Origin of the sequence: Serratia sp. H402Y (assembly GCF_051172415.1) — a bacterium.
GTDB classification, from domain to species: Bacteria; Pseudomonadota; Gammaproteobacteria; order Enterobacterales; family Enterobacteriaceae; genus Serratia; species Serratia ureilytica.
This window is the reverse complement of sequence record NZ_JBPIYZ010000007.1, coordinates 115344-173014: the sequence shown is the minus strand read 5'-3', so window position 1 is coordinate 173014 and position 57671 is coordinate 115344. Positions and strand designations below refer to the sequence as shown.

Annotated in this window: 46 protein-coding genes and 1 pseudogene (2 of these 47 cut by a window edge); 22 read left to right on the top strand and 25 right to left on the bottom strand. The window is 58.6% G+C overall.

The annotated features are described in order from the left end of the window. The 7 genes from aroB to pilM form a co-directional block, all read right to left on the bottom strand. Positions 1-356, bottom strand: the beginning of a protein-coding gene (gene aroB, locus ACSBQS_RS23205; RefSeq protein WP_046687922.1) for a 3-dehydroquinate synthase. It extends 745 nt beyond the left edge of the window; 356 of the gene's 1101 nt are visible here — the first part of the coding sequence; its start codon is at positions 354-356; the stop codon falls past the left edge of the window. Positions 357-462: 106 nt separating this feature from the next. Further along, on the bottom strand, positions 463-984 hold the full coding sequence (gene aroK / locus ACSBQS_RS23200) for a shikimate kinase AroK (protein ID WP_004391482.1): 522 nt from the start codon (positions 982-984) through the stop codon (positions 463-465). Positions 985-1333: 349 nt separating this feature from the next. Then, complete coding sequence (gene hofQ / locus ACSBQS_RS23195; RefSeq protein WP_197666858.1) at positions 1334-2578, bottom strand: DNA uptake porin HofQ; 1245 nt, start codon at positions 2576-2578, stop codon at positions 1334-1336. After that, positions 2575-2934, bottom strand: a complete 360-nt coding sequence (locus tag ACSBQS_RS23190; protein WP_182074220.1) for a HofP DNA utilization family protein — start codon at positions 2932-2934, stop codon at positions 2575-2577. The genes hofQ and ACSBQS_RS23190 overlap by 4 nt, the downstream gene beginning before the upstream one ends. Beyond that, positions 2927-3421, bottom strand: coding sequence for a hypothetical protein (locus tag ACSBQS_RS23185; RefSeq protein WP_047026495.1), 495 nt, complete (start codon positions 3419-3421; stop codon positions 2927-2929). Before ACSBQS_RS23185 ends, ACSBQS_RS23190 begins: the two co-directional genes overlap by 8 nt. Next, a complete protein-coding gene (locus ACSBQS_RS23180; protein WP_072626820.1) occupies positions 3414-3953 on the bottom strand; it encodes a PilN domain-containing protein in 540 nt (179 codons plus the stop codon). The genes ACSBQS_RS23185 and ACSBQS_RS23180 overlap by 8 nt, the downstream gene beginning before the upstream one ends. Beyond that, entirely contained in the window at positions 3953-4786 is an 834-nt protein-coding gene (gene pilM, locus ACSBQS_RS23175; protein ID WP_033651740.1) for a type IV pilus biogenesis protein PilM, read from the bottom strand. Before pilM ends, ACSBQS_RS23180 begins: the two co-directional genes overlap by 1 nt. Positions 4787-4907: 121 nt before the next feature. On the opposite strand from pilM, the gene mrcA reads away from it, so the two are divergent. Continuing rightward, on the top strand, positions 4908-7466 hold the full coding sequence (mrcA, locus tag ACSBQS_RS23170; RefSeq protein WP_033645280.1) for a peptidoglycan glycosyltransferase/peptidoglycan DD-transpeptidase MrcA: 2559 nt from the start codon (positions 4908-4910) through the stop codon (positions 7464-7466). Between the two features lie 51 nt (positions 7467-7517). On the opposite strand, the gene nudE is transcribed toward mrcA, so the two are convergent. Next, positions 7518-8072: an ADP compounds hydrolase NudE gene (gene nudE / locus ACSBQS_RS23165; RefSeq protein WP_033645281.1), complete on the bottom strand. Its 555-nt coding sequence runs from the start codon at positions 8070-8072 to the stop codon at positions 7518-7520. Positions 8073-8517: 445 nt separating this feature from the next. Here nudE and ACSBQS_RS23160 point away from each other — a divergent pair, with 445 nt between their 5' ends. From ACSBQS_RS23160 to ACSBQS_RS23130, 7 genes are all read left to right on the top strand, one after another. Continuing rightward, complete coding sequence (locus ACSBQS_RS23160; RefSeq protein ID WP_042785500.1) at positions 8518-10653, top strand: intracellular growth attenuator family protein; 2136 nt, start codon at positions 8518-8520, stop codon at positions 10651-10653. Between the two features lie 98 nt (positions 10654-10751). Beyond that, positions 10752-11432, top strand: coding sequence for a GMP/IMP nucleotidase (gene yrfG, locus ACSBQS_RS23155; protein ID WP_047026496.1), 681 nt, complete (start codon positions 10752-10754; stop codon positions 11430-11432). After that, positions 11429-11836, top strand: a complete 408-nt coding sequence (gene hslR / locus ACSBQS_RS23150; protein ID WP_033645283.1) for a ribosome-associated heat shock protein Hsp15 — start codon at positions 11429-11431, stop codon at positions 11834-11836. The genes yrfG and hslR overlap by 4 nt, the downstream gene beginning before the upstream one ends. Before the next feature lie 25 nt (positions 11837-11861). Next, positions 11862-12740 carry an Hsp33 family molecular chaperone HslO gene (gene hslO / locus ACSBQS_RS23145; protein ID WP_033645284.1) on the top strand — a complete coding sequence of 293 codons (879 nt, stop codon included), beginning with the start codon at positions 11862-11864 and terminating at the stop codon, positions 12738-12740. Between the two features lie 194 nt (positions 12741-12934). Further along, positions 12935-14554 carry a phosphoenolpyruvate carboxykinase (ATP) gene (gene pckA, locus ACSBQS_RS23140; protein WP_015379308.1) on the top strand — a complete coding sequence of 540 codons (1620 nt, stop codon included), beginning with the start codon at positions 12935-12937 and terminating at the stop codon, positions 14552-14554. A 126-nt stretch (positions 14555-14680) separates the two neighbouring features. Further along, positions 14681-14944 carry a FitA-like ribbon-helix-helix domain-containing protein gene (locus ACSBQS_RS23135; protein WP_004930730.1) on the top strand — a complete coding sequence of 88 codons (264 nt, stop codon included), beginning with the start codon at positions 14681-14683 and terminating at the stop codon, positions 14942-14944. Continuing rightward, positions 14941-15420, top strand: coding sequence for a type II toxin-antitoxin system VapC family toxin (locus ACSBQS_RS23130; protein ID WP_033645285.1), 480 nt, complete (start codon positions 14941-14943; stop codon positions 15418-15420). The genes ACSBQS_RS23135 and ACSBQS_RS23130 overlap by 4 nt, the downstream gene beginning before the upstream one ends. 32 nt (positions 15421-15452) lie before the next feature. Here ACSBQS_RS23130 and envZ read toward each other — a convergent pair whose 3' ends face one another. The 4 genes from envZ to cbpA all read right to left on the bottom strand — a co-directional run bounded on the left by envZ (position 15453) and on the right by cbpA (position 19069). Then, the gene (gene envZ / locus ACSBQS_RS23125; RefSeq protein ID WP_033645286.1) at positions 15453-16823 is read right to left on the bottom strand and encodes a two-component system sensor histidine kinase EnvZ; all 1371 of its coding nucleotides are present in this window, start codon (positions 16821-16823) and stop codon (positions 15453-15455) included. Further along, positions 16820-17539 carry an osmolarity response regulator transcription factor OmpR gene (ompR, locus tag ACSBQS_RS23120; RefSeq protein ID WP_004709363.1) on the bottom strand — a complete coding sequence of 240 codons (720 nt, stop codon included), beginning with the start codon at positions 17537-17539 and terminating at the stop codon, positions 16820-16822. Before ompR ends, envZ begins: the two co-directional genes overlap by 4 nt. 256 nt (positions 17540-17795) lie before the next feature. Then, the gene (locus tag ACSBQS_RS23115; protein ID WP_004930739.1) at positions 17796-18101 is read right to left on the bottom strand and encodes a chaperone modulator CbpM; all 306 of its coding nucleotides are present in this window, start codon (positions 18099-18101) and stop codon (positions 17796-17798) included. A gap of 5 nt (positions 18102-18106) precedes the next feature. After that, positions 18107-19069 carry a curved DNA-binding protein gene (gene cbpA / locus ACSBQS_RS23110; RefSeq protein ID WP_033645288.1) on the bottom strand — a complete coding sequence of 321 codons (963 nt, stop codon included), beginning with the start codon at positions 19067-19069 and terminating at the stop codon, positions 18107-18109. Between the two features lie 230 nt (positions 19070-19299). Here cbpA and greB point away from each other — a divergent pair, with 230 nt between their 5' ends. From greB to ACSBQS_RS23085, 5 genes are all read left to right on the top strand, one after another. Beyond that, positions 19300-19773 carry a transcription elongation factor GreB gene (gene greB / locus ACSBQS_RS23105; RefSeq protein WP_033645289.1) on the top strand — a complete coding sequence of 158 codons (474 nt, stop codon included), beginning with the start codon at positions 19300-19302 and terminating at the stop codon, positions 19771-19773. 157 nt (positions 19774-19930) lie between these two features. After that, positions 19931-22261, top strand: coding sequence for a Tex family protein (locus tag ACSBQS_RS23100; RefSeq protein WP_042785504.1), 2331 nt, complete (start codon positions 19931-19933; stop codon positions 22259-22261). 604 nt (positions 22262-22865) lie between these two features. Next, complete coding sequence (gene feoA / locus ACSBQS_RS23095; RefSeq protein ID WP_042785505.1) at positions 22866-23090, top strand: ferrous iron transporter A; 225 nt, start codon at positions 22866-22868, stop codon at positions 23088-23090. A gap of 72 nt (positions 23091-23162) precedes the next feature. Beyond that, complete coding sequence (feoB, locus tag ACSBQS_RS23090) at positions 23163-25478, top strand: Fe(2+) transporter permease subunit FeoB (protein WP_042785506.1); 2316 nt, start codon at positions 23163-23165, stop codon at positions 25476-25478. Continuing rightward, positions 25478-25717: a FeoC-like transcriptional regulator gene (locus ACSBQS_RS23085; protein ID WP_004930758.1), complete on the top strand. Its 240-nt coding sequence runs from the start codon at positions 25478-25480 to the stop codon at positions 25715-25717. Before feoB ends, ACSBQS_RS23085 begins: the two co-directional genes overlap by 1 nt. A gap of 43 nt (positions 25718-25760) precedes the next feature. Here the strand turns inward: ACSBQS_RS23085 and ACSBQS_RS23080 are convergent, their stop codons facing one another. Together ACSBQS_RS23080 and bioH are read right to left on the bottom strand one after the other, a co-directional pair. Then, complete coding sequence (locus ACSBQS_RS23080) at positions 25761-26045, bottom strand: YdgH/BhsA/McbA-like domain containing protein (protein ID WP_004930765.1); 285 nt, start codon at positions 26043-26045, stop codon at positions 25761-25763. Between the two features lie 270 nt (positions 26046-26315). Next, the gene (gene bioH, locus ACSBQS_RS23075; RefSeq protein ID WP_042785508.1) at positions 26316-27086 is read right to left on the bottom strand and encodes a pimeloyl-ACP methyl ester esterase BioH; all 771 of its coding nucleotides are present in this window, start codon (positions 27084-27086) and stop codon (positions 26316-26318) included. 40 nt (positions 27087-27126) lie between these two features. On the opposite strand from bioH, the gene gntX reads away from it, so the two are divergent. Continuing rightward, positions 27127-27810 (top strand): DNA utilization protein GntX, encoded by a 684-nt coding sequence (gene gntX / locus ACSBQS_RS23070; protein ID WP_047026499.1) that lies wholly within the window; start codon positions 27127-27129, stop codon positions 27808-27810. Positions 27811-27868: 58 nt separating this feature from the next. Beyond that, on the top strand, positions 27869-28444 hold the full coding sequence (nfuA, locus tag ACSBQS_RS23065) for a Fe-S biogenesis protein NfuA (protein ID WP_004930777.1): 576 nt from the start codon (positions 27869-27871) through the stop codon (positions 28442-28444). A gap of 69 nt (positions 28445-28513) precedes the next feature. On the opposite strand, the gene malQ is transcribed toward nfuA, so the two are convergent. Then, a complete protein-coding gene (malQ, locus tag ACSBQS_RS23060; protein WP_047026500.1) occupies positions 28514-30607 on the bottom strand; it encodes a 4-alpha-glucanotransferase in 2094 nt (697 codons plus the stop codon). A 9-nt stretch (positions 30608-30616) separates the two neighbouring features. Further along, positions 30617-33022 carry a maltodextrin phosphorylase gene (gene malP / locus ACSBQS_RS23055; protein ID WP_103101828.1) on the bottom strand — a complete coding sequence of 802 codons (2406 nt, stop codon included), beginning with the start codon at positions 33020-33022 and terminating at the stop codon, positions 30617-30619. Positions 33023-33482: 460 nt separating this feature from the next. Here malP and malT point away from each other — a divergent pair, with 460 nt between their 5' ends. Continuing rightward, entirely contained in the window at positions 33483-36197 is a 2715-nt protein-coding gene (gene malT, locus ACSBQS_RS23050; RefSeq protein WP_117187563.1) for an HTH-type transcriptional regulator MalT, read from the top strand. A gap of 3 nt (positions 36198-36200) precedes the next feature. Here malT and araD read toward each other — a convergent pair. Beyond that, positions 36201-36341 (bottom strand): annotated as a pseudogene (araD, locus tag ACSBQS_RS23045) (L-ribulose-5-phosphate 4-epimerase); the annotation flags it as partial. A gap of 539 nt (positions 36342-36880) precedes the next feature. Between araD and ACSBQS_RS23040 the strand changes: the two are divergent. The 6 genes from ACSBQS_RS23040 to glpD all read left to right on the top strand — a co-directional run bounded on the left by ACSBQS_RS23040 (position 36881) and on the right by glpD (position 45514). After that, positions 36881-39430, top strand: coding sequence for an AAA family ATPase (locus ACSBQS_RS23040; RefSeq protein ID WP_197666854.1), 2550 nt, complete (start codon positions 36881-36883; stop codon positions 39428-39430). 8 nt (positions 39431-39438) lie between these two features. Continuing rightward, positions 39439-41295, top strand: a complete 1857-nt coding sequence (locus tag ACSBQS_RS23035; RefSeq protein ID WP_197666853.1) for a DUF2357 domain-containing protein — start codon at positions 39439-39441, stop codon at positions 41293-41295. A 320-nt stretch (positions 41296-41615) separates the two neighbouring features. After that, positions 41616-41942, top strand: coding sequence for a thiosulfate sulfurtransferase GlpE (glpE, locus tag ACSBQS_RS23030; RefSeq protein ID WP_004930790.1), 327 nt, complete (start codon positions 41616-41618; stop codon positions 41940-41942). 171 nt (positions 41943-42113) lie between these two features. After that, positions 42114-42950, top strand: coding sequence for a rhomboid family intramembrane serine protease GlpG (glpG, locus tag ACSBQS_RS23025; protein WP_033651754.1), 837 nt, complete (start codon positions 42114-42116; stop codon positions 42948-42950). Positions 42951-43000: 50 nt separating this feature from the next. Next, positions 43001-43759 (top strand): DeoR/GlpR family transcriptional regulator, encoded by a 759-nt coding sequence (locus ACSBQS_RS23020; protein WP_004930797.1) that lies wholly within the window; start codon positions 43001-43003, stop codon positions 43757-43759. A gap of 246 nt (positions 43760-44005) precedes the next feature. Continuing rightward, a complete protein-coding gene (gene glpD, locus ACSBQS_RS23015) occupies positions 44006-45514 on the top strand; it encodes a glycerol-3-phosphate dehydrogenase (protein WP_004930801.1) in 1509 nt (502 codons plus the stop codon). A 59-nt stretch (positions 45515-45573) separates the two neighbouring features. Here glpD and glgP read toward each other — a convergent pair whose 3' ends face one another. The 8 genes from glgP to asd form a co-directional block, all read right to left on the bottom strand. Next, complete coding sequence (gene glgP, locus ACSBQS_RS23010) at positions 45574-48021, bottom strand: glycogen phosphorylase (RefSeq protein WP_033645307.1); 2448 nt, start codon at positions 48019-48021, stop codon at positions 45574-45576. Positions 48022-48161: 140 nt separating this feature from the next. Continuing rightward, positions 48162-49592: a glycogen synthase GlgA gene (glgA, locus tag ACSBQS_RS23005; protein WP_033645308.1), complete on the bottom strand. Its 1431-nt coding sequence runs from the start codon at positions 49590-49592 to the stop codon at positions 48162-48164. A 135-nt stretch (positions 49593-49727) separates the two neighbouring features. Further along, entirely contained in the window at positions 49728-51005 is a 1278-nt protein-coding gene (gene glgC / locus ACSBQS_RS23000) for a glucose-1-phosphate adenylyltransferase (protein WP_004930810.1), read from the bottom strand. Positions 51006-51020: 15 nt separating this feature from the next. Further along, entirely contained in the window at positions 51021-53003 is a 1983-nt protein-coding gene (gene glgX / locus ACSBQS_RS22995) for a glycogen debranching protein GlgX (protein ID WP_089192448.1), read from the bottom strand. Then, positions 53000-55186 carry a 1,4-alpha-glucan branching enzyme gene (glgB, locus tag ACSBQS_RS22990; RefSeq protein WP_434991364.1) on the bottom strand — a complete coding sequence of 729 codons (2187 nt, stop codon included), beginning with the start codon at positions 55184-55186 and terminating at the stop codon, positions 53000-53002. Before glgB ends, glgX begins: the two co-directional genes overlap by 4 nt. Before the next feature lie 475 nt (positions 55187-55661). Further along, complete coding sequence (locus tag ACSBQS_RS22985) at positions 55662-55952, bottom strand: contact-dependent growth inhibition system immunity protein (protein WP_033645311.1); 291 nt, start codon at positions 55950-55952, stop codon at positions 55662-55664. Between the two features lie 8 nt (positions 55953-55960). Next, positions 55961-56791, bottom strand: coding sequence for an RNase A-like domain-containing protein (locus ACSBQS_RS22980; protein WP_047026502.1), 831 nt, complete (start codon positions 56789-56791; stop codon positions 55961-55963). Between the two features lie 157 nt (positions 56792-56948). Next, positions 56949-57671: the 3' portion of an aspartate-semialdehyde dehydrogenase gene (gene asd, locus ACSBQS_RS22975; protein WP_016930397.1), read on the bottom strand. It continues 381 nt past the right edge of the window; the window shows 723 of its 1104 coding nt (coding positions 382-1104); its start codon lies beyond the right edge, outside the window — the gene reads right to left on this strand; it ends in the stop codon at positions 56949-56951.

The following is a 57671-nucleotide window of genomic DNA, read 5'->3' as shown; positions in this document are numbered from 1 at the left end:
TGGTAGCACGCGGCGGCGAAGCCGGTCAGATCGCCGACAACGCCGCCACCGAGCGCGATCAGCGTGGTATCGCGCCCATGCGGTTTTTCGAGCAGCGCCGAAAACACCTGCTCCAACACCGCCAGAGATTTGTACTGCTCACCATCGGGAAGAATCACCTGATCCACCACGACGCCGCTCTGCTCCAGCACCTGCCGGACACGCTCCAGATAGAGCGGCGCCAGGGTCTGGTTGGTGACCAACATCGCTTGTTCACCCGCCTTTAACGGCATAAAAGAAGCCGGATCGTCAAACAATCCGGCGGCGATGGTAATCGGGTAGCTGCGCTCCCCAAGCGTTACAGTAATTCTCTCCATGTCGCGCTTAGTTCTCTGTATGGTACGGCGGTGGTTGATCCCCGCAACGGCGGGGAACACAAATCAGTATTCCGCATTAGCCGACGGCGAACGCGAAAATCGGCAATCAGTTGCTTTCCAGCATGTTGATGATCTGGTTGGCAACCACTTTAGCGCTCTGATCGTCGGTGCGAATGGTGACATCGGCAATCTCTTCATACAACGGATTGCGTTCTTTCGCCAAAGCTTCCAGCACTTCACGCGGCGGAGAATCAACCTGCAGCAGCGGGCGTTTTTTATCACGCTGGGTACGAGCCAACTGCTTTTCGATCGTGGTTTCGAGATAAACCACCACGCCGCGCGCGGACAGACGGTTGCGCGTTTCGCGCGACTTCACCGAACCGCCGCCGGTCGCCAACACAATCCCTTGTTTTTCCGTCAGTTCATTAATGACTTTTTCTTCACGATCGCGGAAACCTTCTTCCCCTTCCACGTCGAATACCCAGCCCACGTCAGCTCCGGTACGTCGCTCAATTTCTTGATCGGAGTCGAAGAACTCCATATTGAGTTGCTGAGCTAACTGACGGCCAATAGTGCTTTTGCCGGCACCCATAGGCCCAACCAGAAAGATATTGCGTTTCTCTGCCATGTTTTTCGGTATTACTAAGACAATTCGTTAATGTTAACCCGCCCCGCCAATCAAATCAGCGGCGGGACCTAAACTGAAACCTCATGAGCGATAGTGCGAGATCAGACGAAAAATTATCTCAACACTCTTGGTAGTTTGGCAACCGAATAAATCGCAATCCACGCCGCGGGAGGGAAACCATATGTTTTTAACGGCGTCTTGGCGCTAACAAAAAACCTCGGTGCTCAATTCGGTAACCCTTGTAAGCTAAATCGGCCGCAGCGTCAAACGCAGATCCCCCCAAGGGGATAAAAAAGTGTATCTGCTCATCAACTTTAGGCGATTTGCCGCCCGGCCGACAGGCCGCCGCTTATCCCTTAATCAGGGTTGGCGTAATAAAGATCACCAGCTCGCGTTTTTTCTGTTGTGCGCCGCTCTGCCGGAACAAGCCTCCCAGCAGCGGCGCATCCCCCAATCCCGGCACCTTGTCCGCCGTCTTGCCGCGATGCCGTTGAAAAATGCCGCCGAGCACCAGGGTTTCGCCGTTTTTCACCGTGATCTGCGTCTTAATCTCCTGTTTATCGATGGTCAACGCCTCTCCGGCCCCTCGGCTGATGGCGCGCCCCGGCATATTTTGGCTGATCTGCAGCGTCAGCGTGATGCGCCCGTCCGGCAACACCTTCGGCGTCACCTCCATGCCCAGCACCGCCTCTTTAAACTCGATGGCGGTCGCACCGCTGGCGCCGCTGGACACTTCATAAGGGATCTCCGTCCCTTGCTTGATGCTGGCGGTTTGCAGATGCGCCGTCAGGAGGCGCGGGCTGGCGATGATCTCCACCTGATTTTCCTGCTCCAGCGCCGTCAGCTCCAGGCTCAGCAAACGCCCGCTGATGCGCGCCAGATGGAAACCGGCGCTCACCGCGCTGCGCTCCAACGGCAGGTTAACGCCGATATTGCCCGGCCGCAGCGGCCGCGCCGGCCTGTCGTCGGGCGCCAATCCCCAACGCACGCCGAGCTCACGCAGGCTTTCGCTGTTGATGGTCACGATATGCGCCGCCAGTTGCACCTGTGCCAGCGGCGCATCCATTTCCGTTATCCGCTTTTTCAACTGCGCCACAATCGGCGCGGTGTCGCGGAGCAGCAGCGTATTGGTGCGTTTATCCGCCAACACGCTGCCACGCTCGCTCAGCAACGCGCCACGTTGGGCGTTGAGGCTTTCGGCAATTTCCACCGCATCGCCGTTTTGCACGGTCATCGTCAGGCTGTGCAAGGGTTGCCGCTGCGCCAGCGCCTCTTGCTGCTGTCTTTTTTCCCGCGCATCCGGCTCCGGGGAGATCAGCATCACGTTACCCTCCCGCGTCATCGTCAGTTTGCCCATACGCAGGGTCAGCGCCAGCGCCTGCGGCCAGGGCACATCCTCCAGCCGCAGCGTCAGGTTGCCGCTCACGCCCGGCGCGGCGATCAGGTTCATCTGCCGATAATCCGCCAAGGCCTGCAGGATGACCGTGACCGGCGCATCCTGAAACTCCAATGAGATTATCTGTTTATCTTGAGCCTGCGCGGCGCCGAGCGCCAAACACCCTAGCGCCAAGCCCAGTCCAGCGCATCCTTTCATGATTTGTCATCCTTGTCGTCGATCATTAGCGATATGTCGTCGCGGCTCGCCGGGCACTCCGGTTCGGCCGTCAGCGCCTTCAACGTCAGGCTGCGCGCCTGCACCTGCATCACCTGCCAGCGCTCGGCAAGCACCCGTTGTTGCGGCCGCAGGCGCAACCATTGCCCCGCCGGCGTCACCACCCAGCCATAGCGCTGCATCGGTTGCCCGATGACGCCTTTCAATCGCCAGCCCGCCGGGGATATCTCTGTCTGGGCGCAAGCAGGCATCGGAGGCGGCGCAAACGGGTCGCGCGGTTCGGCGCATAAGGCCCACGGCCATAGCAGCCACCACCAACGGCCGGATCTTCTACTCATCGGCCAGCTCCTCGGCGGCATCCTGTAAAACCAACCGCGCCGTCATGCCCTGCGGCGGCGTCTCCACGCTCAATTGTTCGAGACGCAAATCGGCGGGCAGCGCCTCCAGCAGCGCCAACAAACCGGGGTAGTCAATGCGCAAGCTCAGCGTCTGCCGCGGCGGTTTTTCCTGCCGCTGCCAGCGCAACAAGGCGCCCCCCGCACGTTGCAGCCCGTTCGTCAGATCGCCGGTGGCGGCCGGAGCGAGCGGCGTCGGCGGTATCAGGGCGACCGGCGCCTCGTCCAGTTGGCGCTGCGCCACGGCGATCTGTTGCAGCAGGCGCTGTTGCCGCTCTGTCGCACTTTCCCGCTGACGCCATTCGTCTTGCAGCATCCAGCCCCCGCCCAACAACGCCAACGTGCCGATGCCCAGCCATTGCGCGGCCAGCAATCGCCGGCCCGACAGGCCCAGCAAGAAGCGCAGCCCGGATGGCAAACGGTTATCCATCACGCCCCCATTGCGCCACCAGATGAAAGGCGTACAGGCCGTCGTCGCGTTGCGCCACCTCCGCCAAACGCAGCCGCGGTAACGCGGGCATCCCCGCCAGCCGCCGTTCGAACTGCGAAATGGCGGCAGGAGAACGGCTCAATCCACGCAGCCGCAGGCCGTTCGCCGCATCGCTGTCCAACGCCGTGAGCCACAGCGGTGGGGGGAGGCAGGAGGAGAGTTGCTGCAGCAGTTGCAAATAACGCCGGTTATGTTGGGCATTGCGCGCCTGCCGTTCAGCGAGGGCGCTGTATCGCGCCCGTTGCGCCCGCTCTTGCTGCTGCTGACGGACGAGCAGCGTCACTGCCGCCAGCTCTTCTTCCAACAGCGCCAGCCGCTCCTGACGCTGCGCCTGTTGATGACGCAGTTGGCCGGCGACGAGGAACAGCGCCAGCAACAGCACCGTTATCTGCAACAGCAACACGCCCAGCCAGAAGCAGCCGCGCCGCCGATCGCGACGTTGCCGCCAGGGCAAAAAGTTGACCTGGTACATCAGCGGTCCTCCTCGCGCAGCGCCAGACCGCCGGCCAACGCGAACGCTGAGGGATGCACGGGCAACGGCGGACGCAGCTGCGTGAAGGCGCTGAGCGGCGACCAGGAAAGGCAGCCGACGGGCAAGGCTCCTGCCAGCACGCTGCCAGCATAGACCGGTCGATCATCGTCCGCCGGCATCTGGGCTTGCAGCGCCCGCAGCGCCTGCGCGTCATCGTCGCCCGGCGTCAGCCCGAACGCGAACGCGCCGTCGGCCGGCGCCACCCACAGCCATTCTCGCTCGAGACGATGCATCAGCCCCGCGGTGTGCGGCACGCCCGCCGCCGTCGCCATCATCCGCAGCGCGCAGGGCGTAATATCGACCGCTTGCGGATGCAGGCCCGCCTGGCGCAGACAGTGCAGCCACTGCTGCAGCTCCTGCCGCCGCGCGGCGGTCAACAGCAGCGCCGCCCCCTCCGCCGGCGCAGCGCGATAGTCGAGCGCCAGCGTCTGGCCGTCGAGTGGGAACTGCTTCACGCCGTGGCCAACGATATAGTCGCTGCGTTCCGGCTCGCGCAGCCGCGCGTCCGGCTGCGCCATGCACTGTTGCAACACCCGCTGCGCCGGCAGGGCAATGCGTAAGGAAATATGTCGCGGCAGTTGGACGCGCCATTGCCGCAGCGCCCGGATCAGGGCTTCGGAAGGTGCCAGGCAGCCGTCGCGTAAAACCGCCTGCGGCAGCGTCTGTTGCCACCAGTGACGCAGTTGCCAGCCGTTGCGGCGGCGTTGGACCGCCAGCGCCCGCACGCAGTCGATTTGTATATCCAGCCCCACCTGCCATGCTTGAGGGAACATGTTTCACAAGCCTCCATAACATCCGATGATAAAAGAACATATCCATGTCGCAGGCTTGCCTTTATACTACCGCGCGGTTGTTTATAAACTGCCCAAATGACTTAGAAATGGGAAATCTCAGGTGAAGTTCGTAAAGTATTTACTAATCCTTGCAGTATGTTGCATCGTGCTGGGAGCAGCCTCGATTTTCGGCTTGTACAAATATGTCGAGCCGCAGCTGCCCGACGTCGCAACGCTGAAAGACGTGCGGCTGCAGATACCGATGCAGGTTTACAGCGCCGATGGCGAACTGATCGCCCAGTACGGCGAGAAGCGCCGCATTCCGCTGAAGTTGGATCAAATTCCGCCGGTGATGGTGCACGCATTTATCGCCACCGAAGACAGCCGCTTCTATGATCACCACGGTGTCGATCCGGTCGGCATCTTCCGCGCGGCCTCCATCGCGTTGGTCTCCGGCCACGCTTCCCAGGGGGCCAGCACCATTACCCAACAGCTGGCGCGTAACTTCTTCTTAAGCCCGGAACGCACCCTGATGCGTAAAATCAAGGAAGCCTTCCTGGCGGTACGCATCGAGCAGATGCTGACCAAAGATGAAATCCTTGAGCTGTATCTGAACAAGATCTACCTGGGTTACCGCGCTTACGGCGTGGGCGCCGCCGCGCAGGTCTATTTCGGCAAGGACGTCAGTCAGCTCACCCTGAGCGAGATGGCGACCATCGCCGGCCTGCCGAAAGCGCCGTCCACCTTCAACCCGCTCTATTCGCACGATCGCGCCGTTGCCCGCCGCAACGTAGTGCTGTCGCGCATGCTGGACGAACACTACATCACGCAGGCGCAGTACGATCAGGCGCGTTCTGAAGATTTGGTCGCCAACTACCATGCGCCGGAAATCAGCTTCTCCGCCCCGTATCTCTCCGAGATGGTGCGTCAGGAGATGATCAAGCGCTACGGTGAAAACGCCTATACCGACGGTTATAAGGTTTACACCACCGTGACCAAACGGCTGCAGCTGGCGGCGCAGGAATCGGTGCGCAATAACGTGTTGGCCTATGACATGCGCCACGGCTATCGCGGCCCGTCAAACGTGCTGTGGAAAGTCGGCGAAGCGGCCTGGGATCGCAAACAGATTGTCGACTCGCTGAAAAACCTGCCGAACTACGGCCCGCTGGCGCCGGCGGTCATCACCGCCGCCAACCCGCAGGAAGCGACGGCGATGCTGGCCGACGGCAGCAGCATTGCCCTGCCGATGGCCACCATGCGCTGGGCGCGCCCATACCGTTCAGACACTCAGCAAGGCCCAACGCCGAAACGCGTCACCGACGTGGTGCAGCCAGGCCAGCAGGTCTGGGTGCGTAAAGTGAACGAGGCCTGGTGGCTGTCGCAGGTGCCGGACGTCAACTCGGCGCTGGTTTCCATCAACCCGAACGACGGCGCGGTGAAAGCGCTGGTCGGCGGCTTCGATTTCAACCAGAGCAAGTTCAACCGCGTCACTCAGGCCCTGCGTCAGGTGGGCTCGAACATCAAACCGTTCCTGTATACCGCCGCGATGGATAAAGGCCTGACGCTGGCCACCATCCTGAACGACTTGCCGATCACCCGTTGGGATGCCGGCGCCGGCACCGACTGGCGGCCGAAGAACTCGCCGCCGACCTACGATGGCCCGATTCGTCTGCGTCAAGGGCTGGGGCAGTCGAAGAACGTGGTGATGGTGCGCGCGATGCGTGCGATGGGCGTCGACTACGCGGCGGAATATCTGCAGCGCTTCGGCTTCCCGGCACAGAACATCGTGCATACCGAATCGCTGGCGCTGGGCTCCGCTTCCTTCACCCCAATGCAGCTGGTGCGCGGTTACGCGGTGCTGGCGAACGGCGGTTATCTGGTCGATCCGTACTTCATCACCAAAATTGAAGACGACAACGGCAATACGGTGTTCGAAGCCAAACCTAAAGTGGTTTGCAGCAGCTGCAACCTGCCGGTCATCTACGGTGATACTCACCGTTCGGCCGTGCTGTCCGATGACAACATCGAAAACGTCGCCACCTCGCAGGAAGGCAGCAACAGCACGGTGCCGATGCCGCAGCTGGAGCAGGTGACCCCGGCTCAGGTGCAGCAGGACGGCGACCAACAGTATGCGCCACACGTGATCAGCACGCCGCTGGCCTTCCTGATCCACGACGCGCTGAACAGCAACATCTTCGGTGAACCGGGTTGGATGGGCACCGCCTGGCGCGCCGGGCGCGATCTGAAACGTCATGATATCGGCGGTAAAACCGGTACCACCAACAGTTCCAAAGACGCCTGGTTCTCCGGCTATGGCCCGGATACCGTGACGTCGGTGTGGATCGGCTTCGACGATCACCGCCGCGATCTGGGCCGTTCGACGGTGTCCGGCGCCATCCCGGATCAGATTTCCGGCGGCGAAGGCGGTGCCAAGAGCGCCCAGCCGGCGTGGGACGACTTCATGAAGATCGCGCTGGAAGGCATTCCGGAGCAGAAAGTCACGCCGCCGCCGGGCATCATCAGCGTCACCATCGACAAGAGCAGCGGCAAGCTCTCTGGCGGTGGCGGCGGCAGCCGTTCCGAGTACTTTATCGAAGGAACGCAGCCGACGGATTACCCATCACGCGATACCGGCACCACGCTGACCGATCCGGGTGGCGAAAGCCACGAGCTGTTCTGATCGAAAAGGGCCAGAGAAATCTGGCCCTTTTTTTATGCGGCGTGAAGCGTCTCAGCGCGAAGCGCGCAGAAACGCCTCGGAGAGGAACAGCGCGCTGACGTTGCGCGCCTCACGGAAATCCGGTTCCGCCAGCAGCGCCATCATGTTGGCGATCGGCCAGCGCACCTGCGGCAGGGGTTCCGGTTCGTCCCCCTCCAGGCTCTGCGGGTAGAGATCGTGCGCCAGCACGATATTCATTTTGCTGGAAAAGTAGGATGGTGCCATCGTCAGCTTGCTGAGGAAATCAAAGCGTCTGGCGCCGAATCCCACCTCTTCCATCAGCTCGCGGTTGGCCGCCTCCAGCACCCCCTCGCCGGGATCGATCAACCCTTTCGGGAAGCCGAGCTCATAGGATTCAGTGCCCACCGCATATTCGCGGATCAGCAGCAGGTCATCGCCAATCACCGGCACAATCATCACCGCTTCGCGATCCGAAGGCCGCATGCGCTCATACACCCGCCGCACACCGTTGCTGAATTCCAAATCGACCGACTCGACGTTGAACAAACGCGAACGCGCGACCGTTTCCACTTTCAGAATTTTAGGTTTTTGCAGGTGTTTATCCATGATTGCCTCAAAGAGGTTGCCCAGGCGCGGACAGGGCAACCGAAAAAATGATTGGCGTAACGCACGGCTCGTTGGCGCTCAAACGCTGACCAAATTCGATCTTGATCACATTGTGCGTTAAGGGCAAGCTCGGCCGCAACGCGCATGAACAGTAATTTACTTTCTTTTAACAAGCGTCGCCAGCCGCGGGCGATTTTCTGCACTGATTCAGCAAACAGCGCGCATGAAAATAGGATAATGCCGATATCGACGGCAGGGGCCGGTTGCTAGTATCACGCAGGCAAGAATCAGTGATAAAATGACCTTGCTTCATGAAGGAATGAGATCCAAAGCGAAAATCTGTTTGTTCCCTCATTAGTTCTGGGTGCCTCCTGGCGGTTTACTCCGTATAATATTCAGCTTTTCATCAGGTTGGCGAAATTCACGGGTGTGAGATGGGGATTGCATGAGCACAATAGTGTTGATATTGGCCTTAGTGCTTGTCTGCCTGATTGCCGCCGGCCTGTACCTGTGGTTCAAGGCCCGCCACCCGACGGCGCTGGCGCGCACGCTGCCGTTTATCAAACCCGCCCACCGCAAGCTGACCGACGAAGAACGCGCGGCGGTCGAGTTCTACCTCAATCAACAAAACAAGCTGAGCAACAAACTGTTGCCCGGCGGCGGCGCTACGCTGCCCGCAGCCAAACTGGCGCTCACCCCGCAAAGCGATAACGTTTATCCCGTGACGCACGCCATCACCCGTTACGGGCTGGCCAGCGACGATCCCAATAAATGGCGCTATTACCTCGACGCTGAAGAGGTGCACCTCCCCCCGTTTTGGGAACCCTACATCACCGCCGACAACCATGTGGAAGTGATCCGAACCCAGACGCTGCCGCTGGTGATTTCGCTCAACGGGCACTCGCTGAAAGATCATATCCACGACCGGCCGCAGCCGCCGGTCGTGACCGCCGCGCCGACCAAAAACGCCTCCATCCGCAAGGAAGAGAGCGAGCATGTCGAGCTGGTGAACATTCGCAAGGAAACGCCGGAAGAGCATGCGCTGAACCGGCCGAACGGCATCCGTGAAGCCGTCATCATCTCCGCCGCGCTGCTGCTGCTGTTCTTCAGCCTGATCAGCCCGGTGCTGGTGATCCCCTGGATGATTTTCGTGGCGGTGCTGATGATCGCCTGGGGAGGGTGGAACCTGTTCCGCCGCCCGGCGTCGCGCGAGTTGAAAGAGATCCACTGCCTGCGCGGCACGCCAAAGCGCTGGGGCCTGTTCGGCGAATCCGGCCAGGGGCAGATCAGCAATATTTCGCTCGGCATTATCGATCTGATCTATCCGCCGCACTGGCAACCGTACCTGACGCAGGATCTGGGCAAAACCACCGATGTGGACGTCTATCTCAACCGTCAGGTGGTGCGGCAGGGGCGTTTCCTGTCGCTGCATGACGAAGTGAAGAATTTCCCGTTGCAGCAGTGGGGCCGCAATGCGGTGCTGGTCGCCAGCTCGGCGCTGGTTCTGCTGCTGCTGCTGATCTATATCCCGCTCAACCTGCCGTTGACCCTCAGCATGGCCTGGCTGCAAGGCGCGCAAAAAGTGGAAGTGACCAGCGTACAGGCGCTGGAGGCCACGCCGCTGCGCATCGGCGACACGCTGAAAGTGCGCGGCAGCGGCATGTGCTATGTCCCGCCGCCGGCCAACGGCGGCGGCGCCGTCAATTTTGCGCCGTTCGACTGCTCCGGCATCTATTGGAACACCGCCGCCCCGCTGCCGCAGCCGGAATCGGAAGTCATAGACAAAGCGACAGCCCTGCTGGCGACGGTCAGCGGTCAGCTGCATCCGAGCGGCGCCGATCAGAAGGTCAACCCGCAGCTGGCCAGCGCCATCGAGAAATCCGGCATGATCCTGCTGGACGATTTCTCCGATATCGTGCTGAAAACGCAGGATCTGTGCCAGACGGAAAACGACTGCGTACGGCTGAAAAACGCGCTGGTTAACCTGGGCAACGCGAAAAACTGGAGCAGCCTGGTGAAACGCGCCAAATCCGGCGCGCTGCAAGGCGTCAACGTCCTGCTTCGTCCGGTCAGCGCCGAATCGCTGGAAAGCCTGACCAAAGTGGCCACCTCGTCGTTCATCTTCAATGAGACGCGACTGGCCGCCGCTGCGCTCAACAGCCCGCCGCCAGGCGGTTTCCTGATCCGCAGCGACGAAGGCCGCCAGTGGGTCAGTCACCCCCAGCCGCAGACGCCGCAAAGCGAATACAACGCGCTCGACCAGTGGAATGAGCTGCAGCGCCAGTCCAACCTGCTGCTGCATACCCCATTCCAGGCGCAGGGCGTGATCACCAGCCTCAGCGTTGACGCCAATGGCACTCGCCACGTGGCGTTGCACAGCGAACCGGACATGATCACCCTGTGGCGCTATCTCGGCACCAGCCTGTTGTTGCTGGCCGTAGTGGTCAGCCTGGGTTATAACGCCTGGCGGCTGGTGCAGCGTCGGCGCATCAATCAGCACCGCGTCGCCGATATCCAGCGTTACTACGACAGCTGCTTCAATCCGCAGCTCAATCCGATGTCGATGCGGCCGATGGCCTGAACCTGACGCCGGGGCTTCGGCCCTGTCATCCGCTTATGCTACGCTAACGCTATTATTCTCATCTGCGGACTGCCCGTCGGTCCGCCCGTGGAGTTTTTATGGTTCCCGAGTTTGATTGGCCGCAGATCGATACCGTGCTGCTGGACATGGACGGCACATTGCTGGATCTGGAGTTCGACAGCCACTTTTGGCTCAGCCTGGTGCCGCAGGCGCTGAGCGAAAGGCGCGCCATTCCGTTCGACGAAGCCCGCCACATCATCGAGCGGGAATATCAGGCGGTGCAGCACACCATGAACTGGTATTGCTTCGATTACTGGAGCGAGCGGCTGGATCTGGACATTTACCGCATGACCAGCGAAGTGGGCAGCCGCGCCCGGCTGCGCGAAGACACCGAGCCTTTTTTACGGGCGCTGCGCGACGCCGGCCTGCAAACCATTTTGCTGACCAACGCCCATCCGCACAGCCTGGCGGTGAAAATCGAGCATACCGGCCTCGATCGGCACCTTGATTTATTGTTTTCCACCCACACATTTGGTTATCCGAAAGAAGATCAGCGTCTGTGGCAGGCAGTGCAACAGCACACCGGATTCAACCCGCAGCGCACGCTGTTTGTCGACGACGGCGAGCCGATCCTCGACGCGGCGCGCACTTTCGGCATTCGTTACTGCCTGGGCGTGCAAAACCCGGACTCCAGCACGGCGGAGAAAAGCTTCCAGCGCCATCCGTCGATGCGCGACTACCGCCTGCTGATACCGGCGCTGCCCAAGGGGGAAGCATGAAGGAAAAAGCGACGCGCGACGACGCGGTCCGACTGGATAAGTGGCTGTGGGCCGCACGCTTCTACAAGACCCGCGCGCTGGCGCGCGAAATGATCGACGGCGGCAAGGTGCATTACAACGGCCAGCGCGGCAAGCCGAGCAAGATTGTCGAGCTCAACGCCGAGCTCAAACTGCGGCAGGGCAACGAAGAACGTACGGTGATCGTGCTGGCGCTGACCAGCCAACGCCGCGGCGCCAACGAGGCGCAGCAAATGTATCAGGAAACCGAAGCCAGCATCGCTAACCGCGAAAAAATGGCGCTGGCGCGCAAGATGAACGCGTTGACCATGCCGCATCCGGACCGACGTCCGGACAAAAAGGAGCGGCGCGACCTGATGAAATTTAAATTTGGTGAGCAGGAATAACCCCTCACCGCAATGAGAGAAGATTATGTCCAACCATGACCAATTGCACCGTTACCTGTTTGAAAACTACGCGGTGCGCGGCGAGCTGGTTACCGTCAGCGAAACCTATCAGCAGATCCTGAACAACCACGACTACCCGGCGCCGGTGCAAAAACTGCTGGGCGAGCTGCTGGTCGCCACCAGTCTGCTGACCGCAACCCTGAAGTTCGACGGCGACATCACCGTTCAGCTGCAAGGCGACGGCCCGCTGAAGCTGGCGGTGATCAATGGCAACAACCGCCAGGAGATGCGCGGCGTTGCGCGCACCCAGGCGCCTATCGCCGACGACAGCACCCTGCATCAGATGATCGGCAACGGCGTCATGGTCATCACCATTTCCCCAACGGAAGGCGAACGCTATCAGGGCGTGGTCGGTCTGGAAGGGGAAACGCTGGCCGAATGCCTGGAAGCTTACTTCCGCCAGTCTGAACAGTTGCCGACCCGCCTGTTCATCCGCACCGGCGAAGCGGAAGGCAATGCCGCGGCGGCCGGCATGCTGCTGCAGGTGCTGCCGGCGCAGGACGGCAACCTCGATGATTTCGATCACCTGGTGCAACTGACCAACACGGTCAAAAGCGAAGAGCTGTTCGGCCTGCCGGCCAACGAGGTGCTGTACCGTCTGTATCATCAGGAAGAAGTCACTCTGTATGAACCGCAGGACGTGCAATTCCGTTGTACCTGTTCACGCCAGCGTTGCGCCGACGCGCTGCTGACGCTGCCGACCGACGAAGTGGCGGACATGCTGGAGCAGGACGGCAATATCGACATGCACTGCGACTACTGCGGCAGCCACTATGTCTTTGACCCGGTTGATGTTGCCGCGTTGTATGCGGGCAACGCCGGCGAAAGCGACCGGTTGCACTAAGTCACACCCTCTCGGCGGGCGCGCCCGGCGCCCGCCAAGCCCCGCCGTTTGCACGTTTGCTTTTTTCCGTGTGCTATCTCTCAGATCGTAACGAAATACCGCCTAAAACGTTAAATATTTGATACCCATCGCGGTTACGCACCGTTAGATCCCTACAATTGCCGCCAGAAATTCTGTGACCAAGGAGTAGTAACATGCGCGTTAAAGGTATAACCCCTCAGGATCTGGCCGCTTACGGCATTCACGACGTCAGCGAAATCGTTCACAACCCGAGCTATGAACTGCTGTTTAAGGAAGAAACAGACCCATCTCTGGAAGGTTTTGAGCGTGGGGTAGTCACCAAGCTGGGTGCCGTCTCCGTCGATACCGGCATCTTCACCGGCCGTTCGCCGAAAGACAAATACATCGTCCGCGACGACATCACCCGCGATACCGTGTGGTGGGCCGATCAGGGCAAAGGCAAAAACGACAACAAACCTCTCAGCCCGGAAGTCTGGGCCGATCTGAAACACCTGGTCACCGAGCAACTGTCCGGCAAGCGCCTGTTCGTGGTGGATACCTTCTGCGGCGCCAACGCCGACTCGCGCCTGAAAGTGCGTTTCATCACCGAGGTGGCCTGGCAGGCGCACTTCGTGAAAAACATGTTCATCCGCCCGAGCGACGAAGAGCTGGCAGACTTCGAACCGGACTTCGTGGTGATGAACGGCGCCAAATGCACTAACCCGAACTGGCAGCAGCAAGGCCTGAACTCGGAGAACTTCGTCGCCTTCAACCTGACCGAGCGCATGCAGCTGATCGGCGGCACCTGGTACGGCGGCGAAATGAAGAAAGGCATGTTCTCGATGATGAACTACCTGCTGCCGCTGAAAGGCATCGCCTCGATGCACTGCTCGGCCAACGTGGGCGAGAAAGGCGACGTGGCGGTGTTCTTCGGCCTGTCCGGCACCGGCAAGACCACCCTCTCCACCGATCCTAAGCGTCAGCTGATCGGCGATGACGAGCACGGCTGGGACGACGACGGCGTGTTCAACTTCGAAGGCGGTTGCTACGCCAAGACCATCAAGCTGTCTGAAGAAGCCGAGCCGGACATCTACCACGCCATCAAACGCGATGCGCTGCTGGAAAACGTCACCGTGTTGGCCGACGGCAGCATCGACTTCAACGACGGTTCGAAAACCGAGAATACCCGCGTTTCTTACCCGATCTACCATATCCAGAACATCGTCAAGCCGGTGTCCAAGGCGGGTCACGCCACCAAGGTGATCTTCCTGACCGCCGACGCCTTCGGCGTGCTGCCGCCGGTATCGCGCCTGACCGCCAACCAGACTCAGTACCACTTCCTGTCCGGCTTCACCGCCAAGCTGGCCGGCACCGAGCGCGGCGTGACCGAGCCGACGCCAACCTTCTCCGCCTGCTTCGGCGCCGCATTCCTGTCGCTGCACCCGACGCAGTACGCCGAAGTGCTGGTGAAACGCATGCAGGCCGCCGGCGCCCAGGCTTACCTGGTCAACACCGGCTGGAACGGCACCGGCAAACGCATCTCGATCAAAGATACGCGCGGCATCATCGACGCCATCCTGAGCGGTGAAATCGACAAGGCGGAAACCGTTACCCTGCCTATCTTCGATCTGGCGATGCCGACCGCGCTGCCTGGCGTGAACCCGGAGATCCTCGATCCGCGCAACACCTACGCCAGCCTCGAGCAGTGGCAGGAAAAAGCGCAGGATCTGGCCGAGCGCTTCATCACCAACTTCGACAAATACACCGACACGCCTGCGGGCGCCGCGCTGGTCAGCGCCGGCCCGAAGCTGTAATTCGGTAACGTTACCTCTTCAGCTAAGGCGCGGATCCCGCGCCTTTTTTTATTTCAATTGATTGCTTTTTAACCGGGGAGACGAGAGAATAAGTCAATGCAATCATTGATAGCAAAGGAGGTTTCAATGGCTACTATCACCGTCAGAAATCTGGACGACGAAATCAAAGAGCTGCTGCGTATCTCAGCGGCGAAAAACGGCCATTCCATGGAAGAGGAAGCGCGCATGATCCTGAAACAGGCGCTGGTGAAAAAGCCGCCGCGCTATGGATTGGGTACCTGGATGCATCAGCACTTCGCCGAATTCGGCGGCGTTGAGCTGGAGATCCCACCGCGTGACGCCGTGCCGCCACGCATCGTCACCTTTGATGATGAAGATGACAACGCATGATCATTATCGACACCGACGTCATTTCAGAAACGCTGCGTCCCAGCCCGTACTACAACGTCATTAACTGGTTAAATGAAAAGGACAATGACGAGCTCTATCTCAGCGCCATTGTCCTCGCCGAACTGTTCAGCGGCGTGGCCTGCATGCCTGACGGCAAACGCCAGCGGGATCTCAAGCTGAAATTGGCGGACGCCATTGAATTGAAGTTCGAGGGGCAGATATTGCCGTTTGATGGGCTGTGCGCGATGCAATACGCGGAATTGACGGCAAGGAATCGGCTGTTGGGTAAAGCGATGAGCGTGCCCGATACCCAAATCGCCGCCACCTGCCTGCATTACGGCGCCGCGCTGGCCACCCGCAATACCAAAGACTTCCTCCACTGCGGCATCGAATTAATCGATCCGTGGCAGGCGCCGACCGGCCGCCGGTTGCATGAGGATGCGGCGGAATACTACGTGATGAGCAGAAAGTCCTGACGGGGCCGCAGCGGCGCGGCCCACATCAGAGGTCAGGCGGTTTCCCTGGCCGTTTGATGGCCGTTGGTCGACTCTTTTTTCTCCATCGGCAACGGAATATAAGCGCGGATCAATAGCCCGCCGCGCTCGCTGGTGCCGATATCCAGTTCGCCATCATGCGCGTCGATAATACGCTGCACGATCGCCAGCCCCAGGCCGGTGCCGCTGGTGCTGCGCGCGCTGTCACCGCGTACGAACGGCTGCAGCAGGTGCTTCAACTCGTCCGGCTTGATGCCCGGGCCGTCATCTTCCACCTGGAACCAGCCGCGCTGCAGCTCACGGCCGCTGCTGACCTTGATCCAGCCGTTGCCGTAACGCGCCGCGTTCACCACCATATTCACCGCCGCCCGTTTAATCGACAGCGGATGCACGTTCATCATCAGCTCGCCCGGCGACAGCGCGGTTTCAATCACCCGCTCATAGCCGCTCTCGGCCGCGACCACTTCGCCTAAAATGGCGTTCAGATCGCTGCTTTCAGTCGGCATTTCCTGCCCGGTGCGCAGATAATCGATGAACTGCTCGATGATGGCGTTGCACTCTTCGATGTCTTTATTGATCGACTCGGCCAGATAGCCGTCTTCGGCGCTCATCATCTCCGTCGCCAGGCGGATGCGCGTCAACGGCGTGCGCAGGTCGTGGCTGACTCCGGCCATCAGCAAAGTGCGGTCATCCGCCAGCTGTTTGACGCCCGACGCCATCTGATTGAATGCGCGAGTCACCGACCGCACTTCGGAAGCGCCATACTCGCGCAGCGGCGGCGGAATAATGCCCTTGCCCACCTGCAGCGCCGCATGTTCCAGCTCCACCAGCGGGCGGTTTTGAATACGAATAAACAGCCAGGCGCCGCCGATCGCGAGCAGCATAATCGCCAGCGTATAGCGGAACAGCGGCGAGAAATCGCCCTGGTGGATTTCCGTCAGCGGCACGCGCACCCAGATATCGGGCTGCAGCCAGGTTTTCAGCCACACCACCGGGGAGTTCTTGTTCACCTCCACCCGCACATCGGTCGGCCCGCCGAGCTGCTGCGCCATCTGCTGGCTGAGGAACTGGTAGTGCTGCGCCCAGCGCAGGCCGCTCTCCTCCGCCGCCGAGTTGGTGTAGAGAGAGATGCCCAGCTCGCGGTAGATCTCACGGCGGAACGCCGGCGGCACCTCCAGCAGCGTGCCGTCCTCCAGCTGTAGCCGATCGGTCATCAGCATACGCACTTCGTAGGCCAATACCTTGTTGAACTGCTGCAGGCTGGGCAGGATGGCGAAGTTCAGCACCACCAGATAGGTCGTCACCAGGCTGACGAACAGCAAGGTGACGATCAACAACAGGGTTCGGGCAAACGAGCTACGCGGTGAAAAGCGCAATCGCCTCATGCCTTACTGCCGTCCGGGACGAAGACGTAGCCGAGACCCCACACGGTCTGGATATAACGCGGATGCGCCGGATCTTCTTCAACCATACGGCGCAGACGAGAGATCTGCACGTCGATGGAGCGTTCCATGGCGCTGTATTCGCGGCCACGCGCCAGGTTCATCAGCTTATCGCGCGACAGCGGTTCACGCGGGTGGCTGACCAGCGCCTTCAGTACCGCGAACTCGCCGCTGGTCAACGGCATCGGCTCGTCTTCGCGGAACATCTCGCGGGTGCCGAGGTTCAGTTTGAATTTGCCGAAAGCGATCACCGCTTCTTCCTGCGAAGGCGCGCCCGGCAGTTCGTTCGCCTGACGGCGCAGCACCGCGCGGATACGAGCCAACAGCTCACGCGGGTTGAACGGTTTAGGAATGTAGTCGTCGGCGCCGATTTCCAGGCCCACGATGCGATCGACCTCTTCGCCTTTCGCGGTGACCATAATGATCGGCATCGGGTTGCTCTGACTGCGCAGGCGGCGGCAGATGGACAGGCCGTCTTCGCCCGGCAACATCAGATCGAGCACCATCAAATGGAAGGATTCACGAGTCAGCAAGCGATCCATTTGCTCAGCGTTGGCAACGCTGCGAACCTGGAAGCCCTGCTCGGTTAAATAACGTTCTAAAAGCGCGCGCAGGCGCATGTCATCATCGACAACCAGGATCTTATGATTCTCTTGCATGGTATTACTCCCAAAGGCTTTATTGCCTGACTCGAATATTGTTAGAAAACCTTGCCATTTGAGACAGCGTTTAATGGTATGTATTCTAGACGAAATTGTTACAAAGCTTATTCTTTTCCCCATTTATCAACAATTTTCAGTGAATGTCGACGGGGGTTCGTCAAAATTTCGCCCTTTATCGGCGCAATGTGGGGCGACGGCCCAATTTTGTGCAATTTCGCCACCGGGAAGCGCCCGGTGGCGTTCAGCTCTCGGGTCAGGAAGTTTGCAGGAAACGCGCCAGCTGCCTGCGCAGCTGTCGGTTCTCTTGCTGTAGCGCATCAACCCGGTCGAGCAGCGTCAGCGCCATGGCGATCCCCGGCCAGTCCAGATCCAGCTCCGCCCGCAGCCTGCGTGCGCGCTGCAGATGGCTCAGCGCCGGATAATCAAACTCCCAGCGTGGCTGCGCCGGCTCCAGCGGCACGATAACGCCCAGGCCGACGATCTCGACCAGCTCGTCCTCTGAAATCTCCACCCTCTGACACAATTCCACCACGGTGAAAGTGATCTCTTTTTTCATCATCTGCTTTACTCCCATTCCGCGCGCGGGTTGAACGCCGCCTGTTCAGCCAGTTCCCGCCACAGGGCGCTGGCCTTCTCGTTCGGCTTCGGCGGCATCACCACCTTGAGAATAACGTACAGGTCACCGGGCTCTTTCTTGCCCGCCAGCCCTTTGCCTTTGACCCGCAGCCGTTTGCCGCTCTGGCTGCCGGCCGGCACGGTCAGCGCGATTTTGCCGGTCAGCGTCGGCACCTCAATGCTGGCGCCGAGCGCCGCTTCCCACGGAGCGAGCGGCGCCACGATGCTCAGGTTGTGGCCGTCTATCTCAAACAGCGGGTGCGGCGCGAGGCGGATAACCAGATACAGGTCGCCGTTCTGGCCGCCGCCCACGCCGGCAACGCCCTGCCCCTTGAGGCGAATGCGCTCGCCGTCGCCCACGCCGGCCGGAATTTTCACGTTCAGCGTCTTGCTGGCTTCGCTTACCTGCCGCCCCAGTTCGTCATACACCGGCAGCTTGTAGGAAATCTCGCGGCTTTGACCATGCAGCGTTTCCTCGAGGAACAGCGGCACCTCCATCTCCAGATCCTGGCCGCGGAAGCCATGCCCGCCATGCGAGTGCGAAGCGGAACGGTGCCCGCCCGCCGCCCGCCCGCCGAACATGCTCTCGAAGAAGTCGGAGAAGTCTTGCGCGTCGGCGCCGCCGCCGTGCCATGAGGCGCTCTGCTGATAGCCGCCGTGATCGCCGCGCGCCTGGCGGCCAAAGTTCGGATCGTTGCGATGCAGCCGGATCTGATCGTACTCGGCGCGGCGCTCGTCGTCCTTCAGTACCTCATAGGCTTCGGCCAGTTCCTTGAACTTGCTCTCGGCGTCGTCTTCGGTGCTCACGTCAGGGTGATATTTACGCGCCAGCCGGCGGTAGGCCGTTTTGATGGTTTTCAGATCGGCGTTGGGCTCAACGCCCATCGTGGCGTAGTAATCTTTAAATTCCATGCGGTAATACCTTCAATGTGTTGGGTTGTGCGCCAAAATTCCTTGTCTCTCTCGCCAGATATCCTCCTTTCGTCACATTCTTTTTCCGCTATCGCTAAGCATACTCCCGATTGTTAAAAGCTGCGCAAACTGAATAAAAACCGTGCGACAAGGCGCAGGCCCGCGCGCCATTTTTAAAGCCCTCCGCATTCACGTACACTGTGGCGGTGGCCCCATAAAGATAAATCACGATGAGAACTCAACTGATAACCCGTGAAGGGTATGACAAGCTCAAACAAGAGCTGGATTACCTCTGGCGCGAAGAACGCCCCGAGGTGACCAAGAAAGTGACCTGGGCCGCCAGCCTGGGCGACAGAAGCGAAAACGCCGATTACCAATACAACAAGAAGCGGCTGCGCGAGATCGATCGCCGCGTCCGCTATCTGACCAAATGCCTGGAGCAGTTGAAGATCGTCGATTACTCCCCGCAGCAGGAAGGCAAAGTGTTCTTCGGGGCCTGGGTGGAGGTGGAGAATGACGACGGCGAGATCAAACGTTTTCGCATCGTCGGCTACGACGAGATTTTCGGCCGCAAGGATTACATCTCCATCGATGCGCCGATGGCGCGCGCCCTGCTGAAAAAAGAGGTCGGGGACGTCGCCACTGTCAATACCCCGCTGGGCGAGGCGCAGTGGTACGTTAACGAGATAAACTACCCGAAGTAAGCTTTCAGCTTTTTCCGAACCGCCGCCAACGCCGCCGCCCGAGCTGTTCTCCACGCCGCGGCCGCGCGGCGGCGGCCCGCTCCGCTGGCATTTTCCGCGATCAATCCGTATAACTGTCCCCTGTTTATTCACCGTTCTCAATACAGATACCAGACCTATGAATGACCCACTGAGCCGCATTATTGCAACAGAACTGCAGGCCCGGCCGGAGCAAGTCGACTCCGCCATCCGTCTGCTGGATGAAGGTAATACCGTGCCCTTTATTGCACGCTATCGTAAGGAAGTCACCGGGGGCCTGGACGACACCCAACTGCGCCAGCTGGAAACCCGCCTGGGTTATCTGCGTGAACTGGAAGATCGTCGTCAGACCATCCTGAAGTCGATCGATGAACAGGGCAAACTGACCGAACAACTGGCGGGGGCGATCAACGCCACGCTGAGCAAGACCGAACTCGAAGATCTCTACCTGCCGTACAAACCCAAGCGCCGCACCCGTGGCCAGATCGCCATCGAAGCCGGTCTGGAACCGCTGGCGGACACGCTGTGGCAGGATCCGCAACAGCAGCCGGAACAGCTGGCTGAACGCTACGTCGACGCCGAGAAGGGCGTGGCGGACGTGAAAGCCGCCCTCGACGGCGCGCGCTATATCCTGATGGAGCGCTTCGCCGAAGACGCCGCGCTGCTGGCCAAGGTGCGCGACTACCTGTGGAAAAACGCCCATCTGGTCTCCAAAGTGGTCGAGGGCAAGGAAGACGAAGGCGCCAAGTTCCGCGACTACTTCGATCACCACGAACCGATTTCCCAGGTGCCTTCGCACCGCGCGCTGGCGATGTTCCGCGGCCGCAACGAAGGCGTGCTGCAGCTGGCGCTGAACGCCGATCCGCAGTTTGAGGAAGCGCCGCGCGAAAGCCAGGCGGAGCTGATCATCATCAATCACCTCAATCTGCGCCTGAACAACGCTCCGGCCGACGCCTGGCGCAAGGCGGTGGTCAACTGGACCTGGCGCATCAAGGTGTTGCTGCACCTGGAAACCGAGCTGATGGGCACGGTGCGCGAACGCGCGGAGGATGAAGCGATCAACGTCTTCGCCCGCAACATGCATGATCTGTTGATGGCCGCGCCGGCCGGCATGCGCGCCACCATGGGCCTCGATCCGGGCCTGCGCACCGGGGTGAAAGTCGCCGTGGTCGACGCGACCGGCAAACTGGTGGCCACCGACACCGTCTATCCGCACACCGGGCAAGCGGCCAAAGCCGCCGCCATCGTCGCGGCGCTGTGCATCAAACACAACGTGGAGCTGGTGGCGATCGGCAACGGTACCGCTTCGCGTGAAACCGAGCGTTTCTATCTCGACCTGCAAAAGCAGTTCAGCGACGTCCGGGCGCAAAAAGTGATCGTCAGCGAAGCGGGCGCGTCGGTGTACTCCGCGTCCGAACTGGCGGCGCAGGAGTTCCCGGATCTCGACGTGTCGCTGCGCGGCGCGGTGTCCATCGCCCGTCGTCTGCAGGATCCGCTGGCGGAGCTGGTGAAGATCGACCCGAAATCCATCGGCGTCGGCCAGTATCAGCACGACGTCAGCCAGAGCCAGCTGGCGAAAAAGCTGGACTCGGTGGTGGAAGACTGCGTGAACGCCGTCGGCGTCGATCTGAACACCGCTTCGGTGCCGTTGCTGACCCGCGTGGCCGGCCTGACGCGCATGATGGCGCAGAATATCGTCAACTGGCGCGACGAGAACGGCCGCTTCAGCAACCGTGAACAGCTGCTGAAAGTCAGCCGTTTGGGGCCGAAAGCGTTCGAACAGTGCGCCGGCTTCCTGCGCATCAACCACGGCGACAACCCGCTGGATGCCTCTACCGTCCACCCGGAAGCCTACCCGGTGGTGCAGCGCATTCTGGCCGCCACCGAGCAGGCGCTGCAGGATCTGATGGGCAACGCCTCGGCGGTACGCAGCCTGAAAGCGGTCGATTTCACCGACGACAAGTTCGGCGTGCCGACGGTCACCGACATCCTGAAAGAGCTGGAGAAGCCGGGCCGCGACCCGCGTCCTGAGTTCAAAACCGCCACCTTTGCCGAAGGCGTAGAAACCCTCAACGATCTGCAGCCGGGCATGATCCTGGAAGGGTCGGTGACCAACGTCACCAATTTCGGCGCCTTCGTGGATATCGGCGTGCATCAGGATGGCCTGGTGCACATCTCCTCGCTGGCGGACAAGTTCGTCGAAGATCCGCACACCGTGGTGAAGGCCGGCGACATCGTCAAAGTGAAGGTGATGGAAGTCGATCTGCAACGCAAACGCATCGCGCTGAGCATGCGTCTGGATGAGCAACCGGGCGAAGGCTCGCCGCGCCGCGGCGGCAACGCGCCGGCACAGCGCGACAACGCCAACCGTTCGGCGCCCGCCAACAAGGCTAAACCGCGCAATGCGGCGCCGGCCGGCAACAGCGCCATGGGCGACGCGCTGGCGGCGGCTTTCGGCAAGAAACGCTAAGTCAGACCAACAGGGCGGAGCCTGCTCCGCCCTTTCCAATGAAGAAAACTTGCGGCATTTTTGACCCGCCTCAATAAACCATCATCTTTTTATTTCCCGTTCTTGTGTGACCGTCCTCCCATTATTCAGCCAGCAAAAATCCCTTCTGCAGCCGTTTATTAACAACTCCGTTAACACGTATTTTTCATTTTGCGAATTGTGAGCGAAACACAAATGGTTACCGCTCGCATTACGGCGGAATAATGTTATTGAATTGCCTTTCACCAGAAATAAAAAAGGAAAAAACGCCATCGCCATTTGCAAACGAGATAACCTGGCTACAAATACGTAACTGATTTAACTCGCCATTCTCATTTGTTCCCAAGTGCAAGCAGTGATAAAACATCGTTAATCAAGACAACGCCATTAAAAACTGCCGTCACCATAATAATTGGTTACAATACCCTTACTTTTTGTATTGAACGCGATAATGATAATTACTATTATTTTCGCTCACTTTATTGCATGACCTTATGGATGAATACCGCCGACGGCGTGGCATTTTCGCCGGCAACGTCCAATTATCATCAGCCCGATGCTCATCGGCACCCGGAAGGTTAATGACATGCAGCTTCAACCTAAACACACATATAAGATTGTCGGCTTTTCCAGCGAGATTGCGCCGGCCTACCGCCAAAAATTGTTATCGCTCGGCATGCTGCCCGGCTCTTCGTTCGACGTGGTGCGCGTCGCGCCGCTGGGCGATCCGATAGAAATTAAAACCCGCCGCGTCAGCCTGGTGCTGCGCAGGAAGGATTTGGCGCTGCTGCAGCTCGACGGCCAGCCCTGAGCCGGCGCGCCCTCCGTTTGCCGGTGCGCCTTTGCGCCGGCGCTGTTCTCCTTGAAGACGACACGCAGAACTATGAAAAAACTCACCATCGGCTTAATCGGCAACCCAAACTCCGGCAAAACCACGCTGTTCAACCAACTGACCGGCGCGCGCCAGCGGGTCGGCAACTGGGCGGGCGTGACGGTCGAACGCAAGGAAGGCCATTTCACCACCCCGCAGTCCGACGTGCGGCTGGTCGATTTGCCCGGCACCTACTCCCTGACCACCATTTCGGAGCAGACGTCGCTCGATGAGCAGATCGCCTGCCACTACATTTTGAGCGGCGACGCCGATCTGCTGATCAACGTGGTGGATGCCTCCAACCTGGAACGCAACCTCTACCTGACGCTGCAGCTGCTGGAGCTGGGCATTCCCTGCATCGTGGCGCTCAACATGCTCGACATCGCCAAAAGCCAGCATATCGATATCGACGTCGCCGCGCTGTCGGCGCGCCTCGGTTGCCCGGTAGTGCCGATGGTCTCCACCCGCGCCGACGGCATCGGCGTGCTGAAACAAATGATCGACAATCATCGCATCAACGAACAGCAGGCGCTGGTGAACTACCCGCCGCTGCTGCTGAAAGAGGTCGCCACGCTGAGCGACGCCATGCCGCAAACGCTGCCGGCGGCGCAGCGCCGCTGGCTGGCGCTGCAGATGCTGGAGGGCGACATCTACAGCCATCGCCTGGCCGGCCCCGCCGTGGCGCGGCTGCCAGCGGCCATTCAGGCGCTGCAACAGCAGCAGCAGGAGGACCCGGCGCTGGTGATCGCCGACGCGCGCTACCAGTCCATCGCCGCCCTGTGCGACGCGGTCAGCAACTCGCAGCAGGCGATGCCCAACCGCCTGACCGACATACTGGATAAAGTGATCCTCAACCGCTGGCTGGGCGTACCGATCTTCCTGCTGGTGATGTACCTGATGTTCCTGCTGGCGATCAATATCGGCGGCGCGCTGCAGCCGATCTTCGATATCGGCTCGGCGGCGATCTTCATTCAGGGCATTCAGTGGCTGGGTTACACCCTGCACTTCCCCGACTGGCTGACCGTCTTCCTGGCGCAGGGCGTCGGCGGCGGCATCAACACCGTGCTGCCGCTGGTGCCGCAGATCGGCATGATGTACCTGTTCCTGTCGTTCCTGGAAGACTCCGGCTACATGGCGCGCGCGGCGTTCGTGATGGACCGCCTGATGCAGGCGCTCGGGCTGCCGGGCAAATCCTTCGTGCCGCTGATCGTCGGCTTCGGCTGCAACGTGCCGTCCATCATGGGCGCCCGTACGCTGGACGCCCAACGCGAACGCCTGATCACCATCATGATGGCGCCGTTCATGTCCTGCGGCGCCCGTCTGGCAATCTTCGCGGTATTCGCCGCCGCGTTCTTCGGCCAGGACGGCGCCGGCGTGGTGTTCTCGCTGTATATGCTCGGCATCGCGGTGGCGATCCTAACCGGCCTGGTGCTGAAATACACCCTCATGCGCGGCGAAGCCTCGCCGTTCGTGATGGAGCTGCCGGTCTACCACGTGCCGCACCTGAAAAGCCTGCTGCTGCAAACCTGGCAGCGGCTGAAAGGCTTCGTGTTGCGCGCCGGCAAGGTGATCGTGGTCGCCAGCATGTTCATCGGCGGCCTGAACAGCTTCTCGTTCAGCGGCAAGACGGTCGACAACATCAACGACTCCGCGCTGGCTTCGGTCTCCAAGGTGCTGACGCCGCTGCTCCAGCCTATGGGCGTCCACAGCGATAACTGGCAGGCCACCGTCGGCCTGGTGACCGGCGCGATGGCGAAAGAAGTGGTGGTCGGCACGCTGAACACGCTGTACACCGCCGAGCACATCAATAAAGAGGCGTTCGACGCCGCCAACTTCAACCTGCTCGACGAGCTGGGCGGCGCGCTGCAGGAAACCTGGGACGGGCTGAAAAACACCTTCAGCCTGAGCGTGCTCTCCAACCCGATCGAAGCCAGCAAGGGCGACGGCGAGATGGGCGTCGGCTCGATGGGCGTGATGAGCAGCAAATTCGGCTCCGGCATCTCCGCCTACAGCTACCTGATCTTCGTGTTGCTGTACGTGCCTTGCGTCTCGGTGATGGGCGCCATCGCCCGTGAATCGAGCCGCGGCTGGATGACCTTCTCAATCCTGTGGGGGCTGAACGTCGCCTACTCGCTGGCGACGCTGTTCTATCAGGCGGCCACCTTCAACCAACATCCGCAGTACAGCCTGACGGCGATCCTGGCGGTGGTGCTGGTAAACCTGCTGGTGCTGTTCGGCCTGCGCCGGGCGCGCAGCCGCGTCACGGTTCGCCTGGGCAACGCCACGCCGGCGGCCTGCTGTCAGGGCGCCAAAGGGAGCTGCCACTGATGGCCGGGCTGCTGCAGGTGCGCGATGCGTTGGCGCTGCGCGGCAGCGCTCAGGCGCAGCAGCTCAGCCAATCGCTGGCGACGCCGCTGCCGCTGGTGCAGGCGATGCTGGACCGTTTGACGGCGATGGGGAAAGTGGAACGCATCGAACAGGATGACGGCGCCTGTCTGAGCGGCGGCTGCAAAAGCTGCCCGCAGGGCCAGGGGTGCAGCACGGTGTTCTACCGGCTGAAGGCCTGACGTTCAGGGGCGCCGCTGCGGGCGCCCCCTTGCCGTTCAAGGCTTATTGCTTGTCTTTGTAAACTTCGGCGATGGCGCTGAATTTACCGTGTTCGCGGCCCGCCAGGATCACGTAGTATTGACCGCCCTTTTCGTCCGCCAGTTTGGACAGCTCTTCCTTGGCATCCATCGGCGACGTGGTTTCCGCCGTGGTGGTCACGGTGCCGATCTTCTCGTATTTACCCGGATTCTTATCCAGATCTTCCTTGGTCAGCAGGGTTGCCGCCATGGAGCCGAAAGACACCGAACCCAGCACTGCCGCTGCAATAATCATCTTCAATGATTTCATGACACTAACCTCTCAATGGATAATTTATCTGTTATGAAAGCCGTCCAGGATCCATGCGTAGTACTGCAGGCTGCCGCGACATCCTCAGGCCTCGTTGCTTTCCCTGACGGGGCCTGTTTCCCAGAGACGAAACGCCAAAATGAAAATCGCCGCACGCGGTCTTTTCATTTTGCAGCCAACGCATTGACTCACTAAGTATTGAACAGCTTTGTCTTTTATCCACCCGGCAGCGTTTTTTTTCGCGCTCTATCGTGCGTTTTCACGCTGCATTCAATGTGCTGCAATAAACGCTTCGATCATCGTCACAAATTCATCGGGATGAGAGATAAACGGCGCATGGGCGGCTTTAGCCACGATCTGCGACGTGGAGTTCGGCCAGGCGGCGTCGAGCAGCTCGGCGACCTTGCGCGGCACCAGCCCGTCCAGATAGCCGTAGATCCGCAGCAGCGGCAGATTCAACTCCGCCAGCGGCGCGCGCAGATCGGCGGTGCGCAGGATCTCCAACCCGCCGTTCAGTACTTCGACGCTCGGCGTCGGTTGGTTGAGCACCACCGCTTTCAGCTGGCGCGCATCCTGACGCGCGCTCTCGGTGCCCAGCGTCTGCAGCGCCAGAAAACGCTCGACGGTGCGCTGGAAATCCAGGCTTAGCTGGTGCTGGAAACCGCTCAGCACGTCCGGACGGATCCCCGGCCACTCATCGCGGGCGGCAAAGCACGGCGAGGAGGCTACGGTGATAAGCCCGCTGACCCGCTGCGGCTGCATCAGCGCCGCCTGGCTGGCCACCAGCCCGCCGAGCGACCAGCCGAGCCACCAGGCCTGCGGCGGGGCGGCCGCCAGCACGATTTCCGTCATCTGCGCCAGCGACAGGGCGCCGAACCCCTGGCTACGGCCGTACCCCGGCAGATCGACCAGGTGCAGGCGAAAATGCGGCGTCAGCCGCGCCTGAATGCAACTCCACACTTCGGCGTTCAATCCCCAGCCGTGCAGCAGCACAAGATCGCGTTCACCTTCACCTATTGTTTGCCAGTACAGCGCTGTCATTGGTTATTGTCCTTTCATGCTTACCCGTCTCGGAGACACTATGCTATCAATCCGCAGCCGCTGTTGGCTATGCCGACAGCCATTGAGCATGATGCGTCATGGCCTCTGCAGCTGCTGCCTGCGTCACCTGCCGGCCAGACCGCCGTGTTGCCCGCGCTGCGGGCTGCCCGCCGGGGAGACGCGCACGCCCTGCGGCCGCTGCCTGCAACGGCCACCGCCCTGGCAACGGCTGGTGTTCGTCGGCGACTACGTGACGCCGCTCAGCGGCTTGGTAAAAAGGTTCAAGTTCCACCGCGCGCCCGAGCTGGCGCCGGCGCTGGCGCGCCTGATGCTGTTGCGCTGGCAGCAGGCGCGCAGAGAGCAGTATCTGAACAGACCTGACCTGATTTTGGCGGTACCCTTGCATGCAACACGCTGCTGGCGCCGTGGCTATAACCAGAGCGATCTGCTGGCCCGGCCGCTGGCGCACTGGCTGGGCTGCGCCTACCGGCCCGCCGCCTTGCGCCGGGTGCGCAAAACTGCTCTGCAACAGCGGCTGAGCGCCTCTGCCCGCAGACGCAATCTGCAGCGCGCGTTCGCCTGTACCGTGCCGGTCGCCGGCCGGCATATCGCCCTGGTGGATGACGTGGTGACCACCGGCAGCACCGTCTCGGAGATCGCGGCGCTGCTGCGGCGGCAAGGCGCCGCCTCGGTGCAGATATGGTGCGTTTGCCGCACGTTGTAGTGCCACGGCAATGGGCGTATTATAACCGACTATAGAAGTCAACTATTGAGCTAATGCTATGATCCGTATAACAGATGCTGCACAGGAACACTTTGCCAAACTGCTGGCAAATCAAGAAGAAGGCACCCAAATCCGCGTATTCGTGATCAACCCGGGCACGCCGACGGCCGAATGCGGTGTCTCTTATTGCCCGCCGGACGCGGTAGAAGCGACGGATACCGAACTGAAGTTCGACAAACTGTCCGCCTATGTCGATGAACTGAGCGCGCCGTATCTGGAAGACGCCGAAATCGACTTCGTGACCGACCAGTTGGGTTCTCAGCTGACGCTGAAGGCGCCGAACGCCAAGATGCGCAAGGTCGATGACGACGCGCCGCTGATGGAACGCGTGGAATACGTGCTGCAGTCGCAGATCAACCCACAGCTGGCGGGCCACGGCGGACGCGTAACGCTGATGGAGATCACCGACGACAACATGGCTATTCTGCAGTTCGGCGGCGGTTGCAACGGCTGTTCGATGGTCGACGTCACGCTGAAAGAAGGCATCGAGAAAGAGCTGCTGCAGAAGTTCCCGGAGCTGAAGGGCGTGCGTGATTTGACCGAGCACCAGCGCGGCGAGCACTCCTACTACTGATACCCGGCGTTCGCGCCACGGTAGATAACACAATGCCGGAAGGGGGAACCCGTTCCGGCATTGTCGTTTTCAGCCCACCGACACCTTGCGTCGGCGCTTGTCCAAATCCTTCAGCAGCCGGTTTATCCGCGGGTCGGCGAACGTCTCCTCCAACGTCCGGGTCAGCTTGCGCCGCCAGTTAGGGTACTGATCGCTGGTGCCGGGGATGTTGACCGGATCGGCCATGTCCAGCCAGTCTTCCGGCTGCAGGCCGAGCAGAGCGCTGGCGCTGTCGGCGACATAGCGCTGCAGGCCGCGGTTGAGCAGCGGGCTCATGCCGAGCAGCGCCGCCTTCTTGCCCACCTTCTGCGGCACGCAGCCATAACGATGCAATCCATCCAGCAGCCCCTGCTTGGCGCGTTCCCGATCGGCGAACAGCGCCCGCAGGATTTCCGCGTCCGGGTAGAGACCCAGCCGGTTGCCGAGCGTCAGATCGTCACTTTGCCAGTAGCCGCGCAGCGTCGGCAGATCGTGGGTGGTGATGGTCGCCATCGCCTGCACCGGATAGGCCTGCGGCGCGCGGAAATGGTGTTCGCCGTCGCTTTCGAAATAGAGCACTTTGTAGGAATAGACGCCGCTGTCGCGCAGCTTGCCGACGATTTCCACCGGCACCGTACCGAGATCCTCGCCGATCACCATGCAGCGATGGCGCTGGCTTTCCAGCGCCAGCACCGCCAGCAGATCGTCCACCGGGTATTTGACGTAGGCGCCGCGATCGGCGGTTTCGCCATACGGGATCCACCATAGCCGCAGCAGCGCCATGACGTGATCGATACGCAGCGCGCCGCAGCTGGTCATGTTGGCGCGCAAAAGATCAATGAACGGCTGATACCCGCGCGCCGCCATCACGTGCGGATCCATCGGCGGCAGGCCCCAGTTTTGCCCCAGCGGGCCCAGAATATCCGGCGGCGCCCCGACCGACGCTTTCAGGCAGTACAGCTCGCGGTCACACCAGGTTTCCGCCCCGCCTTCCGCCACCCCGACCGCCAGATCGCGATACAGGCCGATCGGCATCTGCTGCTGCCTGCTCTGGTCAAAACACTGCGCGAATTGGGTGGCCGCCAGCCACTGCAGCCACAGGTAAAAACGAACCGTTTCCTGGTGTTCAGTGCAGAACTGCCGCACCGCTTCGCTATCTCCCTGCCGATAACGTTCGGGCCAGGCCGGCCAGCCCCACTGGCTGATGTCATCCGCCGCCAAATGGGCATGCAGCGCGTCGAAGGCCGCTTGCCGATACAGGCTGTCGCCGCCGTCCGTCACGAATTGCTCGAACGCCTGACGCTGCGCGTCGTTTGGCTTGCGCGCCTGAAATACCGGAAACGCCAGCTTCAGCGCCGCCAGTTTCAGCTGCATCACGGCGGTGTAATCCACCCACTCCGCAGCGCGCGCTTTGGCGAGCTGTTTCTGCGTCGCCGGCTTCTGCCACCAGCGCTGCGCCGCGTCGCTGCGCTGGAAATCCTCCACCGCGTTGACGTCGATATACGCCAGGTTCAGCCAGCGGCGCGACGAGGGGCTGTAAGGGCTGGCGCTCTCCGGGTTGGCGGGGTACAGCGCATGGATCGGGTTGAGGCCGACGAAAGCGCCGCCGCGTTCCCCCACCTCTTCCACCATCAGGCGCAGATCGCCGAAATCGCCGATGCCCCAGTTGCGATCGGAGCGCAGCGTGTACAGCTGAACGCAGGCGCCCCACAGCTTTTTGCCGGTCAACAAGGCGTCCGGCTCGAAGCAGCGCCTCGGCGCGACGATCACTCGGCATGACCACTGCCGTGCGCCCTGGCTCAACGTCAATTGGTGGTAACCCGCCGGCAGCTCGCCGGGCAGCGTCAGGGTCTTGCGCGCGCCGACGCGCCCCTGCAGGCATTCGCCGTCTTCACGCTGCAGCGCCCACAGGTATTCGCCTTCGCCCGTCGGCGTCAGCGCCAACGGCGCGCCCTGATAGAACACCTTGACCGCCGGTAACGGCGGCGGCGCGGTATCCTGCACCGCATCATCGGCCCACTTCATGGCCGCCAGCAGCTTGCGCTTGGTCTGCGGCTCAATCGCCTGCCGTTTGCCGTGAGCATTGATGAAATCGGCAGCGATCCCCGCCTGCGCTGCCGCCTGATCGATACGCTTGCGATCCATTCGCTCTCCTTAACGTTTGGCTTGCCAGATGCGCTGCTGGTAATCGCGGATCGAGCGATCCGAGCTGAACATGCCGACGCGCGCGGTGTTAAGGATAGTCCGCCGCGTCCACTCGTCCCGATCGCGATACAGCTCATCGACCCGGCGCTGCGCCTGGCAGTACGAGGCAAAGTCCGCCAGCACCAGATAGGGATCGCCGCCTTCCAGCAGGCTGTGCAGCATCATGTCGAACGCGTGCTTGTCGCCGTGGCTGAACGCGCCGCTCGCCAGTTCATCCAAAATCGCCTTCAGGTGCTTGTCCTTCTTGCGGTAGCTGAGCGGATCGTAGCCCTTCGCCACTATCGCCTTCACCTGCTCCACGGTATTGCCGAAGATAAAGATGTTGTCTTCGCCCACCTGCTCGGCGATTTCGACGTTGGCGCCGTCCAGCGTGCCGACCGTCAGCGCGCCGTTCAGCGCCAGTTTCATGTTGCCGGTGCCGGAGGCCTCTTTACCGGCGGTGGAGATCTGCTCGGAGATATCCGCCGCCGGGATCATCAGTTCGGCCACCGAGACGCGGTAGTCCGGAATAAACGCCACTTTCAGGCGATCTTTCACCAGCGGATCGTGATTGATCTTCTCGGCCGCCTGATTGATGGCGTAGATGATGTTCTTCGCCAGGTAGTAGCCCGGCGCCGCCTTGGCGCCGAACAGGAACACGCGCGGCACGATGTCCAGGTTCGGGTTGTCGCGCAGCTGGCGATACAGCGACAGGATGTGCAGCAGATTCAGGTGCTGGCGTTTGTACTCGTGCAGGCGTTTGATCTGCACGTCGAAGATCGCGTCCGGATCGAGCGTCAGCCCCATCACGCCGTGCACGTAATGAGCCAGCGCCACCTTGTTGTCGCGTTTGATCTGCTGATAACGCTGGCGGAACGCCGCGTCGTCGGCGAATTTCTCCAGCCCGCGCAGCGCGTCGAGATCGCTCGCCCACTCCACCTTCAGCGTCTCGTCGATCAGGCCCGACAGCGCCGGATTGCACTGTTTCAGCCAGCGGCGCGGCGTGATGCCGTTGGTGACGTTATGGAATTTGTTCGGCCACAGCTGGTGATATTCCGGGAACAGATCCTTCACCACCAGATCCGAATGCAGCTGCGCCACGCCGTTAACCGCAAAGCCGCTGACCACGCACAGGTTGGCCATGCGCACCTGCTTGTCGTGGTGCACCGCCAGCTTGGCCCACACCGCCTCGTCGCCCGGCCAGTGCTTATCCACCAATTTTTTAAACCTGGCGTTGATCTGTTTGATGATGGAGAAATGGCGCGGCAGCAGGCTGCGCACCAATTTTTCATCCCAGCGCTCCAGCGCTTCCGGCATCAAAGTGTGGTTGGTGTAGGCGAAGGTGTTGCTGGTGATCGCCCAGGCCGCCTCCCACTCCAGCTGATGCTCGTCCAGCAGAATGCGCAGCATTTCCGGAATGGCGATGGTCGGGTGGGTGTCGTTCAGCTGGATCACTTCATACTTCGGCAGTTCTTCAATCTTGCGGCCGGCCTGATGGTGCTTGCGCAAAATGTCCGCCACCGAGCAGGCGCACTGGAAATACTGCTGCATCAGGCGCAGGCGTTTGCCGGCCTGATGGTTGTCGTTCGGGTAAAGCACCTTGGTCAGCTTGTCGGCTTCTACGCCCTGCTTCTCAGCCTGCAGGAATTTGCCGTCGTTGAAATCGCCCAGGTTGAACGGATGCTGATGGGTCGCCTGCCACAGACGCAGCGGCTGCGCCACGCCGTTGCGATACCCCAGCACCGGCAGATCCCAGGCTTCGCCGCGCAGGGTGAAGGCCGGGCGCCACAGTTCGCGGCCGTCGGCCTGCTTTTCCAGCTTGCCGCCGATGCCCACGTCCACCGCCAACGCGGCGTTGTGGCGAAACCACGGATAGCTCTCGCGTTGCCAGTTATCCGGCGCCTCTTGCTGTTGCCCACCCTGGAACGACTGGCGGAACAGCCCGTACTGGTAGTTCAGCCCATAGCCGGTGGCCGGTTGTTCCACCGTCGCCATCGAGTCGAGGAAACAGGCCGCCAAACGCCCCAGCCCGCCGTTGCCCAACGCCGGATCGGTTTCCTGCTCGAGCAGATCCGCCAGCTTGACGTTCTGCTCGGCCAGCGCCTGCTCGACGGTGTCGTACCAGCCCAGGTTGATCAGGTTGTTCGCCGTCAACCGGCCAATCAAAAACTCCATCGAGATGTAGTTCACGTGACGCAGCGGTTTGGCGCTTTTGCGCGGCGCCGGCTGTGCGGCCAGTTGCTCGGCCAGCGCCGCACTGACGGCTTCCCACCATTGATGTTGCGTCATTTGCTGCGCGGAACTGAGGCCGAACCGTTGCCACTGACGGGCGAGCGCCGCCAGAAAAGCATCCTTCTTGAGCGTAGGCTGTGACATAAGGAAAACTCTCTATCCAGTAAGTGGGTCAAATTGCCGCTATCGTGCCGGTGAGAAAGCCTGACGGCATCATCCCGCCTGGGGATTAGCTGGGGAGGAGGATTGGGGCGTAGCTGGAATTGTGATCTCAGGCACTTTTTGACTCCCTTGCAACGATGCAAAAAAGCCCGCCAACGCGTGCGGCGAGCACTGAGAACGTTAACCATGACGTTAGCACAAGTATTCGCGCTGCTGAAGTTTTGTCCATGGCCGGAAATGCGATCCGCAACCGCATCGCCGTACTCCGACACCAAACGTAAAAAAGTGTGATCGATAGCAACTTAACTCCAAGCCGATGCGGAAGCTTGTTGCAATACGTTTAGGGTTGGCAGAAGTTAGGGGGAGCTATTAATTACGAACCATAAAATAATTAGCGCCACTCCAATCCCGGCGGGAACCGCGATTTATATCCTGGAATACTATGCTGATCCCATCAAAACTGAGCCGCCCGGTACGGCTGCAAAATACCGTGATCCGCGATCGCCTGCTGGCCAAACTGGCCAGCGCGGGCAACTATCGTCTGACACTGGTCAATTGCCCGGCGGGATACGGGAAAACCACGCTGATCGCCCAATGGGCGGCCGGCAAGGCCGATCTGGGCTGGTATTCCCTGGATGAGAGCGACAACCAGCCGGAGCGTTTCGCCAGTTACCTGATCGCGGCGCTGCAGCAGGCCAGCGGCGGCCGCTGCGTCAAGAGCGAGGCGCTGAGCCAGAAGCACCAGTACGCCAGCCTGTCGGCGCTGTTCGCCCAGCTGTTTATCGAGCTGGCCGACTGGCATCAGCCACTGTACCTGGTGATCGACGACTATCACCTGATCACCAACGACGCCATTCACGAAGCCATGCGCTTTTTCCTGCGCCATCAGCCGGAAAACCTGACGCTGATCCTGCTCTCGCGCACCCTGCCGCCGCTCGGCATCGCCAACCTGCGGGTGCGCGATCAGCTGCTGGAAATGGGCACGCAGCAGCTGGCATTCACCCATCAGGAAGCCAAACAGTTCTTCGATTGCCGCCTGGCGGCACCGATGGAACAGCAGGACAGCAGCCGCCTGTGCGACGAAGTCGAAGGCTGGGCCACCGCGCTGCAGCTGATCGCGCTGTCGGCCCGCCAATCCGCCTCCTCGGCCCAACTGTCGGCCAAGCGGCTGGCGGGGCTGAACGCCAGCCATCTGTCCGACTATCTGGTGGACGAAGTGCTGGATCACGTCGATGCCGATGCGCGCGCCTTCCTGCTGCGCTGTTCGGTGCTGCGCTCAATGAACGATGCGCTGATCGTGCGGCTGACCGGCGAAGACAACGGCCAGCAGCGGCTGGAGGAGCTGGAGCGCCAGGGGCTGTTTATCCACCGCATGGACGACACCGGCGAATGGTTCAACTTCCACCCGCTGTTCGCCTCTTTCCTGCGCCAGCGTTGCCAGTGGGAACTGGCGCTGGAGCTGCCGGGGTTGCACCGCGCCGCCGCCGAAGGCTGGCTGGCGCTGGGGTATCCGGCGGAGGCCATTCACCACGCGCTGGCGGCCAGCGACGTCAGCATGCTGCGCGATATCCTGCTGCAACACGCCTGGTCGCTGTTCCACCACAGCGAACTGGCCTTGCTGGAGGAGTGCCTCAACGCGCTGCCGTATGAGCGCCTGATCCAAAACCCCAAGCTGGCGCTGCTGCAGGCCTGGCTGGCGCAGAGCCAGCACCGCTACAGCGAGGTCAACACCCTGCTGGAGCGCGCCGAGCGCACCATGCGCGAACAGAAAATCGAGATAGACCAAACGCTGCACGCCGAGTTCGACGCCTTGCGCGCCCAGGTGGCGATCAACGCCGGCAAACCGGAAGAAGCCGAGCGGCTGGCGACCGAAGCGTTGAAGTTCCTGCCGCTGTCCAGCTACTACAGCCGCATCGTCGCCACCTCGGTGACCGGCGAAGTGCACCACTGCAAGGGCGAACTGGCGCGCGCGCTGCCGATGATGCAGCAGACCGAGCAGATGGCGCGTCGTCATCAGGCCAACCATTACGCGCTCTGGGCGCTGCTGCAGCAGAGCGAAATCCTTATCGCCCAAGGCTTCCTGCAGGCCGCTTACGAAACCCAGGATAAGGCGTTCGAACTGATCCGCGAGCAGCACCTGGAACAGCTGCCGATGCACGAATTCCTGCTGCGCATCCGCGCCCAGATCCTGTGGTCGTGGTCGCGGTTGGACGAAGCGGAAGACGCGGCGCGCGCCGGGCTGAAAATTCTGGCCAACTACCAACCGCAGCAGCAGCTGCAGTGCATCGCCATGTTGGCCAAATGCTCGCTGGCGCGCGGCGATCTGGACAACGCCAATACCCATCTGCAGCGCTGCGAAACCCTGCTGCACGGCGCCCACTATCATCGCGACTGGCTGACCAACACCGACAAGTCGCGGGTGATCCACTGGCAGATGACCGGCGATACCGCCGCCGCCACCCAGTGGCTGCGCCACACCGAAAAGCCCGGCATGGCGGACAACCACTTCACGCAGGGCCAATGGCGCAACATCGCGCGAGTGCAGATCCTGCTCGGCCAGTATGAAGAGGCCGGCGTGGTGCTGGATGAACTGAACGAAAACGCCCGTCGCCTGCGGCTGGTGAGCGATCTCAACCGCAATCTGCTGCTCAGCAACCAGCTCTACTGGCTGCAAGAGCGCAAGGGCGAAGCGCAGCAGGCGCTGATCGAAGCGCTGTCGCTGGCCAACCGCACCGGCTTTATCAGCCACTTCGTCATCGAAGGCGAAGCGATGGCGCAGCAGCTGCGCCAGCTGATCCAGCTCAACACGCTGCCGGAGCTGGAACAGCATCGCGCCCAGCGCATCCTGCGCGACATCAACCAGCATCATCGGCACAAGTTCGCGCATTTCGACGAGAACTTCGTCGATAAGCTGCTGACCCATCCGCAGGTGCCGGAACTGATCCGCACCAGTCCGTTGACCCAACGCGAATGGCAGGTGCTGGGGCTGATCTATTCCGGTTACAGCAACGACCAGATCGCCGGTGAGTTGGATGTGGCGGCCACCACCATCAAGACCCATATCCGCAATCTATACCAGAAGCTGGGCGTGGCCCATCGCCAGGAAGCGGTGCAGCAAGCGCAGCAGCTGCTGAAGATGATGGGGTACGGCGCCTGATAGTCAGCGCTGGCCGTAATAAGCGCCGGCGCCATGTTTGCGGCTGAAATGTTTCGCCGACAGGTGTTCATCGAGCCGGCGCAGGCCGGGGTTAATGCCCCGGCTAATCCAAGCCATCTTAGCCACCTCCCGTTTTGCAGAGGCTTATGCTTGTTTAGAATTAAAAAGCTATATTTTATTATCAGAGTATTTAGATATTGACAGATTTTTCAACATCAAATTATAAAAAATAACTAATGCAATTATTTTAATATCAATTTTTTCATTTAATGAAAAAGATTTAGTAACCAGTTAGAATGAAGAGAAGTTGTTAGTTATAAGAAACGCTATAAACCGCTAAAAATAAAATTACCTTTCAAAACTACCTATTAAATGACAAAATAATATCAGCCACTATAATAAAATATATATAACTTACACTGTACGAGCTATACGTTTCTACAGCACTATCATTGCATGAACAAAAAACAAACAATCATATTGAGGCAAGTGATAAACTAACATTACTCATATAAAAATTTGATCAGCATCTTACTTCAAAAAAATAAATATTGATAACGTATCCGGCTCACTCTATAAATAACAGTTTATCTGAAAGGTGAGCACCATGTGCATACATGCAACATCCATTTAATATTAGCATGTTAATAATTTAGGCAAGACATTATATCTTAAGGAGAATTATGAATAGAATATTAGTGATTAAAGAAGATAATCACACAGTAAATCCTGACATGGGTCTAGTTATACCGGTTGCCCATGTAAATGAAAATGGTAATTACGATAAGATTAAAACAAGTGATTTTCCTAATGGGGGGATATTTATATCAAAGGGATTCATGAATATCAGCCAACAATTTGGCAACAATGAGTTATTTGTCCTTACTGAGTATTACGAAAGTAATGATGATGATTGGAAGAGCAATTCAAGGCATCAAAAACATTTTGGACTAGGTAATAAAGTCGAAAGACTTGACAAAAGCTTTCTTATACCAGTTATCAAATCCGAGCTACCTGATATTAAGACAGGTTTTATTAGCCATGATATAGATGCGCCAAGCACACAATTCTTCATTGAAGATGGGGAATACATTTATGGCCCTTTCAAAGCATCAAAACAAGATAATAACTGGCAGTTATCTCCGTTATCCACACCATCGCCGTTACAGCTCAAACAAGACCATATCGCTAAAATAGAATCTAAAAATATAGACAACGATAATCTATCATCGGAATGGATTATAAAAGGAGAAAATAAAAAATATATAAATAACTTAAAAGATCTGTCAACATTGCCTTTCGAGCAATTAGATTACATTTCAGACACTAGGTTGGTTTCATATTTTACTAAAAATGGCTTTGGTAGCGGATTCTCTAAAAACAAAACTCCGTTAGGCAAGAGCGAAGCTCAAAAGCTATCTCAGGGTATAGACGAATATGTAAAAAAGAACAAAGTATTAGAGAATAGTGAGCGTCTTAAGCGAATTAAAGAGTTATTAGGGGAATTTCTAGACTCAAGCCCTTTTGGGCAAGAAATAGTACAAGAGTTTTTGGCTGAGAGCAGAGACGGTAGACTTTATTTAGATAACTACTTCATAAAAAATAAAGAGTTATTATTAAAACAAAAATCTGAAGAGCTTGAGGAGGTTACGCGAGCACAGAAAGAAAAATTAGACAAAGAGATTAGTGAGTTAGAAAGACTGATAAGCACTAAGAAGTCCGAGTTGGAATTCGAAACGAAAAATGTTGAAAATGAAAAATCAAAAGCTAAAGATGAGATCGAGAGGATAAAAAAACAAACGGCAGAAGATGCTCATAAAATTTTATTAAACAAGCAGCAATCACTAACAGAGGAAAACTCCGCCCTAGAGGAGAAAATACATGAGGCAAATCTAAAACTAGAAGAGTTTTACGCTACATTATCTCGCGTAAGCGATTACAACTCGCTTGTAGAAGAGATAAATTATTTGAAAAGACGAAAAGAAGACATCGAGAAAGAGAAGGAATCTGTTGAAAAAGCTGTTAATCTTAAAAAAGCCACTTTAAACTCTCCACAATTATTAGAGAAAGCAGTAGAAATACAGACACTAACAACCCTTTTAAATGGAGGAAGAACAAAAGAAAGCACACCAAAAATATACAAGACAAAGATCACACCATCCTCTATAAAACTGAATGTCGCTAATAGGAAAGACTATATAAATTATTTGGTTGATTCATTCAGCAATGATAATGGTCGGAATTTTTCTTTTGATGAAATGGCAAATTTGCTTATATGCCTTAACCAGTCATTTATGACAATATTGGCAGGCCCTCCTGGTACCGGAAAAACCTCAACAGCGATTAGACTTGCGCAAAACATGGGTTTAACAAGTGATACCAACACCTTTAATACCAGTAACTTTCTGAACATTCCTGTAGGTCGTGCTTGGGTCTCAAGCCGTGACATACTTGGATTTTATAACTCTTTAAAAGATGTCTATCAACCTGCTAGAACAGGCCTTTATGAATTTCTAAAAAGTGAGCATAACCAAGATTATCTCAAACTAATATTATTAGATGAGGCGAACCTTTCAAGTGTCGAGCATTATTGGTCTGATTTTCTAAGTATGTGTGATCCAGAAGGACGGCAAAGAAAAATTGATTCAGGAATCCCGTCAGAAGAGGAAAGGCATATTTCCGTTGCTAATGGAGTAAGATTTATTGCAACTATCAATAATGATGCATCCACAGAGCGACTTTCCCCCAGATTAATTGACCGAGTTCCAGTGATAGGTTTGAATCATAATTCAGAATTCAAGTCAAACGTAATAAAAACTCTAGATTTCGATGGAGCAGTGAGTAATGAATGTTTAGAAGATTGTTTTGATATTAGTCTCTATGAGTCGTCATTTACAACTGAAGAGCAAAACGCTCTTGAACAGGTGATAGAAATTCTCAAAGCACCGATTAATCGAACAACTTCAGTTCGAGTGAGCCAGAGAAAATATAATGCAATAAAACGCTACTGTCACATTGCTAATGAAATTGAAGGACTAAGAAGTCAACCCATAGATTTTGCCATCAATCAGCATATCCTACCCTTAATAGAAGGATATGGAACTGGTTTCAAAGAAAGGTTACAAAATCTTGAACAAAAGCTTGTAGAGTTGGATCTCCATATATCTAAAGCAACTCTTAAGAACATCATTAATAATGGTGATATATATAGTGAATCATACTCTTATTTTTAGAGGTTATCATGAGAATCGAAATTAAAATTCTAAGAGGCAGGCGGCAAGGTAATACCTTTGAATTGCCAGTAATTGATTTTAAAGAAAACTCAGAGATATTCGTACTTGAAGATGAAGTATTAGAATTATCTTTTTATAGTGATAAGTTTTATGACAAAATAACCTTGGCGCTACATGAGAACGAAATAGCACCAACTTTAGTTGAGGATTACAATGGCGCATGGGTTTATAAATGGTTACCAAAAAGGACAGGTGCGTATGCGCAAGAATGTTTTTTCCATAATTACTATGGTATAGCTGAGTTATCTTTAGAGTTATTTTATGAGGGTAAAAGTGAGATAGTTAATTTTAAACCATTGGAAGTCTTAGCTAAGAAAATAAATGCTGAACGCGTAGAAAAAATGCTTTCTTTTTTGGCAAAAACAGACAGTGAGGCTTTGTGTTCATTTTTTAGAGTTACTCGTCGCAAGGCTGGTTATCAAGATGGAGACACTCCAGTTGATATACTACTTGAGCAAGTGGAAAACACAGTTGAAAAAACATCTTCTTTAATAAAAAAACTTGTCAATGCTCCAATAACAAAACTATCAAATAGAGAAAAGTACGTTTATCCTAATGATAGTACAAACGTCGATGACTTAACACTCTCATGGCTATGCAATAATGCAGATGAACTTTTTGAAGTTGATTGTATAGATAGCGCTATATTAGAGTTTAATAATTGTTTCTATGGGGTGAAAAAACTAATAGAATTACAAGCAATTGAGGATTCAGATGTATATGAAAACCAAGTACTACATGGATTTATAAATACATTAATACACACAACATCAATGTTACTTTCAGGATTCGAATTTCCTGAAAAGAAAAAACAGAAACTTCATGGTGGTCCAGACGGTTATTTAAGTTTCTTCAGCCAAATTCAAAAATTTCAAAAAAACATTAATGCAAGAAAAGTAGAAAAATGCAAAAACATTTTATCCACGTTACACTCCGTTAAAAAACTGATGTCTGAAAAAATACCTTCCAAAAAGGCAGTAACTGGCATCCCTATATTTACAATGAAAGCTAAAAAAGAATCAATATATCTCTCTATATTTAGAAAAATAGTTGACTGGTATAGGTTCGGAAGACCAGACTGGAGTGTCCAAGACGAATTACTATCAATCCAAAGCATTCCTAAGCTATTCGAATATTATACTCTTTTTTATATTAAGAGCATTCTAGATCATCACTTTTCCTTTAAGTCATTACCTGAAAGCAATAATGGTTTCATGCTATTTGAATTCCCTATAAAGCAAGAGTTAAAATTAAGTTTTCTATATGAGCCAAAATATTGGATGGCGAGGCATTCGCTAGCTGACCTGAGAGGTCTTGTTAATTCAGAAGGTTGGACTATCTATAATGGGAAAGTATCTAAACGCTCAAGCTCAGGAAAAAACTCAAATCGTTCTCCTGACTATGTCATAAAAATCAGTAATGCACTTAACAACGAAAGGTATGTTATTCTAGATGCAAAATATACGACTACAGATAAAGCCTTCACGCATTACCTCCCCGATTTAACGCTGAAGTATATACATGGACTCAACTTAATATCCAAAACTCATAATCCTATAACTGGATTAATGATTATCAATCCGGATAATACCCCTCAGGTCAGAGATTTTCATAATAGTGTTTTTGAACTTTTCTCCGATACTCCAGCAATGCCATTTCTACAGTGTGCAACTATAACACCAGGTGAGGAGTTTAGGAATAATAATAAATTTGAGGATTCATTGTTAAAAATGTTAGAGCTAACTGAAATTCAGTTAAAGAAAGACATCGGGAAGCGTTATCAACAAATTACATTGCGAGCTTAATACATTATACATTGGAATTTATACAACTAGTTTCATTAATGAATACGCTGCTTCAAATGATTATAGTTGGAAATTCCTTCTCCATGCCTTAATCAAGTTAAGGAGGGACATTCATGTCGTTAGGAGAAGGTTTGAGATGAATATCGAAAATCGCCATGGTGATCACCGGCCGCGCCGCCGATTTGGCGATCGTTGAGCAACTGCGTCAACAAGGGGTAGAAGTGCTGCTGGTGTGAGAAAACCACAAGCTTGCTCTGGTCTTAAACGCCGCAGAGTTGGTTACAATAGCGGCGTCCCCCAATAATGAGGCAGTCAGCAGTATGGAACAGTTCGAAGCGATCAACGTTGAACAGGCTTACACCCGCTGGAAAGAGGGCAGCGCCGCCCTGGTCGACATCCGCGATCCGCAAAGTTTTGAAGCCGGGCATACGCCGGGCGCCTTTCACCTCACCAACGCCACCCTGTCGGCCTTTATGCAACAAAACGACTTCGAGCGGCCGGTGATGGTGATGTGCTACCACGGCAACAGCAGCCGCAGCGCGGCGCAATACCTGCTGCACCAGGGGTTCGACGCGGTCTACAGCATCGACGGCGGCTTCGAGGCCTGGGCCCGTCAGTATCCGCAAGACGTGGAAACCTCAGCCTGATCCCCGCCGCCCGCCGTGCGTCGGCGGGCTTCCCCTTCGTTTTTATGCGCGTTTTCGCGGGTTTTTCGCAGATCCGTTTGCCAGCGCTCAGGATTTCGACGTTATAATCGGCCGTCAGGGTCGCCGGCGCGCAAGCGGCGGCCAAAATCATTCACTTACGACGGAAGAGCAATGGTTAGAGTAATCGCCGTATCCAACCCGCGCCTGGCGCTGGCCTTTGTCGACTATATGGCGACCCAGGGCATCCGGCTTGAGCTGCGCAACAGCGGCGAGGCGGCGGAAATCTGGCTGGCCGACGAAGGTCATCTCGAGCAGGTGCAACACGAGCTGCAGCAGTTTCTGGTCGATCCGCTCAACCGCCGTTATCAGGCCGCCAGCTGGCAGACCGGCCATACCGACGCCGGCCTGCACTATCAGAGCGAGTCCTACCTGCACACCCTGCGCAGCAAGGCCGGGCCGCTGACGCTCGGCGTGATGGTGCTGTGCATCGCGGTCTATATTCTGATGCAGGCGCTCGGCGACGATACCGTGATGTACTGGCTCTCCTGGCCGCAGGACAGCAGCCAATACACCCAGCTATGGCGCTGGATCAGCCATGCGTTCCTGCATTTCTCTCTGCTGCATATCCTGTTTAACCTGATGTGGTGGTGGTATCTCGGCGGCCAGATGGAAAAACGCCTCGGCGCCGGCAAGCTGTTCGTGCTGGCGGTGGTGTCGGCGTTCTTCAGTGGCTGGGCGCAATCGCTGTTCAGCGGCGCGCTGTTCGGCGGGCTGTCGGGCGTGGTCTATGCGCTGATGGGCTATGTCTGGCTGTCGGGCGAACGGGCGCCGGAGCGCGGCCTGATGCTGCCGCGCGGCCTGATGGTGTTCTCGGTGCTGTGGCTGGTGGCCGGATATTTCGATATTTTAGGAATGTCGATCGCCAACGCGGCACACGTAGCCGGTTTAGTGTTAGGGTTATTGATGGCATTTTGGGATACGCGTCATCGCGCACACAACGAACAATAACAGCCGGGAGCTATGCCCAGCGGGCATAGCGGGCGTTTTAGGGGATTATCGTGAAGCAAACACAGCGTCATGACGCAATTATCGAGCTGGTGCGCCTGCAGGGTTACGTCAGCACGGAAGAGCTGGTCGAGCATTTTGACGTCAGCCCGCAAACGATTCGCCGCGATTTGAATGACCTGGCCGACCAGAACAAGATCCAGCGTCACCACGGCGGCGCGGCGCTGCCTTCCAGCTCGGTCAACGCTGCCTATAACGATCGCAAGGTGATGTGGTCGGAAGAGAAAGCCCGCATCGCGCAGCGCGTCGCCAGCCAGATCCCGGACGGCGCCACGCTGTTCATCGATATCGGCACCACGCCGGAGGCGGTGGCCCATGCGCTGATGAACCACAAGAACCTGCGCGTGGTCACCAACAACCTTAACGTCGCCACCCTGCTGACCGCCAAAGAAGACTTCCGCCTGATCCTGGCCGGCGGCGAAGTGCGCACCCGCGACGGCGGCATCATGGGCGAAGCCACCCTGGACTTCATCTCCCAATTCCGTCTCGATTACGGCATTCTCGGCATCAGCGGCATCGATATGGACGGCTCGCTGCTCGAATTCGACTATCACGAAGTGCGCACCAAACGCGCGATTATCGAAAATTCCCGCTGCGTGATGCTGGTAACCGACCACTCCAAATTCGGCCGCAACGCCATGGTCAACCTGGGCAACATGAACCTGATCGACTACCTGTTTACCGACCAGCTGCCGCCGCCGAGCGTGATGAAAATCATCGAACAGTACGACGTGCAGCTGGAGCTGTGCTGATTCGGCCTTAACCTGCGGGGCGCGCCGCCGCCCCGTTTCATCCCTTTAGCCCCCCTCACCGAAAGCCGTTTGCGCGCCCGTGCCATATCCATGCTACTTGTGTGACTATCATCACCAAACTGTTACCTCTATCACGCCTAAATGTTTTTGTTTGGTTAAGTCTTGGCTTGCTTGTTGGTTTTTGATTACAATCATGAGCGAAAACGAACATGAAAGAGCTATTTCGAACATCTGGAGGAAGATGACGTGGAAACCAAAGACTTGATCGTTATCGGTGGCGGCATCAACGGTGCCGGCATCGCGGCGGATGCTGCCGGGCGCGGGCTGTCGGTACTGCTACTGGAAGCGCAAGACTTGGCCTGTGCTACGTCTTCCGCCAGTTCCAAACTGATCCACGGTGGCCTGCGCTACCTGGAACACTACGAATTCCGGCTGGTGAGCGAAGCGCTGGCCGAACGTGAAGTGCTGCTGAAACTGGCGCCGCACATCGCGTTCCCGATGCGTTTCCGCCTGCCGCACCAGCCGCATCTGCGTCCGGCCTGGATGATCCGTATCGGCCTGTTCCTGTACGATCACCTGGGCAAACGCACCAGCCTGCCGGGCAGCAAGGGGTTGCGCTTTGGACCAGAATCGGTGCTGAAGCCTGAGCTGAAGCGCGGTTTCGAATATTCCGACTGCTGGGTCGACGATGCTCGCCTGGTGGTGCTGAACGCGCAGGAAGTGGAAAAACGCGGCGGCGAAGTGCGCACCCGCACCAAAGTGACCCGCGCATGGCGCGAAAACGGCCTGTGGATGGTGGAAGCGGTCGATATCGACAGCGGCAAAACCTTCACCTGGCGCGCCAAAGGCTTGGTGAACGCCACCGGCCCATGGGTGAAAAACTTCTTCGACGACGGCCTGAAGCTGAAATCGCCTTACGGCATCCGTCTGATCAAAGGCAGCCACATCGTGGTGCCGCGCGTGCACGATCAGCCGCAGTCTTACATTCTGCAGAACGAAGACCACCGCATCGTGTTCGTGATCCCGTGGAATGACGAGTTCTCCATCATCGGCACCACCGACGTGGAGTACAAAGGCGATCCGAAAGACGTGAAGATCGACGAGAACGAAATCGCTTATCTGCTGAAAGTGTACAACGATCACTTCAAGAAGCAGTTGGGCCGCGACGACATCGTCTGGACTTACTCCGGCGTGCGTCCGCTGTGCGACGACGAGTCCGATTCACCGCAGGCGATCACCCGCGATTACACGCTGGACGTGCACGACGAGCAAGGCAAGGCGCCGCTGCTGTCGGTCTTCGGCGGCAAGCTGACCACCTACCGCAAGCTGGCCGAACATGCGATGGAAAAACTGGCCCACTACTACCCAGGCTGCGGCCCGGCGTGGACCAAAAACGCCACGCTGCCGGGCGGTGACATCGACGGCGACCGCGACGGTTACGCGGCCAAACTGCGCCGTGCGCACGGCTGGTTGCCGGAAGCCCTGGCGCGCCGCTATGCCCGCACCTACGGTAGCCAGAGCGAGCTGATCCTGGCCGGCGCCAACGGCCTCGCCGATCTGGGCGAAGATTTCGGCCACGGTCTGTATGAAGCCGAACTGCGCTACCTGACCGAGAAAGAGTGGGTCGTGGAGCTGGACGACGCTATCTGGCGCCGCACCAAGCTGGGCATGTGGCTGGACGAAGCGCAGCAGGCGCGCGTGAAAGCCTGGCTGGCGGAACACGCGAAAACGAAAGCGCTGTCGCTGGCTTCCTGAGCCGCAGCGTAACGAAAAAGGGCCGGTTATCCGGCCCTTTGCTTTTTTCCTGTCCCGCTTTACAGCTTCACCGGCTTAATGTGCCAAATTTCATCCGCATATTCCTGAATAGTGCGATCGGATGAGAAGTAACCCATATTGGCGATATTCAGCACCGCGCGCCGCGTCCACTCGTCCTGATTGAGATACACCTCGTCCACCTTGTCCTGCGTGTCCACATAGCTGCGGTAATCCGCCAACAGCTGATAGTGGTCGCCGAGGTTCACCAGCGAGTCGAACAAATTGCCATAGCGCTTCGGCTCCTCAGGGCTGAACATGCCGGTGGCGATCTGCGTCAGCGCCTGATGCAGTTCTGGGTCTTGCTCGTAGTACTGGCGCGGGTTGTAACCGTTGCGGCGCAGTTCCTCGACCTGCTCGGCGGTATTGCCGAAAATAAAGATGTTCTCCTCCCCCACGTGCTCGCGCATCTCGACGTTGGCGCCGTCCAGCGTGCCGATGGTCAGCGCGCCGTTCAGCGCGAACTTCATATTACTGGTGCCCGAGGCTTCGGTGCCCGCCAGCGAGATCTGTTCCGACAGATCCGCCGCCGGGATGATGATCTGCGCCAGGCTGACGCCGTAGTTCGGAATGAACACCACCTTCAACTGGGTATGCACGCGCGGATCGTTGTTGATCACTTTGGCCACGTCGTTGATCAGGCGGATGATCTGCTTGGCGGCATAGTAGGCCGAGGCCGCCTTGCCGGCGAAGATCACCACCCGCGGCACGCGCTCGATATCAGGGTCGGCCAGTAAACGGTTATACAGCGTGATGACGTGCAACACGTTGAGCAACTGCCGTTTGTACTCGTGGATGCGTTTGATCTGCACGTCGAACAGCGCATCCGGGTTAACCACCACGTTGAGCGTTTTGGCGATGTACAGCGCCAGCCGCTCCTTGTTCTGCCGCTTGGCGCGCTGCACCGCCTGCAGGAAGCTCGGGTAATCGATGTTGGCCTTGATCTCGCTCAGCTGGCTGAGATCGGTACGCCAGGTTTGGCCGATGCAGTCGTCCAGCACCGCCGCCAACGGCGGGTTGGCCAGCGCCAGCCAACGACGCGGCGTCACCCCGTTGGTTTTGTTGCAGAAACGAGTCGGGAACAGCCGGGCGAAGTCGGCGAACAGCGACTGCACCATCAGTTCGGAATGCAGAGCGGAAACGCCGTTGACCTTGTGGCTGGCCACCACCGCCAGCCACGCCATGCGCACCCGACGGCCGTTGGTTTCGTCGATGATCGAGACCCGCGCCAGCAGATCGTTGTCGCCCGGCGCCACCTCCTGCACCATTTTGAGGAAGTGATCGTTGATCTCGAAAATCAGCTGCAGATGGCGCGGCAAGATGCGGCCGAGCATGTCCACCGGCCAGGTCTCCAGCGCCTCGCTCATCAGCGTGTGGTTAGTGTAGGAGAATACCTGCTCCACCACTTCCCAGGCGTCGAGCCACTTGAACTTGTGCTCGTCGATCAGCCGGTGCATCAACTCCGGAATCGACAACACCGGGTGAGTGTCGTTGAGGTGAATGGCGATCTTGTCCGCCAGGTTGTCGAAGGTTTTGTGCATCAGCCAATGGCGATTGAGAATATCCTGCACCGTGGCCGACACCAGGAAATACTCTTGTCGCAAGCGCAATTCACGCCCGGAGGAGGTCGAATCGTCCGGATAGAGCACGCGCGACACGTTCTCCGAATGGTTTTTATCTTCCACCGCCGCGAAGTAATCGCCCTGATTGAACTTGCCGAGGTTGATCTCGTTACTGGCCTGCGCGCCCCACAACCGCAGCGTGTTGGTGGCGTCGGTGTCGAAACCGGGGATCACCTGATCGTAGGCGATGGCCACGATCTCTTCGGTCTCCAGCCAGCGGGCCTTGGCCCCCTCCTGCTGCACGCGGCCACCGAAGCGCACCTTGTAGCGGGTGTTATGGCGCGGAAACTCCCACGGATTGCCGTACTCCAGCCAGTAATCCGGCGATTCCATCTGTTGGCCGTTGACGATGTTCTGCTTGAACATGCCGTACTCATAGCGAATGCCGTAGCCGCGCCCCGGCAGCGCCAGCGTCGCCAGCGAGTCGAGGAAGCAGGCCGCCAGCCGGCCCAGACCGCCGTTGCCGAGCCCGGGGTCGTTCTCTTCCTCCAGCAACTCCGCCAGGTTCAGCCCCATCTCGTTCAACGCGTTGTCGATGTCCTGATAAATGCCCATCGACAGCAGCGCGTTCGACAACGTGCGGCCGATCAGAAACTCCATCGACAGGTAATACACCTGCCGCACGTCTTGAGACAGCTGGGCGCGGTTGGAGCGCAGCCAGCGCTCCACCATGCGATCGCGCACCGCGAACAGGACGGCGTTGAGCCAGTCGTGGCGGTTGGCGATCGCCGGATCCTTGCCGACGATAAACATCAGCTTATAGGCAATGGAATGTTTCAGCGCTTCCACACTGACCGTAGGTGAGGTGTAACTAAACGGTGAAGTCATGGCTTTTAATCCCTAATGGGGAGCCCAGCCATCCGCCGCGGAATAGCTGGCCCCGCTGAACATGGGCGCGGTACGCTGCGCCCCGACAATCTACCCTTACGGTTGCCCGCCGCGCGTCAACTCGCGACGCGAATCGCGGGCTACAAGCGTTGATAAAGCGATAAATACTCTTTCGCCGCCACCGGCCAGCCGAAGTCCACGCTCATGGCGTGGCGCTGAACGTGGCGCCAGTGTTTCGGCCGGCTCCACAGCACCATGGCGCGGCGGATGGCGTTGCCCAGCGCGACGGCGTCGCAATCGTCGAACACGAATCCGCTGGCGGTGCCGTCGGCCAGGTTCTCCAGCGCGCAGTCCACGACCGTGTCCGCCAGTCCGCCGGTGCGGCGCACCAGCGGCAGCGTGCCGTATTTCAGGCCGTAGAGCTGCGTCAGGCCGCAGGGCTCGAAGCGGCTCGGCACCAGAATGACGTCGGCGCCGCCGATGATGCGGTGGGAGAAGGATTCGTGATAACCGATCTGCACGCCGACCTGCTCAGGGTAGTCGGCGGCGGCGGCCAGAAACGCCTGCTGCAGCACCGCGTCGCCGGCGCCCAGCAGCGCCAACTGCCCGCCCTGCGCCAGCAATTCGGGCAACGCCTGCAGCACCAGATCGAGGCCTTTCTGGCTGGTCAATCGGCTCACCACCGCGAACACCGGCAGCGATTCGTCCACCTTCAGCCCCATGGCCTTTTGCAGATGCAGCTTGTTTTTGACCTTGCTTTTCAGATCGTCGGCGTCGTAGCGGGCGCTCAGCCGCGGGTCGTGGGCCGGATCCCAAATCTTGTCGTCCACGCCGTTGAGGATGCCGCTCAACCTGCCTTGCCGCTGCCGCTCCTGCAGCAGCCCCTCCATGCCGTAGCCAAACTCCGGCCGGGTGATCTCGCGCGCATAGGTCGGGCTGACGGCGGTCACGTGGTCGGCATAAAACAGCCCGGCCTTGAGGAACGACATCTGGCCGTAGAACTCCAGGCCATAGACATCGTAAAACGACGCCGGCAGCCACAGCTCGGTCACGTGATGGGCGGAGAACAGGCCCTGATAGGCCAGGTTGTGCACGGTGAACACCGAACGCGCCGGGTGGCCGTTGGCGGCCAGATAGGCGCAGCTCAGGCCGGCATGCCAGTCGTGGGCGTGCACCAGCTGCGGACGCCAGTAGCGATCCAGCCCCTTGGCCAGCTCGCAGGCCATCCAGCCCAGCAGCGCAAAGCGCCGGTGGTTGTCGGGGTAGGCGTACATGGACTGATCGTGGTACGGGCTGCCCGGCCGGTCATACAGCCAGGGCGCATCGATCAGGTAAATGCCCACGCCATGGTAGGTGCCGTAACGCAGGCCGACACGGCCGGCGAACGAGTCTATCTCCGCCACCAGCACGGTGTCGGGTATGCCGTTGCGTACGTCAGGGAAAGCGGGCAATAGCACCCGAACATCGGCGCCTTCGGCGATTTGCGCCGCCGGCAGCGCGCCAACCACGTCTGCGAGTCCGCCCGTTTTCAGCAGGGGGAACATTTCAGAACATACGTGTAAGACCTGCATTATCACTCCTGAAAGTCGGCCGAAGGCCTCTGGATAAGAAATAAAGCAGGCTTGCCGCTGTTATGTGTGCCGCGTTGCGCAAGCCATCGAACCGTTCATCGGGCGGCAGGCTATCATTCTGCCCCCCACGTTAACTCACAATTTTGACAACATTTCGCGCGTCACCAGCACGATGCCGCCTTCCGAGCGATAGAAACGCTTGCTGTCCTCATCGGCGTTCTCCCCGATCACCATGCCCTCCGGAATATGGCAGGCGCGGTCGATGATGCAGCGCCGCAGGCGGCAGGAACGGCCGACGTTCACGTCCGGCAGCAATACGGTAGAGTCGATGGTGCAAAACGAGTTCACTCGCACGCGCGGGAACAGCACCGAATGCACCACCACCGAGCCCGAGACGATGCAACCGCCGGACACCAGCGAATTCATGGTCATGCCATGGCTACCGGAGCGATCCTGCACGAACTTGGCCGGCGGCAGCGGTTCCATGTGGGTGCGAATCGGCCAGGCGCGGTCGTACATGTCCAGCTCCGGCGTCACCGACGCCAGATCGAGATTGGCGCGCCAGTAAGCGTCCAGCGTGCCCACGTCGCGCCAGTAAGGCGGCAAGTCGGGGTTGGACGTCACGCAGGACAAGGTAAACGGATGCGCCCACGCCGCCTGCTGTGCGGTGATTTTCGGGATCAGATCCTTGCCGAAATCGTGGCTGGAGCCGGGGGTCGACATATCCTCTTCCAGCAGTTGGAACAGGTAGGCGGCATTAAAAATATAGATGCCCATGCTGGCCAGCGACATATCCGGGTTGCCCGGCATCGCCGGCGGATCGGCGGGCTTTTCCAGAAACTCGATGATGCGGTCGCTTTCATCCACCTTCATCACGCCGAATTCGCCGGCTTCGCTGCGCGGCACCGGCAGGCAAGCCACAGTGCACTGAGCGCCCTTCTCGACGTGGTCGATCAGCATGCGCGAATAATCCATCTTGTAGATGTGATCGCCCGCCAGGATCACCACGTATTCGGCCTCGTAGCGGCGGATGATATCCAGGTTCTGGTACACCGCGTCGGCGGTGCCCTTGTACCAATGCTCGGTGCTGAGGCGCTGCTGGGCCGGCAGCAGATCGACGAACTCATTCATCTCCTCGTTGAGGAACGACCAGCCGCGCTGAATGTGCTGCACCAGCGTGTGCGACTGGTATTGGGTGATCACGCCGATGCGGCGGATGCCGGAGTTCAGGCAGTTCGACAAGGCGAAGTCGATGATGCGGAATTTGCCGCCAAAGTGGACGGCGGGCTTGGCGCGGGTGGAGGTCAAATCTTTCAGACGTGAACCGCGGCCGCCGGCCAGGATCAGCGCTACGGATTTAATCGGCAGCTGGCGCGCCAACATCAGGGGGTCTTTATTTTCAAACCTAACCATAGCGGACTCCTTTTATTATTTCCGTACCAGTACGCAAAGCGAGCGCGCGGCCTGGTGCCAGGCGGGCAATACCGCCCGTGAGTCTTCCTGAGTGAACGGGGCGACAACCTGCCAATCGCCTTCCGGCAACCTCATCTCCGTCGTTTGCGGCGTGGCGTTGATCAGCAGCAGCCAGCGCTGCGACAGCAGGATCTGCATGAGCGGCTCGCCCTGCTCCCACTGCTGCGCGTCGAGCGCCTGCCCTTGCGCGTTCAGCCACTGCACGCTGCCGTCGTCCTGCTGCCACCAGCGGTCCTGCTGCAGCGCGGGGATCTGGCGGCGCAGCGCGATCAGCGCCGCGACGTAATCGGTCAGCGCGTCGTCCGCCGTGGCCCAATCGAGCCAGGTGGTGACGTTGTCCTGACAATAGGCATTGTTGTTCCCCTGCTGGCTGTGTCCCTGTTCATCGCCGGCCAGCAGCATCGGCGTTCCCTGGGACAGCAACAGCGTGGCGAGCATCGCCCGTTGGCTGGCCCTGCGGCGTTGCACAATGGCGTCGTCGGCGACCAGGCCTTCGACGCCGTGGTTGTTGCTGAAATTGCGATCGCTGCCGTCGCGGTTGCCCTCGCCGTTGGGCTGATTGTGTTTCTCATTGAAGCTGACCACGTCCTGCAGGGTAAAACCGTCATGGGCGGTCAGCATATTGACGGTGGCGTAAGGCGCTCGCCCGCGCTGGTTATACAGATCGCTGGAAGCGGCAAAACGCCGGGCGAACTGGCCGAGCGATACGCCGCTCTGCAGCCAGAAACGACGCATGTCATCGCGGTAATGATCGTTCCATTCGGCGAAGCGGCCGGGAAACGCCCCTACCTGATAGCCGCCAGGGCCAATGTCCCAGGGTTCGGCGATCAGCTTGCAGCGCGACAGCACATCGTCCGCCAGCATCGCCTGGAACAGCGGCGCATCGCGATCGAACCCCGGCGTGCGGCCGAGCACGCTGCCCAGATCGAAACGGAAGCCGTCGACGTGGCACTCCCGCACCCAAAAACGCAGGCAATCCATCACCCAGGCCACGCCCTGCGGCTGATCCAACCGCAGCGTGTTGCCGCAGCCGGTGTCGTTGACATAGTCCCCTTCGGGCGTCAGCCAGTAGTAGCTCAGGTTATCGATGCCGCTCAGCGACAGCATCGGCCCGTCCATATCCAGCTCGGCGCTGTGGTTGAACACCACGTCGAGGATCACCTCGATGCCGGCTTTGTGCAGCGCCTTGACCGCATCGCGGAATTCGTTCAGCGGCGTGGCATCGGTGCTCAGGCTAGCGTAGCGGTTGTCCGGCGCATAGGGCGCCAGCACGTTATAGCCCCAATAGTTGATCAGCCCCAACCGCTGCAGGCGCGGTTCGGAGGTATGTTGCTGCACCGGCAGCAGTTCCAGCGCGGTGATGCCGAGGCGTTTGAAGTGGGCGATCATCGCCGGGTGCCCCAATGCGGCGAAGCTGCCGCGCAGCGCCGGCGGGATCTGCGGGTGCAGCAGCGTCAGGCCGCGCACGTGCGCTTCGTAAATCACCGTCTGTCCCCAGGGCGTGGCAGGCGGGCGATCGTCCTGCCAGTCATACTGTTCGTCCACCACCACGCACTTCGGCATCAGCTCCGCACTGTCGTGCGGGTCCGGCTGCTCGTAACCGCCGTGCAGGTGCGGGTGATCCGCCACCGGCCCTTCCACCGCGCGCGCGGCCGGATCGAGCGCCAGTTTGTTGGGGTTAAAACGCTGTCCGTTCGCCGGGTCAAACGGGCCGTAGACCCGGTAACCGTAACGTTGCCCCGGCCTGCCGCCCGGTAAGTAGCCATGCCAGATATCGCCGCTGCGCGCCGGCAGCGGCAGGCGCACTTCGCGCTGCTGGCCGTCGAACAGGCACAGCTCCACCCGCTCGGCGTGCGCCGAGTACAGGGTAAAGTTGATGCCTTCGCCGTCGTAATGCGCGCCCAGCGGCGCGGCGAGGCCGGCCGTCAGCTCCGTCATGGCGCCTCCCGCAGCAGATAAATGGTCGCCAGCGGCGGCAGCGTTACGCAGATGGAGAAGTCGCGGCCGTGGCTGCCGACCGCTTCGGAAGAGACCCGCCCCTGATTGCCGGCGTTGCTGCCGTGATAGTGGTGCGAATCGGTATTGAGGATCTCGCGGTAGTCACCGGCGCGCGAGAGGCCGATGCGGTAGCGGTAGCGCGGCACCGGGGTAAAGTTGCTGATGGCGATAAGCTCATTGCCCTGCGAATCGTAGCGCGCGAAGGCGAACACCGAGTTGTCGTGATCGTCGACCACCAGCCACTCGAAGCCGTCAGGCCGGTAGTCGCGCTCGTACAGCGGCGCCTGCTGCCGGTAGCAGTGGTTCAGATCGCGCACCAGCCGCTGCACGCCGTTATGCCAGTTATCCAACCCTTCCAATAAATGCCAGTCGAGGCTGGTATCGAAATTCCACTCGCGCCCCTGTGCGAATTCGCAGCCCATAAACAGCAGCTTCTTGCCCGGATGCGCCCACATAAAGCCGTAATAGGCGCGCAGGTTGGCGAATTTCTGCCAGGCGTCGCCCGGCATACGGTCGAGGACCGATTTTTTGCCGTGCACCACTTCATCGTGCGAGATAGGCAGCACGAAGTTCTCGGTATAGGCGTACAGCATGCCGAAGGTCATCTGGTTGTGGTGATACTTGCGGTGCACCGGATCGCACTTCATGTAATTGAGCGTGTCGTGCATCCAGCCGAGGTTCCATTTGTAGTGGAACCCAAGGCCGTTGGCGTCCGGCGGCAGGGTGACGCCGGGATAGTCGGTGGATTCCTCCGCCAGCGTCACCGCGCCCGGCTGCGCCTGGCCGATAGTCTGGTTGGTATAACGCAGGAAGGCGATGGCCTCCAGATTCTCGTTGCCGCCGTAGTAATTCGGCACCCACTCGCCGTCGGCGCGGCTGTAGTCGCGATAGATCATCGACGCCACCGCATCCACCCGCAGCGCGTCGATGCCGAAGCGCTCCAGCCAATACAGCGCGTTGCCCGCCAGGTAGTTGCGCACCTCGTGGCGACCGTAGTTGTAAATCAGCGTATTCCAGTCCTGATGGTAGCCCTCGCGCGGATCGGCGTATTCGTACAGCGCAGTGCCATCGAAATTCGCCAGGCCGTAGGCGTCGCTGGGGAAGTGCCCCGGCACCCAGTCGAGGATCACGTTGATGCCCGCCTCATGCGCCGCCGCCACAAACGCCCTGAAGTCGGCCGGCGTGCCGAAGCGCCGGGTCGGCGCATACAGTCCCAGCGGCTGGTAGCCCCAGCTGCCGTCGAACGGGTGCTCGTTGACCGGCAGCAGCTCGATATGGGTGAATCCCATGTCCTTTACATAGTCGATCAGCTGCACCGCCAGTTCACCGTAGCTGAGCCAAAAGTGGTTATCGGTGTGGCGGCGCCATGAGCCGAGATGCACCTCGTAAATGGCGATCGGCTGGTCAAAATCGTTGGCGCGGCGGCGCGCCGGCGTCGACGGCACCACCTCCGGCAGCGGCGCCACCAGCGAGGCGGTATCCGGGCGCATCTGTGCCTCAAAGGCGTAAGGATCGGCTTTCAGTTGGGTATTGCCATAGCAATCGACGATTTCATATTTGTACAGCTGCCCGGCCCGCACGCCGGGCAAGAACAGCTCCCAGATGCCGTTCTCACGCCGCAGACGCATCGGGTGGCGGCGGCCGTCCCAGAAGTTGAATTCCCCCACCACCGAGACGCGCTGCGCGTTGGGCGCCCAGACCGCAAAGCTGACACCGTCGACGCCATCCAGCGTGACGAGGTGAGCGCCCAGCCGTTCATAGGGGCGCAGGTGCGTACCTTCGGCCAATAACCAGCTGTCGATATCCTGCAGCAGCGGGCCGAACCGGTAGGGATCGTCGACGATCTGTTGATGATCGCGCCAGCTGACCTGCAGCTGATAGCGGAAAGGATTTTTTCGCCGCGGCACCACGGCGCTGAAGAAACCGCGCGGATCGTCGCAGTTCAGCTGCACCAGTCGCCGGCCGGTTTGCTGTTCCACCAGCCAGACTGCGCGGGCGTCCGGCAGCAGCGCGCGCACTTGCAGACCGTTATCGGTCGCATGCATGCCAAGCAGAGCAAAGGGATCGGCGTAATGGCCGGAGATGATCTGATCAATCACGTCACGATCGGGAAGTACAGGCATAGTCTTCTTCCTTAGATTAACAGCATGATCTAAGCACGGCTTGTTGGTTATTCCTTGGCCGTTTTGGTCATCATGCAATGCATTCGGACTCTAAAGCGTGATTGCGGTCGGTTATTGACCAATCTTTACTCTGCCGACCTGAATTTCGCTCTTTATGCTTATTTTTTGAAATATTTCAGTCATGGTGAAAAAGTGTTCACCCCTGCGTTAAGCATAGCCAATGTCTGTTAAAAACTGCTCGGCATTGGTGAGGAAAATTCTTCATTAAGAAAACTGCCAGCCTGACGGCATCTGCATGCGGCGGCCGACGAGAAGAGATGCGGGGTACAGCCCAATGAAACGAGACTTGCGATAACGCTGCCCGACGCGGCGCGCAGCGAACAAAAAAGCGGAAAATAAGGCGTTAGGGGGCTGAAAGCGCTCAACCCCCAGGAAGTGCGGGTTTACAACAAAGTACAGAAGCAGCAGGTATCGCCTATTCCAAAGCAGAGATCACCTTCTCAAGAAACGATCGCGCCGTGTATCCCCATGGCGCTGGTGCAAACTCCCCATCAGCAAGTTCAGCAACAGCAAGTTCAAGCTGTTGTTCCTCAGGATATTGCGCCAGCAACGCTCGTGCTTCATCGACGGTTTTTCTCACTGTCGCGGTATTTTCCGTCTCCCGATAAGAGGCCAGGATCTCTTCTACAGACTCTCCAAATAAATCATAATCTTGCCCAAAAAAAACACGCACAAGTGTACCGAGATTAGCGACTGAAAAGCCCATAGGGTCCCTTATCTGATAATGGGGTAAGCGGTTAAAATGTAATACGGCTTACCGTTGTAAATTTTCTTTAGCAAGACAACCCGCACGCTGTTGGACGTTAATTGAATTGTGCTTCCTTGCCTGTAGCCAAAACCAACCGCCTTACCCACCTTATGCGTGAGTTCAAGCACGTTGGCCGAAGTAGGCTGTTGCGCCCAGCGCTTAATAAGCGCGTTATTCACTTTCAACGCCCGACTAATCGCGTCTTCAGCAGTACGTAAATCTGTAAATGTCGAGGCTGACTGTAAACCAGGACTCTTTGCCAAGCGCTCCAGCAGCTCTTCTGAACTTTTAGCAACATGCTTAGCAATAGTGTGCCCACCTCCTTTTGCACCGGCTATAGACTCGTGTTCAAGCAATTTTAATTGCCCCACCCGAACGGAAGCCACGCGTACAGCGCCTAAAGCGGTTGCAAACACCAAAGGAACGGCAATATCTACCGTTAAACCGACGTTGTAAGCCATATCTTCGTCGGCCCCCAGACTCTGAGCCAGCAAAACCGCCGACTTGTAAGTGTCTGTAGTCAATGATCGGCCGGTAATGATCTGATTTGATGCGGTTTTTATGCTATCCATGCTATGAGTGCCAACGACCACGCATCCCACTTTGGTTAACAATGTTGGGTCAGGCGCATAGCACATCACCCCAGCCCCAAGAAGTTCGACGACTCCCCCCGCTAAACCCAGTCCACCCATGAGCCGATTACCCCAGGTTTCCCCTTCTGTGACCGTGCTATCCGACATCACGGCCGCTAGCTGCACGGGTGAAAGCGCGACCTGCAATCCTTCGTTGGAAATCATATCCCTATACCTGCGCTATGTTGCCAATGCGCTTATAAATATCACAGGGAAGATTAACTTGTAACCACATTCAGACCATACCGACATGACTCCGCTCATATGAAAAAGCCCGCAATAAGCGGGCTTTGAAATACAACAGATGAACTGGCGAGCGGGTTTACAGCAGGATGCGCAGCATGCGGCGCAGCGGCTCGGCCGCGCCCCACAGCAGTTGGTCACCCACGGTGAACGCCGACAGGTACTCCGGCCCCATATTCAGCTTGCGCAGACGGCCGACCGGCGTATTCAGCGTGCCGGTCACCGCCGCAGGCGTCAGTTCGCGCATGGTCAGCTCGCGGTCGTTCGGGATCACGCGCACCCAGTCGTTGTGCGTCGCCAGCATCTGCTCGATTTCCGGCAGCGACACGTCTTTTTTCAGCTTCAGGGTGAACGCCTGGCTGTGGCAGCGCAGCGCGCCCACGCGCACGCACAGGCCATCGACCGGGATCACGCTGCCGGTGTTGAGGATCTTGTTGGTCTCCGCCTGGCCTTTCCACTCTTCGCGGCTCTGGCCGTTGTCGAGCTGCTTGTCGATCCACGGGATCAGGCTGCCGGCCAGCGGCACGCCGAAGTTGTCGGTCGGCAGTTTGCCGCTGCGGGTCGCCTCGGTCACCTTGCGTTCGATATCCAGAATGGCGGAGGCCGGATCCTGCAGCTCTTTCGCCACATCGGCGTGCAGCATGCCCATTTGGGTCAGCAGTTCGCGCATGTGGCGAGCGCCGCCGCCGGAGGCCGCCTGGTAGGTGGCAACCGACGCCCACTCAACCAGATCGTTGGCGAACAGGCCGCCGAGGGACATCAGCATCAGGCTGACGGTGCAGTTGCCGCCGACGAAGGTTTT

Bases quoted from the DNA above. Each gene is read 5' to 3' on its own strand.
- ACSBQS_RS23080 (WP_004930765.1), bottom strand. From the start codon at position 26,045: ATGAAATCATTGAAGATGATTATTGCAGCGGCAGTGCTGGGTTCGGTG.
- ACSBQS_RS23185 (WP_047026495.1), bottom strand. From the start codon at position 3,421: ATGGATAACCGTTTGCCATCCGGGCTGCGCTTCTTGCTGGGCCTGTCG.
- bioH (WP_042785508.1), bottom strand. From the start codon at position 27,086: ATGACAGCGCTGTACTGGCAAACAATAGGTGAAGGTGAACGCGATCTT.
- gntX (WP_047026499.1), top strand. From the start codon at position 27,127: ATGCTATCAATCCGCAGCCGCTGTTGGCTATGCCGACAGCCATTGAGC.
- glgB (WP_434991364.1), bottom strand. From the start codon at position 55,186: ATGCCTGTACTTCCCGATCGTGACGTGATTGATCAGATCATCTCCGGC.
- pckA (WP_015379308.1), top strand. From the start codon at position 12,935: ATGCGCGTTAAAGGTATAACCCCTCAGGATCTGGCCGCTTACGGCATT.
- cbpA (WP_033645288.1), bottom strand. From the start codon at position 19,069: ATGGAATTTAAAGATTACTACGCCACGATGGGCGTTGAGCCCAACGCC.
- hslO (WP_033645284.1), top strand. From the start codon at position 11,862: ATGTCCAACCATGACCAATTGCACCGTTACCTGTTTGAAAACTACGCG.
- glgX (WP_089192448.1), bottom strand. From the start codon at position 53,003: ATGACGGAGCTGACGGCCGGCCTCGCCGCGCCGCTGGGCGCGCATTAC.
- glgA (WP_033645308.1), bottom strand. From the start codon at position 49,592: ATGCAGGTCTTACACGTATGTTCTGAAATGTTCCCCCTGCTGAAAACG.
- ACSBQS_RS23190 (WP_182074220.1), bottom strand. From the start codon at position 2,934: ATGAGTAGAAGATCCGGCCGTTGGTGGTGGCTGCTATGGCCGTGGGCC.
- pilM (WP_033651740.1), bottom strand. From the start codon at position 4,786: ATGTTCCCTCAAGCATGGCAGGTGGGGCTGGATATACAAATCGACTGC.
- feoA (WP_042785505.1), top strand. From the start codon at position 22,866: ATGCAGCTTCAACCTAAACACACATATAAGATTGTCGGCTTTTCCAGC.
- malT (WP_117187563.1), top strand. From the start codon at position 33,483: ATGCTGATCCCATCAAAACTGAGCCGCCCGGTACGGCTGCAAAATACC.
- aroK (WP_004391482.1), bottom strand. From the start codon at position 984: ATGGCAGAGAAACGCAATATCTTTCTGGTTGGGCCTATGGGTGCCGGC.
- glgP (WP_033645307.1), bottom strand. From the start codon at position 48,021: ATGACTTCACCGTTTAGTTACACCTCACCTACGGTCAGTGTGGAAGCG.
- feoB (WP_042785506.1), top strand. From the start codon at position 23,163: ATGAAAAAACTCACCATCGGCTTAATCGGCAACCCAAACTCCGGCAAA.
- hofQ (WP_197666858.1), bottom strand. From the start codon at position 2,578: ATGAAAGGATGCGCTGGACTGGGCTTGGCGCTAGGGTGTTTGGCGCTC.
- yrfG (WP_047026496.1), top strand. From the start codon at position 10,752: ATGGTTCCCGAGTTTGATTGGCCGCAGATCGATACCGTGCTGCTGGAC.
- envZ (WP_033645286.1), bottom strand. From the start codon at position 16,823: ATGAGGCGATTGCGCTTTTCACCGCGTAGCTCGTTTGCCCGAACCCTG.
- malQ (WP_047026500.1), bottom strand. From the start codon at position 30,607: ATGGATCGCAAGCGTATCGATCAGGCGGCAGCGCAGGCGGGGATCGCT.
- glpE (WP_004930790.1), top strand. From the start codon at position 41,616: ATGGAACAGTTCGAAGCGATCAACGTTGAACAGGCTTACACCCGCTGG.
- ACSBQS_RS23130 (WP_033645285.1), top strand. From the start codon at position 14,941: ATGATCATTATCGACACCGACGTCATTTCAGAAACGCTGCGTCCCAGC.
- hslR (WP_033645283.1), top strand. From the start codon at position 11,429: ATGAAGGAAAAAGCGACGCGCGACGACGCGGTCCGACTGGATAAGTGG.
- ACSBQS_RS23040 (WP_197666854.1), top strand. From the start codon at position 36,881: ATGAATAGAATATTAGTGATTAAAGAAGATAATCACACAGTAAATCCT.
- ACSBQS_RS22980 (WP_047026502.1), bottom strand. From the start codon at position 56,791: ATGATTTCCAACGAAGGATTGCAGGTCGCGCTTTCACCCGTGCAGCTA.
- nfuA (WP_004930777.1), top strand. From the start codon at position 27,869: ATGATCCGTATAACAGATGCTGCACAGGAACACTTTGCCAAACTGCTG.
- glpG (WP_033651754.1), top strand. From the start codon at position 42,114: ATGGTTAGAGTAATCGCCGTATCCAACCCGCGCCTGGCGCTGGCCTTT.
- nudE (WP_033645281.1), bottom strand. From the start codon at position 8,072: ATGGATAAACACCTGCAAAAACCTAAAATTCTGAAAGTGGAAACGGTC.
- ACSBQS_RS23135 (WP_004930730.1), top strand. From the start codon at position 14,681: ATGGCTACTATCACCGTCAGAAATCTGGACGACGAAATCAAAGAGCTG.
- greB (WP_033645289.1), top strand. From the start codon at position 19,300: ATGAGAACTCAACTGATAACCCGTGAAGGGTATGACAAGCTCAAACAA.
- malP (WP_103101828.1), bottom strand. From the start codon at position 33,022: ATGTCACAGCCTACGCTCAAGAAGGATGCTTTTCTGGCGGCGCTCGCC.
- ACSBQS_RS23180 (WP_072626820.1), bottom strand. From the start codon at position 3,953: ATGTACCAGGTCAACTTTTTGCCCTGGCGGCAACGTCGCGATCGGCGG.
- ACSBQS_RS23160 (WP_042785500.1), top strand. From the start codon at position 8,518: ATGAGCACAATAGTGTTGATATTGGCCTTAGTGCTTGTCTGCCTGATT.
- ompR (WP_004709363.1), bottom strand. From the start codon at position 17,539: ATGCAAGAGAATCATAAGATCCTGGTTGTCGATGATGACATGCGCCTG.
- glgC (WP_004930810.1), bottom strand. From the start codon at position 51,005: ATGGTTAGGTTTGAAAATAAAGACCCCCTGATGTTGGCGCGCCAGCTG.
- ACSBQS_RS23115 (WP_004930739.1), bottom strand. From the start codon at position 18,101: ATGATGAAAAAAGAGATCACTTTCACCGTGGTGGAATTGTGTCAGAGG.
- ACSBQS_RS22985 (WP_033645311.1), bottom strand. From the start codon at position 55,952: ATGGGCTTTTCAGTCGCTAATCTCGGTACACTTGTGCGTGTTTTTTTT.
- ACSBQS_RS23035 (WP_197666853.1), top strand. From the start codon at position 39,439: ATGAGAATCGAAATTAAAATTCTAAGAGGCAGGCGGCAAGGTAATACC.
- ACSBQS_RS23100 (WP_042785504.1), top strand. From the start codon at position 19,931: ATGAATGACCCACTGAGCCGCATTATTGCAACAGAACTGCAGGCCCGG.
- ACSBQS_RS23085 (WP_004930758.1), top strand. From the start codon at position 25,478: ATGGCCGGGCTGCTGCAGGTGCGCGATGCGTTGGCGCTGCGCGGCAGC.